Raw genomic sequence first — 56,092 nt, forward strand, 5'->3', positions numbered from 1 at the left:
AAAGAAATTCTATGAAATGCGCAAAGAACGCATCGTCGACGCTTCTGAACTGCGCAAGCTGATGGATGAGACTTGGAGCAAATGGTACGGCACTACTTTGTCTAAGAATGATGATTTATTCTGGGCCCACAAACTGCATTTCCATATTTCCGGATTAAGCTTCTACAACTTCCCTTACACCTTTGGGTATTTGTTCAGCTTGAGCATCTATGCTCGCAGAAAAGAACTGGGCTCGAACTTCATGAAAACTTATGTCGAAATTCTGCGCGATACCGGTCGTATGACGGCAGAGGATTTGATCCAGAAACACCTGGGCGAGGACATCCGCCGACCTGAGTTCTGGCAAAAATCGATTGATGTGGTGAAAGAAAAAATCAATAAGTTCGAGAAGCTCATTCAGTAAAATAAAAAAGCCGACTTCCACGTCGGCTTTTTTATTTCCCAAACATATACTCGCTAGTGATTAAACTCGTCGTGACCTTCTTTTTTGAGATCACTGAGAGCTTTCAAAATGTCGGTCGCCGTGTCAATGTCGTTGGCGAGCAGTGCTTGTTGCAAGCTTACACACATCTCCACCGATTTGCGAATCTGTGCTTGATAACCTTGCAAGGCCTCTTGCTGACGACTGGCCGGAAGGTCCGAGATGGACTCTGGCACTTGAGAATAAGTCATATGAAAATAAGCAGCCGCATCGTAGGCTAAAGCCGCATTTTCCTCGTTCTTGGAAGAATCATTGATTGTCAGTGCAATCGCTTTCAAATTCTTCTCTGCTGCCTTCATGTTTTGTTTCAGGCTGCCACCCGGAGTCGCCGCCATCATAGAAAGCATTCTTGGCGCGACAACAGAATGCAAACTTCCAGCGTCAGACATCTTTCGATGAGCATGATTGATCAAATCATTCAGCTTTTCGCTTTCCTCGTACAAAGAATTCCAATCTCTGTCGGCAGCTTTGGTCACGCCCAAAGCTGCGAAGCTAGCCTTGTAGTGGATCATCGCATCGCGGAAATCGGTCATAAAGTAGACATAGTCTTCAATGTATTCTTTAAGAGCATCGCCTTCCAAAAAGGTCGCTTTGCTTGGAAGAAGATCACCCGTTGGGTTGGCGATGACAGCCTCTGCACAAGAGATGGCCAAGCCAATCTTGTTAACAGCATCTGCAATTTGCGCATCGGTCACTGTTTCATTGGGATATTTCGCCCCCAGCAAAGCAATATGATCTGCTTGGCCAATATATTTGCCAAAGTTAAGCATCACACGTTGCACCGTCAACGTGCTCTCTTTAGCTCCTAGCGGACAAGCTTGGGATTCCATAGGCAAAAGAGTGAAAATCTGAACTAAAAAAGCGAGAACGAACACTCGTGATTTCATCAAAAAACTCCCTTTGAAGAATCCACCAAGTATCGGATTGATTTAATAAAGTCATGTGTAAGACCAAGACCTCATATAAATGAAAACCAATTGGCCGATGACGTTGTTAAAATTTTTTTGCCGAGCTTAGGCACACGAAATGGGTTCCGCGAATATCCCCCAAAAGTTCAATGTGCAGGGTCCCTTTTAGAATAGATTTTGCTTCTTCCAAAGAATGCCAACCGTGTTCAGAAAGATCGCGTAGAAGCAGATATGCTTTTCCATTTTCAGCAAGACTTGCCGAGATCCCCAACAACAACTCGGCAAAACCCGAGTCTATAAAGAATCGGCAGCGATTTTTAAACTCAGACGGAGACAGGGTTCCTTTGTCGGCAAAGAAGTAAGGCGGGTTGCAAAGAATAAGGTCATACTTCCCGGCATTCTCAGAATTCTGAAGAGCGGTGTAGTTTTGATTTACAAATTGCAGACTTGAAGCAACTTGGCCAAGTCTTGTGACATTTTCCACAAAATGACTGCGATAGACATCCTGCACTTCCAAGAAATCAAAACTCCGAGGAGTCTTGCCCCACTCTTTTTGGCAGTGAAAAATAAAATCGAGGCCGATGATTCCGCAGCCTGAGCACAGATCCAAGCCTTTGATGTTTTGTATCTCTTCGGGCGTCATCAACTCAAACACCTGGCGCGCCAAGAAGACCGAATCATGAGAAAAGCGGTATTCTTCAGGCTGCGAGTAATTGAAGGTAAAATAAGGATTGATTGAGGACATCGTGAGGATGTCCTAACCTGCTGGTGAAGTTTCTGTAAAGCTTTTTTGCTAACGGCAGATTTTTTCCATCAAGGGTGCAGCTGGCTCCAGGCGATTGATGGTTCCGAAGTTTTGCGCGGCATAAGTGAGAACCTCTTTTGCGGAGGTGCTGCCGATTGGAAAGATTTCGGCCCCTTCCCGGTAGGTCGGAGTATAAGCGACACCGAAGATCTGCGCTTTTTGATTTCCCTGTCTGGAGAGTCCCAAATAAGCTACTGCCCCCGTCTGCTTCGGAATGCTTGGCTGACCGGCTACAAAATTCCCCAATGAATAAACGATCAGGCCTTCATGTCCATCTTTGGCCGTATATTTCTCCCAAGGCTCCAAAACATGAGGATGCGAACCGACTACAGCCAAAGCGCCGGCTTCGATAAAGCGTCGCGCATACAGCTTCTGGCTCTCATCAGGCAATGGCTGATATTCTTGCCCCCAATGAGGAAGCACAATCACCGCGTCCACATCCGGGCGGGCAGCGAGTTCTTTAATAATAGCCACCAAACGCTGCCCTTTATAACAAGCCAGTACTTGATCCTTGCTATCATCATTTCCGTTGATCATTTCCGTGCAGCCGATGAAAGCCACGTTCAGCTCTTTGATTTTGGCAATACTGAAGAATTCAGCATTGCGCTCCGTGGACATACGTACACCCACTGTCGGCAAAGCCAGGGTTCGCGCCGTCGCGATGGTTCTATCAATTCCCAAGAAGCCACGATCCAAAGCATGATTGTTCGCCATCGTCAAAAGATCGTAACCGGAGTCGACCAAGTCGCGCAGAATTTGCGGATGGTAGTTAAATACAAAATTAGTTCCTGAGTAAACCGTGCCGTCATAGACAAAGCCTATATCACCGTGATCGCGCCCTTTATGATCAATGCCCAACGCCGCTGGCCCTTCCAGATTGGCGACAGAGAAATCTGCTTTTTGAATCAAAGGATTCGTTTTCTTCCAAATTTGCGAAAACTTTTTGCTGCCACTCACAACCGACTCATAAAGAGCTTTGTGAACCAAGACATCCCCCACAATGGAAACCGTTGCCAGGTCATTGCGAGTGTCGCATCGGGTGGAAAATGTGATGTCACGTTTGTCGGCATGAGCCAAGGCTGGCAATAAGATTGCTAAAAAAAGAAACTGTCTGCACGTCACAGGAAAACTCCTTTAATGTGCGACAGTTTCTATCAAAATTTATCAGGCACCGTAGTTACACTTCACTAAGGATACCCCGCATCCTATTCACCTTTCGAAGATGTAACGCGATCCCGAGCCACTTGTCCTTTGCGGGTTCTTGCAGAGATGTAGCCGGCAACGCGTTTGGAATTCACAGCTCCTTGAATTTCTTTTTTCCGTTTTTCTTTAAGCTGTTTGGAATACATTTTCTTCTTTTCACCGTTCAGAAAGCTATTGCGAGGTGAGTCCTTCAATTCCAATTTCATCTTCGGCTGCGCTGTCATCGATTTCTTTTGTTTCACCACAGGCTTGGCATTCAGATGATCAATGCGATCCAGCCTTTTGGCGTAGCGCTCATGAGCCTTCGCTAAACTTTTCATGCGAAACTCTAATATCTTATTTTTGGTCTCGCTCGATTTCCCCCGTGACAGGCGATATTTTTGTAAAAGTTTTTCCGTTTTAATTTTTGCGGAATTCAAACTTCTTCGAGAAATTTTAGACATCTCTTTTGGAAAACTTCCACTAAACAACTTGAATTCAACCTTGGTTAATTTTTTTTTCGCTTGAACGTGTTTACCCATAGAATGAGCCATGAGAGTCTCCTTTCGTCCTTCACTCACTATCTTAAGACCTCAGACAGCCAGAGACCAAACCCAAGGCCGTGAAATGCAGGAATGCATAGAAAGCCCTGGCCTTTAATTCATGACGGAATTAAATTAATTATTCTGACAGCCTCGAAATCGGGGTCCATCCAGGAGAATTCGATGAGTATCAAAAGAGTTTGTGTTTATTGCGGCGCCAGTCTAGGTAACAATCCCAATTTTGCCAAAGCGGCAAAAGAGCTGGGCCATTTACTGGCAAAAGAGAACATCGAACTTGTTTATGGCGGCGGCAAAGTGGGTCTCATGGGCGTTCTCGCTGATGCTGTTCTTGAAAAAGGCGGCAAGGTCATCGGAATCATCCCTCAGAAACTTGTCGATAAAGAGCAAGCTCATCGTGGTCTGCAAGATTTACGCATTGTAAACGACATGCACGAAAGAAAAGCCACCATGGCCGCTCTTGCCGACGCATTTATTGCCTTGCCTGGCGGTTTTGGGACTATGGAGGAGCTTTTCGAAGTCCTGACTTGGTCACAAATTGGATACCACCAAAAGCCGGTCGCCGTTCTTGAGGTGGATAACTATTACGAGCATTTAAATAATTTTATCAATCATGCCAAAACTACCGGCCTTTTGAAGCCCGAGTTCGCTCAGTTCTTCCAGCTGACTCACTCGGTTCAGGACGCCTGGAAGGCCCTCCAAGGAGTTTAAGAGTCAGCTAGAGGTCCTCTACGTTTCAGTTAAAGCTCATCTGCGATTCGTTGAGGCAATTTACCCTGTATTTTTAGACATTTGCGGCATAAAAACTTGCCCTCCGGACCGGGCGGCTGTAGGTTCCACGGACTTATGCATTCACAAAAATTTTCCGATCTTCCCCTTATCGAGCCATTACAAAAAGCTGTAGCAGAATCCGGGTACACCACACCGACTCCGATTCAGATCCAATCCATCCCTCACCTTCTTGAAGGCCGCGACCTTTTGGGTTGTGCGCAAACTGGGACTGGAAAGACTGCTGCTTTTGCACTGCCTATTCTTCAAAACCTTTACAAAAATCATCGCCGTCCGGAGCCAAAGCATCCTCGCGCTTTGATTCTTTCTCCAACTCGCGAATTGACGATTCAAATTTACGACAGCTTTAAGACCTATGGAAAACACCTTCGTCTTAAGTACTCTGTCGTTTTTGGTGGCGTCAGCCAAGGTCCACAAACCAAAGAGCTTGCCGCGGGTGTGGATGTTCTTATCGCAACTCCGGGTCGTTTGTTGGATTTGATCAATCAAAAGTACGTCAGCCTGAACAAACTTGAGATTTTCGTTTTGGATGAAGCCGATCGCATGTTGGACATGGGCTTCCTTCCAGACATTCGCAAAGTTGTGAATATGCTACCAAAGCAACGTCAGAACTTGTTCTTCTCTGCGACGATGCCGAAAGACATCCAAAAGCTGGCGGACTCTCTTTTAACGGATCCTGTAAAAGTGGAAGTGACACCCGTTGCTTCGACGGCAGAGATGATTGAACAGTCTGTGATGTTCGTAGACCGCAGTAAAAAACGTGATTTGCTTCGCGATCTTTTGAAAGATAAATCTTTCGAACGCGTGATTGTATTCACCCGCACAAAACACGGGGCCAACCGAGTTGTTGAAGGCTTGGTAAAAACCGGTGTTCCCGCGGAAGCCATTCACGGCAATAAGTCTCAAAATGCCCGTCAAAGAGCCTTGGAAAACCTTCGTGAAGGACGCATTCGCGTGCTTGTCGCAACTGACATTGCAGCACGTGGTATCGACATCGACAACATCACTCATGTTATCAATTTCGAACTTCCCCATGAGACTGAAAGTTACGTGCATCGTATCGGCCGTACCGCTCGTGCTGGCGCCCAAGGTATTGCGATCTCTTTCTGTGACGCTGAAGAAAAATCTTTCCTTCGCGATATTGAAAAACTGATCGGCAAACAAATTCCACTCATTAAAACTCACCCACATCACTCTGAAGAAGTGGATAAGGCTTCGCTGGTATCCAAAGGCAAAGCGAAGGCGATTATTGAAGGGCGCGGCGAACGTGATCACAAAGGCGGAGGCGGACTTAAAAAACGCCGTCGTCTGAATCCTCGCAAGAAACCACCGACGTTTGAAAAAGCAGCAAAAGGTGGTGGTGCGAAACCCGCTCCTCACAACTCTGGTAAAAACGCAGGTAAAAGATAATGAACATGCATTCGACTGAAACTAAAATCCAAAAGGCCGTTCTGGTGGGAATTCAACTTCCTCGCACCTCCGATCAAGAACGTGAAAGCTCACTTGATGAACTTTCACGCCTGGTGACTACTTTGGGGTTTGAAGTCATCGGTCGAACTTCCCAACGTCGTTCATCGACCAAGGGTGCAACAGTCCTGGGTGATGGTAAACTCTTGGAGCTTGCCAAATGGACGGGCGGAACCGGCGTGATCGGTCCCATGATCGTCAAAAAGAAGCACAAGGCCTCTTTAAGACTGGATTGGAAAAAAGGTGGCAATGACGAAGAAGAGGAAGGTTCTACCGAGTCTTCTTTGCCAGACTTCCTGGAAGAGGAAGAGTTTGTCTTTGAACCTGAGGACTCTGTCGAGGAAGAAAACCCTCTGGAGCGCGCAGACGTCGTTATTTTTGACTGTGATCTTTCACCATCCCAATTGCGCAATGTTGAAAGTGCCACCGGCGCCTCTGTTTTGGATCGCACAGGTGTGATCATCGAAATTTTCAGCCGTCATGCGCGCACTCGTGCCGCTCGTCTGCAAGTTGAGATTGCACGCTTAACTTACGTTGCTCCTCGCATGCGCGAAACCGGAGCTTCTGACGATCGCCAAGGTGGTGGTGGTAAAGGGGCCGGTGAAACCAGCATTGAATTGGATCGCCGTAAGATTCGCGACCGTATTAAAGAATTAAAAAATGAACTTGAAGCCATTGGCCAAGAGCACCTGACTCGCCGATCACGTCGTGATCAAGAGCTTTGCGTCGCTCTTGTTGGCTACACCAATGCTGGTAAGTCCTCGTTGATGCGTGCCATGACTGGCAGCGAAGTTTTGGTTGCTGATAAGCTGTTTGCAACATTGGACACCACGGTTCGCGCTATTCAGCCCGAAACACAGCCAAAAATTTTGCTTTCTGATACTGTCGGCTTCATCAAAAAACTTCCCCATGACCTCGTGGCTTCTTTTAAATCGACCCTGGATGAAGCTCTCAATGCTTCGTTGCTCCTGTATGTCGTGGACGCGGCGGACCCTTCATTCCGTTCACAGCTTGAAGTAACCAAAACGACTTTGGCTGAAGTGGGAGTTAAAGATACTCCGACTATGCTAATTTTGAATAAGCGTGACCGTCTCACAGAGGAAGAGTCCGAAGCTTTGCGCCAGGAATTCCCTGAAGCAATCCAGCTTTCCACTCGCGATCCTCAGGATATTCATGATTTGCGCGAACGAATGATTAAATTCTTCGAACAATCCATGGTTGAAGAAGACGTTATGGTTCCTTATTCCATCCAAGGAATCATCGGTGATCTTCGCGCTCGCGTAAAAGTTTTGGCAGAAGAATACGACGGGTCTGGTGTTAAAATCCGTGCACGCGGAAGTGCTGAAGATTTCGCTAGAATTCGCAGCAAAATCAAGCAGGCGATTTACGACAAAGAATGAAAATGCCGTAATGAGAAACCGGTAACTGGACGCTCAGTTTCTGTTCTAAGAAACTGCGTCCAATGAAAAACGCAACCAGCTTTCCATTAACGGCTTTAGTCTCCACTCTGGGATTTGTTCTCGCTCCCCCAGTTCACGCAAAAAACATCAAAGAGATCAGTCGCAGCGCGGAACGCCGACTTTTAGGTCCTCACTATGAGGGTCGCCTCGTCCCTGTCGAAACAGATTTGTCACAGGGATCCAAGGAGTTGGCTGATGCAGAACCCCTCATCTTCGTTCACGGGATGTCAGGCTCTGCACAAAACTTTGCACAACTTGTTCCGGCTGTTTCGAAATTTTCGCAATATCAACTTTTCTATTTTGCCTATGACGATCTTCATCGATCGCTCAAGAGGTCCGCTCTGGAACTCGCGGTTTCATTGCGCCAGCTGCGCGCCCCCCGTATCACCGTAATTGCTCATAGCATGGGAGGCTTGGTCACCCGGGAAGCGCTAAATTTGCTGGCCCAGACACATCCTGCAGAACTTCTTCCCGAAATCCATGTCATCGCCATCGATTCACCTTGGCACGGTGGCAGCTCTAAGAACTGCGATCTGAAAGGTTCGCGGATCGATAATTTCATCGAACTCTTTTTACCAGCGGCCGTGGCCGACATGAGAACTTGTTCTGATTTTCTAAAGAATCTTTATGCCACAAAACTTCCTGGGAAACTTTCGACAACTTTATTCTTTGCGGAAGAAGGCGATCAAGCCTGGGATTATTCGGAAGGTCCTATCAAAGGTCTTCCACAAAAAATTGCGGATTATATTTCAACCGGTAAAGCGGTGACTGGAACTTTGGCGGAACTCTATTTCTGGGACGCCTTACGTTCGTCATCTCAGTATTCCTATTTTGAAGTGAGTTTGCACACCTTGCAGAAAGAAACGCCTCTCTCGGCTGCCTTGGTGACCAAGGAACTGCAAACTTACTTTCCACGCCTTCCTGGGGATCACACCAGTGTCTTAGCATCTCACCCAAAAAGAAAAATGGATCTGCCCAAATACCTGGAGCAGATCCTATAGAGGCTGATTTAGGACTATTCTCCCGTGGTGACCAAGCGGACCGAGATATCACTTGTGCGAGTGGTATCTGCCTTCTGCATTTTCACCCAAGAACCATGGTAAGACTGAGCCACCTCACTGTTCGGAATTTGCTCTAAAACTTTTTGATGCAGGGACTTCTCGTCCATGGAAGCCCTCTCAATCAAGCCGTTTAAGTTACCTACTGCCGCCATTGTCACCGACGACACCAGGACAATTAATAAAGCCGACATCACTGCGATTTGTACTCTGAAGAAGCGCATCCTTGCCCTCCCTTTTCCATAAGACACCCTTGGAATTGTTTCGGTTAACTTGCTGGACCAAAGTTTGTTTCTAAATTTAGACAGCCACTGCCAAAAACAGTCTCTGTTTCATATTGAGACGCTCTTTAGTTCTTCATCTGCAAGCAATGCTTTCTGAGCCCCCTGGCAAAGGCACTTATCTTGAATATCTGATTTATCGTGAACAGATTCATCGTGGTCGCCCTATTCTTAATGCAATTGATAGCTTCAGTGAGCTTCGCTGAAGACTTGCGACTTTTTGAATGGTCTCCCGGAAACACTCTGGCTCCGCTGATCCTGCCTGTTCGAGCTACTGAAACCCCGGAACAAGCCGCGCAAAGATATCTGAATGGTCTTTCCAAGAATTCTGATTTGATGGAGCTTTTTCAAGGTCAACTTCCTGACATTTCACTGCAGGGATTTAAACCCTTAAGCGATGAGACCCGTGAGTCGCGAGCTTTGATGATCGCCAACCTCCCCAAGGACTACACTCGCAATTCACAGCGTGTCAGTAACTTTAAGACGATCTTTCAAAAAGGCGGTCAAAAGTCTTTCATTCTGCCTATCAATGCAAATTTGGGTTTGAGCTTAAATGAAACACGGGATCTATTTAGAATGATCGCCGAGCACTTCCCCTTGCTGGTCGCCATGGGCGGCGACGATGTGACTCCTGATCTTTATAAGAAAGAAAACATTCACTCTCGCAATACTATTCCAGCACGCGATAATTTCGAGGTGCAACTGATCAAGTCTTATGTTGCGCAAGAAAAAGGATTTCTGCTGGGAGTTTGCCGAGGTTCGCAGCTTTCGTCGGTTGCGCTGGGTTATTCATTGATTCAAGATGTTCCCACTCAAGTCGGCGACAAAGTGGCTCATGGAAATGACTGGCATGACATCGAAGTGGTGAAGACAAAGAATAATCTCTTGGGAAGTCTGTTGACAGAACATTCCCCAGGAGGTTCTGCCAAACTTTACGTCAATTCTCTCCATCATCAATCGGTCATCTTTAAGGAAGGTGGACCTTTGGAGATCGCGGCCCGAGCCCATGACGGCGTCACCGAAGCGACGGAGTTCAAAAATGGGCGCGGCTTACTTTTACAATTTCATCCCGAGCTGATGAACAATTTGCTGGGTCAGAAAATTCTTTGGAACGTATTGCAACAGAAGAACCGCGTGATGCCGGGACGATGCGCTAAAATATTTAGCTTATAAAATTCCCATCCTAAAGCTTCGCACCTTTTCTTTTCGCGACAAACATCAACAACAAACTCATCAGACATAAGAACGACGCAAAGATATAGGGCATGCCCGGGTAAATAAATGAACTGCCGGGCACAGTGAATCGCGCAAAAATATCGGTGTAACACAAAGGCCCTATGATCGCAGTCAAACTGGCAATTGAGATCAAGCTTCCTTGCAACTCCCCTTGTTCCTGCGGAGGCGTATTTTTAGAAATCAGGGATTGCAGTGCAGGACCTGCAATACTGGAAAGCGCATTCAAAGGCAAAATTGCATACATCATCCAGGCCTGATTGGCGGCACCGAAAAGAAAATACGAAAGAACATTCACCCAGGCGCCGAACTTCAAAGACTTCACCTCACCCCATTTAGGGATCACAATTCGGGTCAAGTATCCTTGACCGATTGCAATCATGACACCGACTGCTGACAAAGACAGCCCCACTTGAAAAGGTGTCCAGTTGAATTTGTACTGGGTGTACAATGTCCAGATGCTTGGATGCGACTGCCCAGCCAGATACAGCAACATATAAACCCAAACCAAAATGCCGATCGCAGAAGGTTTTAAAATTTTCAGCAAAGAATGAAAGGGATTCAACTTTCCCAGCAAAATCTTGCGACGATGATTCTCAGGCAGGGATTCTGGCAGAATAAAGTATCCAAACGCAAAGTTCAGAAGATTCAAAACCGCCGCAGCGATAAATGGGGCTTGATAGCTATATTGCCCCAACAATCCACCTAATCCTGGGCCAATGATAAAACCCAAACCAAAGGCAGCACCAATCATACCGAAGTTGGCGGAACGATTGGAATCATCAGAAATATCTGCCATGTAAGAGCTGGCAACCGTCATACTGGCTCCGGTCAAACCAGAAATAACTCTTCCGACAAACATAATTCCCATGGTGGGAGCCAGTGCCATCAAAATATAATCTAAACCGGCTCCCAGCAAAGACACCAACAAGACAGGACGTCGCCCATAACGATCCGACAATGAACCCAAAATCGGCGACGCTAAAAATTGCATTAATGCATACACAGAAATGAAATAACCAAAGTAGTGATTCACAAAAGAAGGATCATGACCAAATCGACGAATAACTTCTGGAAAGACTGGCACTAATAATCCAATCCCCAAAGCATCTAAAAAAATGGTCGCAAAAATAAATCGTACGCTGGCTGCTTTGTTAAAACTTTTTGTCATAATTCGAACCCCTAAAACGAATTCAAGTGTAGACCAGCTAGTGTAGAAAAACTATGAGGCTTTGCTCTGTTTCCAAAAAAACCTGTGCTAACCTTCCGACAGTGGGAGGCGCCTATCTATCACGGTGAACGATTCAACAGTATCAGTCACTTGATCGGAGCCGTTCTGGCTTTGATCGGCGCCTCTGTCCTGGTCACCCTGGCGACTTTGCAGGGAGATTCCTGGAAAATCATTAGTGTGAGTGTTTACGGCGGAATGCTGGTTTTGCTTTATACGATCTCGACCCTTTATCACAGCCTGCGTGGACCTGTGAAAAAAATCTTCCAAAAGCTCGATCATATTTCGATCTATCTTTTGATTGCAGGAACATACACTCCATTTACTTTGATCACCTTACGAGGTCCCTGGGGTTGGTGGCTTTTCGGAATCAACTGGTCTCTGGCAGCAATTGGTATTCTCTATGAACTGACTTTATCCCATCGCACACGCACCCCGTCTTTAATCATTTATCTCGTGATGGGCTGGCTGATCGTCGTCGCATTGAAACCACTGACTTCGCTTCTTCCTGTTCACGGTGTTTTCTGGTTAATTCTAGGTGGATTGTTTTATACTTCTGGAGTTGGGTTCTTTCTTTATGATGAAAAAGTCCGCCACTTTCATGGCATCTGGCATTTATTTGTGCTGGGTGGAAGTATCTCACAGTATTTTTGCATTTTATTTTATCTGATTTAGCAAATTGCCGCGTGGTGAGCTGCAATCAAAGCTCTGAGACAGTATCCCGTCGTTCTTGTCACTAAGACCTAAAGAAGCTGCCATCAGATCAATGTCTTGTGGCAGCCTCTTTTCTAAATACCTCCGCTCATGATATCCTTGCTTCATGAGCCGTGAAATCTCTCTCGCCATTAGTTCCCAAAAGCCTGTGGATCTTTCGAAAGATCTGGAGAAGTACGCCTGTGTCGCGATCATCCTGCGCGGCCCCGTGGACAATCTTGAGATCGGCTTCATACAAAGAGCGGCCAATGACAGTGATCGCTGGGCCGGTCAAATTGCCTTTCCCGGCGGAAAAAAAGAAGACTCTGACTTCAGCGATCTAGGCGCAGCCTTGCGGGAAACTTTCGAAGAGATCGGTATTGATCTCCTCCCTGAAGAACTGATGGGTCGCCTGAATGATATTCAAGCACGCAAGCACGGAACGACTTTAGAGTTCTTTATTCGTCCTTTTGTGTTTTATACCGAGCGAGAGTTTACGATTAAATTGGATCCCGCGGAGGTCGCTGACTTTTTCTGGATTTCATTGAATGAGCTTTTAAATCCCCAGCGTCACATAAATTACGAATTGAAACGTGGAGAGGTTCATGTCGAGCTTCCGGCGATTTCTCTGGATCGCGATCCTCCACTTTGGGGACTCACCTACATGATGGCGCAAAACCTATTAGATGTACTGAAACAGCAGCAACTTTTAGAAGCGCAGACTTAACAAATGATCGCTCAAATAACGGGCAGAAATCCCCTCGGGCGTTTCAAGAAGTGACGTTTGAATCTTCCATTGTCACAGTCGGAGACAGTCGATGAGGAGCGAAGAGATTCCGGTATCTCTGGCCTTCAAATAAATCAGATATTTTCAATTTTTTGCGATTTAGCCCTCAACTATCCAAAGGTCCAGCCGATAAGTTTGCTACCTATTAAGAAGGAGGCCTTGAATGGCTAAAAATGTAGTACGTCACGAATACATCTGGAACAAGGAGATTCGTGAATTGTTAACTCGGATTGAGACGGGTCCGCCTTAACTACATTCCAATAATTTTTTGGTGTTTAAAATAAAAAAACCAGAGCGAATAGGCGCCCTGGTTTTTTGCTTTTGGTACGGACTTTCTTTTGGTAGAGAAAGCGCGGTACGGCAGTAACGCGATTGCGCTACCAAAAGTAAGTCCGTACCTTTTCTTTGCTATAGAATCGAGAAAGTCGTCGAGAAGTTGATTGTTGTAGAATCCATCTCTGCACTTTTCGGATAGAAGTTCAAATAAGGTGCGAAATAGATGTCACGAGTGAATGCGTAACCCATGCCCAAACGTTGGCTCAAAGTTCTGTTCCACAATACAGAATGATCTTCCGTACCACGTGGATTGATGAAGTTAATTGCCAAAGAAGTGTAAGCATTCAAACGGTCAGAGAAGTTGTATTTAACCTGTGGGAAGAATGACAAGTTGTAACGACCTGACTTCATCTCTTTTGATTTGCTTGCGTCCGGTTGTCTCTCATAAAGGTAGTAGCTCAATGAAGTATCTACGCCCACGCCCAAACCAGAAGCTCCGATATTGTAGATCATCGAATTGTCATAGTTAAGACCCGCATACTCACCAATGGCGCGGTATTCAGGATTTGTTACGAAAGTAACGCCGACAGAGTTGCGCATTTGCATTTCATAAACGCGCGCATTGCGATCGTAAGTGATGAAGGGATTTTTAACGTCGTAACGTTTCACACCTTGCACGGGAGTCAGGGCACTGGCACCTGTACCGAAGCCGATCGCACTTTTTGTGTCGATACGGTATCTGGCGCTGATCGAACCACCCAAAGCCGTTTCAAAAGTTCCTACTGAACCATCCGGATTGGGTTGCATTGTGTTGTTAAGATCTCCCACTGGAGGTCCGTTGTAGCTCAAGTTGAATTTCAAAGAGTAACGAGACAAAGACCCTGAGTCTGCTTTCAATTTTGAATCCGTGATGTCTTTATCGTCTTCAAATTTTTTGTTCGACAAAACATCGCCGATTTTTACAGTTGAAGTTTGTGCTGCAGAAGCACCTTCAGAAGCTGTTTGAGTTGATGAGGGAACCGAAAGAGTTGTCGTGGAAGTCTGCGCGTGGGCAGAAACCGACAAACCAAGCAGGGCACAAAGTACGAAGCTTTTCATGAATTCTCCTGAGCTCTTGAAGTGTTTTAAGGACCTCAAGTTTCTAACTGCTTCGTAACAAAAAGGAAAGTCAGGCTTAGGTTAATCCCTATATTCTGCTCCTAGAAGGGCCTATTCTTGCCCCAATAGGCACAGTGCGATGAAAAAAATACAGCCAAATTCAACCTTTGCGGACCCTATGAATCACCTCCGGCAGGATCTCTATGACATCCGATGCCATGAGGGACAGAGAATCCCTCCCCTTTGCCACCCAAAGATCGGCACAGGCGCCGTGCAGATAGGCTCCTAAAAGGGCGGCTCTTGCGGGTCTCAAACCTTGTGCGCGCAAGGCCGTGATCATCCCCGCCAAGACATCCCCGGTTCCCGCTTTCGCCAAAGCTGAGTTGCCCGAAAGAATTTTATAAGTGCGCGCGGATCTTCTGATCAAAGTGCCATGACCTTTCAACAAAACAACACATTGGAATTTCTCTTGAGCCAACTTCACAAAGTGCTCGCGATCTTGATCGATGTCTTCACTGGTCACTTTCAAACAACGAGCAAGCTCCCCGGTATGAGGAGTCACAATCCAAGTGCGTGGCAGAGGAAAAAGATTTTCTTGGGCACAGACGGTCAGCGCATCCGCATCTAGAATCACTTTTTCAAATTGAAGTTCTTTAAGTCGCCGAATCACTGAAGCCGTGAACTCATTCACTCCAAAGCCAGGACCAACAAGAATGGCATCAAACTTCAGTTCTTCCCAACGCTTGTCGTTGAGATCGCAGAGCAAAAAATCCGGATTTTCCAAAGAAGAGACGGCGATGTTAGGCTGAGCTAATATCACATAGCCACTGCCCATGCGTAAGGCGGCTCTGGCCGCAAGAACACCTGCTCCTGGATAATTATGACTGCCAGCAAGTAAAAGACTGCGTCCACGGCGGGCTTTGTTATCCCTCGTTGAGACTGCAGGCAGCAATCGCCCTGCTGATTTTCTTCCGAAATTAACAACTGAATCACTTTTTTTCATCCCGCTCAGTCTATGCCTTGGATCTATATGGGTAAAGTTGTATAAGTGAAGCATGATCGTTAAAACTCAGGCTGACATTGAAGGGCTCCAAAAAATTGGCAAAATTGTCGCCAACTGTCTTCACTATATGTTGGGAAAAGCCGAACCTGGAATGACCACTAAAGAGTTGGATGATTTGGGCGGCGCTTATTTAGAATTGCATGGAGCTCGCTCGGGACCCAAATTGGCCTACGACTTTCCTGGCTTCAATTGCATCAGCCTCAATCAGGAAGCCGCTCACGGCGTGCCATCCGACAAGAAAATCATCCAAAAGGGCGATATGCTCAATATCGATGTCTCTGCGGAGCTCAATGGCTACTACGCCGACAATGGCGGCTCGATGGTGATTCCGCCTGGAACTGAAAAAGATTTTCTACTGCTTGAAGCCACCAAAATGGCATTGGACATGGCGATTAAAGACGTCAAAGCTGGAATGCCCATCAATCGCATTGGCTACAACGTCGAGCAAGTTGCCGACAAATATGGTTTTAGCATCATTGAGAATTTGGGCAGTCACGGTGTCGGAAAAAGTCTGCATGAAGAGCCAAAATTCATTGCCGGATTTTATGATAAGCGTGACAAACGAGTTCTCAAAGAAGGCCATGTCATTACTATCGAGCCTTTCTTATCAACAGGCGCATTCGGAGTGGACGAGGAAGCCGATGGATGGACTCTGGTGACAGGTCCCGAACATCGTTCAGCGCAATTCGAACACACCATGATCGTTTTGAAAGATCGTGCGCTGATTGTCACGATCCCTGACTTAAAGTAGCCACAGCCCTTTGTTACGGAAGTAAAACGAACAAATCCTTCTAGACACAGCGCCTAAACACTAGGACCCCTCCCAAAAAGATGAAAGGCTTTACCTGTTCATTTTTAAAAAGGGGAACTTTATGAAACTTATTTTTGCTCTTGTTGCGACTTTGATCGCTTTCTCTGCTCAAGCTAACGATCGTAAAATTGGCAACGTGATTGCAGTTGAAAGACAAATCACCAACCTTTACGAAAACTGCCTCAGCAATATCTCGACGGATGTATCGAAAGAACAAACCTTCTTCTATTGCAACATCAGCTATTTGAAATCTCCGCTTGAAATGCCGGTAACCAAAGGTGGCGTGATTCGCTTCAACGACCAAAGATGCCGTGTGGATGCTGAAGCTGGCAACGGTGTTCTCATCCTTTCATTCGGAAGAGCAAAAGGATCCGTGTCTGACTTTGCAACTGCGAAAACTTGCTTGCAACGCGCGCTTCAGAACTCAAATTCAGTAAGCGTTCTTGTTTACACGATGGAGTAAAGCTGCACAGCAGTTTTATTGCTCTGAAAATAAAAAAGGGAAGCTGTTCTAGCTTCCCTTTTTTTATTTCTTAAACGCTTTGTCTTAGTGCGAGTCTACGATCTTCGTTGTTTTCTCTTTGAACTTCAGCAAGTACAAAGGAACGAAAGCAAACACCATCACAATCATAATGATAAACATGATTTCTCTAAAACTCAGAACGAAAACCTGCGCCTGCACACGCCCATAAATACTGCGAATCGCGATCTGCGCTTTAGAAGCCATCCCGACACTGGTCGAAAGCTTTTGACCACTCATCGCCTGGTTATAGGCAGACCAAGTGTTGTGATCAAGCAGAGTCACGTTGTTGGTCATGTCAGCGTAATGCTGCTTTCCGGTTTTGGTCATCATCGTACCAATGAAGGCAATCCCAATACTTCCGCCAATTTGACGGAATAGATTGAGCATCCCAGATACCTGCCCCATGGTGATCCCCGAGAACTGCGACAAAATCGAAGAGTTGATCGGAACAAACAAGAAGGCCATTGCAAATCCGCGGATGTACAGAGCGTGCAACACCTGTTCTTTTGACGACTGCGGCGTCAGTAGAGTCATCGCATACAAAGTTCCTAACACACCGATGAAACCGATCGAGATCAGAAGCTTTGGATTCACGCCTTTGCCCAAGGCCTTACCGACAAATGGCATCACCATCGCGGTGATGATCGATCCGGGAATAAAGAGCATCCCTGTTTGAGTGGCATCGTAGTGGAAAGTCTGCGCGACAAAAACCGGAAGTGCGAAGACCAGACCGTAAAGGAAAAATCCAAGCATCCCCTGCAAAGCCGCGCCGTTTGCCACGATTCCATTCTTGAACAGTCTCACGTTCATAATAGGATCTTTGACTTTCGTTTCCCACCAAACAAACAGTGGCAGACAGACAACCGTCAAGAATGCACAGAATGAAATCACTTTAGAGTCGAACCAGTCATTCGATTCCCCACGCTCGAGCATGTACTGCAACGAACCAATACCCAAGACCAGCAAGACCAAACCCCACGTGTCGAAGCCTTTTTTGTTTTCTTTGCTGCCAGTTGCAAACGCAGGATTTTCAATACAAGCCATACCGATCAGAATCGCGATGATTCCCATTGGTAAGTTGACGTTGAAAATGGATCTCCAGCCGAAGTTATCTGTCAGCCAGCCACCCAATGTCGGCCCTAATGTCGGCCCGATCATCACAGACATACCGAAGATCGCTCCGGCAGTGCCCGCTTTTTCTTTCGGGAATTGCTCGTAAATCAAAGTTTGCGAAGTCGGCAGAAGAGCTCCACCCGCCAAGCCTTGGAGGATCCGGAAGAAAATCAATGTGTAAAGATTGGGAGCAAAACCACAGGCAACAGAGGTGAGTGTGAACAAGCCGATACAGCCCAAAAAGTATCTACGTCGACCAATGCGCTCCCCCGCCCACGCGGACACGGGAAGAATGATGGCATTGGCAATCGCGTAACCGGTGATGACCATACTGATATCTTCCAGCGTGGCCCCTAAGTTACCCATCATGGTCGGCAAGGCTACGTTGACGATGGAGCTGTCGATAATCTCGAGCAGCGAAGCCATCACAGCAACCAGCACTATCAATTTGGATTTCGTATTCATAAAGTCAGCTTTCATGGGAAGGCCTTAGCCTCCCCTTGTCTGAGTGAACTCTTGCCTAGCGCTAGTGAACTCTAACGGTCACGTTCGCAGACAAGCCCGCCTGCAATTTTTCAATATCTGCCGGAGTTAGATTCAAAAGCTTGATTCTGACAGGAACGCGTTGAACCACTTTCGTAAAGTTGCCCGTCGCATTGTCTGGAGGAAGCAAAGAAAACACGGCGCCGGTGCTTGGGCTCATGCTTTCCACTTCACCGTGGAAATCAGAACCTGGAAGCGCATCCACTTCAATTTTTACCGGTTTGCCTTTGGCGATATTCGTGATCTCGGTCTCTTTAAAGTTCGCTGTCACCCAACGAAGTGAAGAGTCGACGAAGCCGAACAAAGGCTGGCCCACCGGAATCACCATTCCCGGCTCTACGGCTTTACGTGCGATGCGACCATCGGAAGGCGCTTTGATCTCGGTATAGCTGGCATTCAGTTGCGCTTGTGCCACCTGGGCCTGAATCGCCACCACACGTTTGTTCAACTCACGGTAAGTTGCTTCTGCTGTGTCATATTGCTGGCGAGATACCACGCTTTTTTTGAAAAGCTCATTCATACGGCGATAGTTCGTTTCAGCATCGCGGAATTTTACTTTCGCTGACTCCAGCTCAGCTTCGATCTGGCGAAGGGAGTTGTTGTAGTCCTTGCTGTCGATACGTGCCAGAACCTGCCCCTCTTTTACGGAATCATTTTCTTGCACAAGAACTTCCATCACAATTCCTGAGACTTTTGAGGAAAGCATCAAAGTGTGAGCCTGGATTTGCGCATTATCGGTGGAGACATGAGACCATTCGTACCAACCGAAGACAGCAATCACGATCGCACCTAGAATACCACCTGCGGTCATGACCTGTTTGCGTTTGCCTTTGAGTTTTTCCATAAAATTACAATTCCTTCCCTATAGCTAATTCCAAATTCACCAAAGCTTCTGCCGCATTCACCTGAGCGTTCACGACGCCGGCGCGGGCTCTGAACAAATCCAACTCGGCATCCAAAACTTCAGAACTTGTGCGCGTTCCCGCTTTAAATGATTGAGTGGCCAAACGAACACTTTCTTGAGCTTTCTCTACATCCACCAACTTTGCCTGATACAAAGAGGCCGAATAAAGATAACGACGCTTCCAGAAATCAAAGTCATAATTGCTTTTCAGACGAGCCTGGCGAGTGGTCTCAACCGCTTGCACCTGACGTGCATCCGCCTGTGCCGATCGTGCGGAAGAACCAAAACCATCGAAGGCATTCCAAGTCATCGCAAGACCCACTTGATAAGCATTGTTATAGTCCTGATCATCAATGCCTTTACTGATGTTGTTGTAGTAGTCCGCCTGACCAAATAATGAGAATTTTGGCAGCCAGTGTTTGTACGCTGCCAAGTGAGCTTTGTGTGCACTGAGCTCACGGTCTTGAGTTGCCAAGTAATCCAGACGCTCAATTGTTGTAGGCTTTTGCAAGCCAGAAACTTTTTTCGCACTTGGAACCGGCAAATCACCGGTCACAGTTTGACCTTCATCCTCAACACCCAAGTTGTTCAATAGGTTTTGTCTGGCCAAAATAGTGTTGTCTTCAGAGTTCAACTTTTCAGACTGCGCTTCATTCAACTGAACTTCCACACGCAGGACATCGAAATTTGTGCCGGCACCGCTCTGACGGAAAGCTTTGGCCCGATCGAGATGTTCTTGCAAAGTCTTGACGTTTTGATTCGCCACTTTTTCAAGCTCAACAGCCGAAAGCGCCTTATAGAATTGCATCTTTGTCTGCTGTCTTACTTGAAAACGCGCCCAGTCCGCTTCTTTCTGAGTGGCATCGGCCACCAAAGAGTTCGCTCTGTAGCTATCGTAATTTGCCAAAAAATCAAAAAACATCCAATCAGCACGGGCTGACCAGATCGTATAAGGCTGGATCAATAAAATGGTCGTCGGAGGTCCCCCAATTGTGACCTGCTGGCGCATGAATTTTTCATCAAGAAGATGTGAGCCAATAACATTCAGTTTTGGAAGAAAGACCGAAAAGGATTCAACCTTTTTCCATTTAGCTTCGTCTTTTACGGCGTCAGCCTTGCGAACTTGGGGGGAACTTTCCTCGGCAACTTTCAGGGAGTCGGAGAGCGACAACTCTGCAGAACCCGCAGCTTGAACGAAAACGCAAACTGCTGAGAGGATCAATACTTTTACGCTTTTCATGGAATCACCAAATTTTCTTGATTTTTGTTAGGACGCTAACTAATATAGTTAGGTATCTAATTATTGTCAATCTTCGACTTCACATTTGTCCATTTTCAAGATGCGCGGATAATTTATCCGAACCAAATGTAAAATCGAACTCGGAATTGGAGCCCTCTATGGCTAAATTGTTTCTAACTACTTTGCCCTCCCAAGAAGATATCCAAGCCTCGAGCTGCTCACTTTATCCCGATGCAGATCCGGCGTCACTTTACACAAATCTACTGTTTCGTAAGGCTGCCACTGACGTTGAAATTCATTACGACAACTACTTTGCAAAGTACGATCTGTCCCCAGGCCGCTTTACCCTACTTCTTCTGCTTAAGAAGAAACCTGAAGGCATGATGCCGTCGGAACTCGCACAAAAGGTGGGGGTCACCCAAGCGACGATTTCTGGTCTGATTAACAGCCTCGAGAAAGCACAACTTGTTGCAAGGGAGACTCATGAAAAAGACGGCCGAGCTTTTGTCATTAAGCTCACTTCCCAAGGTCAGGGTCTTTTGGACAAGATCGCACCGGATTGGTACCCACGAGTCATGAAATTCTGGAGTGTGTTTAATGAAGAGGAAAAAAATCTTCTGAATGGCATGCTTGATAAAATGATTCAGAACATTCACTTATTGAAATAATTTTGAGATCTCGAAGTCTCCACCCCCATGGGGTATCTACCTAAGTCAGTATCAAGGATTGCACAGACTCCGAGCCCAGCTTAAAATAGAGCTCGGAGTGTGCCATGCAAAAGCGACATATAGATAACTGTCCGATCTGTTCCACTCAAGAAGAGGCCGTGACTGAACAAATACTCTCGGTCATTCAAAAAAAGAGCTACGCAAAAAACGCCGTGATCTTCGAACCAGAAGAGAACACTCATGGACTTTTTTTGGTTATCAAAGGCAGCGTAAAAATCTCCAAGATCTCCGCGAATGGAAAAGAAATTGTTCTCGGCTTACTTGGGCCGGGAAAAACATTCGGCGAAAGCAGTTTGCTGGGACAGGATAGACAAGAGGATTCAGCGACAGCCTCAGAAGCCACGGATTTGCTCTACATTCCGAAAGGAAGTTTTCAGACAATTATTCAACAAAACCCTCAGCTCTATCAATCTGTGGTCGCCTCACTGGTCAGATGGATGTCCAACCTCAATCAGATCATTGAAAACATCAACACGCCTTCTGCGCGAGACCGTGTTTGGAGCTATCTCTGTCGATTAAAAAACGACCAGCCTCATCCGCTCATCCAGCTCGATGGAAAAAAGCATGAAGTTGCTTTGATGCTTGGCTTGCGTCCTGAAACCTTCTCGAGAATTTTATCGGACTTGGAAGCTGAAGGAAAAATTAAGATGAACCACCGGCAGATTCAATTTCTTGAGTCCTAAAGTCACGCCCCCACTAGATGTGGTGATGCAAATCATGATTCCATACGATTCCTAGTGATTAAATAAAAGCCCTCTCTATTCTTGAAGCATGAGAGGGCACCATGAACATCTACAAGTACGACATCGTTTATCAGGAAGTTCCCCATCATATTTCTTTGGCGCTTTATGTTTGCGGCTGTCCTTTACAATGCCCCGGTTGTCACTCCCCCGAACTCTGGACTGAAAAAACAGGAACCCCTCTAACCAGGGAGGGGCTCTTATCTTTGCTCAACAAATATTGTGACCGCATCAGCTGCGTGCTCTTTCTCGGTGGTGAATGGCACGAGCAGGAACTCGTCAGTCTACTGCAAGTAGCGCGAGAACAAAGTCTTCTCACTGCGCTTTATACGGGATTGGACGTCGTTTCCCCCGAGTTGGAAAAGCATCTGGATTTCTTGAAGACGGGCCCCTGGCGCCGCGAGCTCGGCGGCTTGGCATCCCCCAACACGAATCAAATCTTTCGAGACCTGCGCAATGGCCAGATTCTCAATCATCTATTTCAAACTAACAGCAAGGAGACATCTTTATGATAAGACTCAGCCCAGAACAAATTCAGAAAAAAATCGACTTCATCAATCACTATAAGGCTGCCGCCAATCCCGCGGAAGGCTCCAAATTGGATGCCAATGCCAACGTCACACATAAAAACGTGGCGACGCTGGAAGCAGAGATCAACAAAGACATCAACATCCAAATTAATCGTGCCTTGGTTGCCAATAAAATCAGTGCCCTTTTTGGTGCGGACTTGGCAAAAGAATATCACCGCCAAATTGAAGAGCATGAAATTTATGTTCATGACGAAACGTCCCTGAAGCCTTACTGTGCCTCCATCTCCATGTATCCGCTATTACTGGAAGGACTCAAAGGTTTGGGAGGAGAATCCAAAGCACCTCAACATCTGGAGAGTTTCTGTGGTTGTTTCGTGAATCTGGTTTTTGCGATCTCCTCTCAGTTTGCCGGGGCGGTCGCGACAGTGGAATGGATCATGTACTTCGACCACTTCGCGCGCAAAGACTACGGTGATGACTATCTCAAGACACACACCAAAGTAATCAACAATCATTTACAGCATGTGGTCTATGCTTTGAATCAACCTGCGGCAGCTCGAGGCTATCAGTCGGTATTCTGGAATATTTCTGCTTACGATGAATACTACTTCAACTCTTTGTTCGGCGACTTTGTCTTTCCTGATGGCCAACGCCCCGTCTGGAAAAGTGTTGAAAGTTTGCAGAATCATTTTATGTCCTGGTTCAATCAAGAGCGAAAAAATGCCATTTTGACTTTCCCCGTGGTGACAGCCGCCATGTTAGTCGATAAGCAGGGCCCCCGAGATAACGAGTTTGCCCAAATGTGCGCTCGTGAACTCAGTGAGGGCAACAGCTTCTTCATGTATATGAGTGAATCGGCAGACAGCCTGGCAAGCTGCTGCCGCCTGCGCAATGAAATCTCTGACAACACTTTCAGTTATTCGTTAGGGGCCGGAGGTGTTGCTACCGGATCGATCAATGTGATTACTATCAACATGAACCGACTTGAGCAAAAAGATATTAGTTTGTCGGAAACCGTTGAGAAAGTTCAAAAATATCAAGTCGCCTATCGCAGCTTGATGCAGGAGTATCTTGATGCCGGTCTGCTCGGCGCTTATAGCGCAGGGTTCATCTCTTTGGACAAGCAATTTCTGACTATTGGTATCAACGGCATGGTTGAGGCTGCGGAATTCGCAGGCTTGGAAATCAAGAACGAAGCTCCATACAAAAATTTTGTCCGTGAAAAACTTAAAGTTATCTTCGACGCCAACAAGAAGGCTCGTCAGGAATACGGTTTTATGTTCAACACCGAATTTGTTCCCGCCGAAAACTTGGGTGTCAAGAATGCCACTTGGGATCGTAAGGAAGGACTTTATGTTCCGCGCGATTGTTATAATTCTTACTTCTATGCCGTCGAGAGTGATCAACTCAATTCACTGGATAAAATGGATCTGCATGGGCAGGAGATGATGCAGTATTTGGATGGAGGCTCGGCCTTGCATTTAAATCTTGATGAGAAGCTGACCCAAGAAGGATTCATGAGGCTTATTCGTGCGGCGGCGATTTCTGGTTGCAACTATTGGTGTGTGAACATCAAGATCACCATTTGCAATAAGTGTGAACACATCGACAAAAGAACTCTACACCAATGTCAAAAATGCGGCAGCCCCGATGTCGATCATGCCACTCGCGTGATTGGTTATCTGAAGAGAATCTCCGCCTTCAGTTCTGCTCGGCAGAAAGAGGCGGCGAAACGCTTCTATCACCCTACGACTGTTTCGTCCGTACAATCTTTGGCAAAAACACCCAACCCCAAATCAACAGACCAAGAATCCATGTATAAGCCGCATAAAGCAGATGCGACTGATAGATTCCAGGAGCAAACCCTGCTGATAAACGCGTGAATCCGGCAAATAGAATCAAAAAAGCTCCAAGGCCCAAAGCCTTGGAGTTCTTCTCTATAACCATATCATGCCCACCATGAGATAGGCTGACGCGAACTGCGATCATAAAAGTCATGAGAGCTAAACCTGATATAAAAACCACGTGCAAAAGATGAATGCGATAGTTTTCTAAAAACACCAGCCCCCACTGCCCCAATAGCAACATCCAGGCAGAAGCCCACAAAAAATAAGGTTGAATGGCTTTTCTCTGAGGCACGCGGTGAATTTTCCAGAACAAAGCAAAAATCAAGGTGACCACGATCGCTCTAAGCAGGTTTCCTAACCAAGGCTGCACCCATACTTCAAGAATATAGCTCACCATGAAAGCCGCTGCCAAAAGCACAAACAACCTCAACTGAGATGACCGTTCTTTCTTTTCTGTTGGCAGCGGGGCCCATCCCAAAAGAGCGGGAATCAACCGACTTCCAACTCCTAATACTAAGTACAGAATATACACTTGCAAAAACAGCAACCGACCAAACTGATAGATATCGGAGGGAAGATTATAAAATTCCTGTAGCGACATCAGAGCACTGCCAATCAGTCCTGAAAGCAGTCCAAAGCCCACAAAGATAAATGAATCCGGTGGATTTGATTTCCGATTCTTGAAACGTCGAAACATAAAAGCAATCAGAAAAAGAAAAGTCGCATCGACTGCCAGAAAAAATATCAGTCGCTGCGGACTAAACAATGATAGAAAAAGAGCGCCAATCAGCGACCATGAAATTCTTTGCTCAAAGCCGGTTGGACCAAAACTGGAGGTAAACTTTGGCGCGGCAGTCATCAAAAAGCCACATACAAAGCATAAAAAGAAACCGCCCATCATAATTTCGGGATGACGAATCCCCGGATAAGACACCAGATTCCACGGAAAAAGAATCCACAGCATCACGCCCCAGATGCCCATAAGCCAACCCGCTGGAAAGAAGTATCTATAAGCATCTATTTGTTGTTGTCCTGATTTCATCGCGTACTCCTGTGATACATCCTGCCCTAGGGCGCCCCCCTTCAACATGACCGTGATCAATAAATGCTAAATAAATTGATCGGGATCATGTCGGAAAGGGAATTTTCATGAAATTCTTCCAGATAGAGGTTACTCCCATGCACGATATTAATAACTTATTGAGAAACCTGGATCTTTTTCGCGGCCTATCAGAAAGAGAGATGAAAAAAATATCTCCCTATCTGGAGGTCGTGCATGTTCCCAATAAACAGATGGTCTTCCTCAAAGGTGAGCCCATTGAAAATATATTCCTGATTTTATACGGCTCCGTCAAAATTCAGGAAACCTTGGATAAGAGAACCACCAAGATCTTTAACTTTCTCACCCAGAAAGAATTTCTGGGCGTTGCTATGGCAGGTCTACCTCAACCTCGTTATCCCGCCTGTGCTCAAAGCAATGAAGACAGCACCTTATTAAAAATTCCACTGCATTTGTTCTTCAATGTACTTATCAAGATCCCTGAAATCCGCCAGGCTGTCGCGCAACAGATCTCTGAGAGATTTTTAGAATTTCAAAATGACCTTTGCCGGGCACAGAAACTTGCCCCCTATCGAATTGCTGACTTTCTGCTTCGCCTGCTGGATCGCCAAGGTTCGTCCAGTCATGGGCGCATCGTAATTCCTTTATCACGTTCTGACATTGCCGATCGTGTTGGCGTTCAAAGTGAGACCGTCATACGCATACTCAGCAATTGGACAAAACGTGGACTCATCAGAACACAGGATCATCATATTGAGATCTTAAACCGTCAGAATTTACTGGAGGTGCGACGTGAACGTCCTTCTAAAAAAGCTTCGCGAGGAGCATCAGATGATTCTGCAGATGATAGATGCAAACGAGGACATCTTTAAGATCATTCATTTCGTCGAAAACGTACATCATCCGCGGGAAGAACAGCAGCTTTTTCCTTTAGTGGCACAAAGTCCACTCTTGCGCCAAGGCGGACCTTTATGCACTTACTTCAAAGGGATAGAACTTGATTTAAATCCACTGTCAGCCGCACGCAAACATCTTGCTGACCTTTATCAACAAGGCTGTCCACACCCTGAAGACTATCCGGATTTTCAGTGGCTCAATTCACAGAGCCCTCTCAGTATGCCGATGAATGAGCATCAGTTGGGGCATGAATTGGCAGCAGCACTCAACTTCTTGAGTTCCAATCAGGAATCTTCCCTTTATAAAATATTCTTTTCTAAGATTTCAGAAGAGTATAAGAAATTACTTAAGGCCCACATAGACAAAGAGGATCACTGCCTCTTTGTCATATGTGAAAGAATTCTGGATTAAGACTCGCCACAGAATCCGCAGCAGCCCTCTTTTTTCTTCTTGGTTAAACGCAAGCGCCATTCCGTAGGACCCTTTTGCAAATATTCATCCACGAATTGCTCTGGTCTGGTCTCTCGAAACTGACGAAGTAAGGGCAAAGGATCATGATTATTTACGATCAAGATACTCTCCCCTCCCTGCAAATTATCAAACTGTTGAAAAATAAAGGCATGGCGGTGCTGCGGCTCCATTTTTTGAACTTCAATCACAAACTCAGTCATAAAATACTCCTTTATGACCTGATTTTACTGGAGCCTTCTAAGAAGTTCCTTGATCTCGATCAAATCACGACGAATATTTAAGGCAAAAATTTAATCAGATCCTTAGGATTTCCACCGGCTCCCACTTGCTTACCGCGAATCACACCTTCCTTATCCAGGACACTAATAACAAAGGAATGATCGTAGTCACCACCTTCAACCTTCTTGTACTTAATGCCCAGAAGATTTGCGATCTCACGAGGCTCCTTGTCGGAATGAGAGGTCAAAAGACTCCAGCGCTCGCTGAGTTTTTTCTTCGCGGCGAAGTCAGACAGAACTTTTGGCGTATCTTTTTTAGGATCAAAACTTACCAAAACAAAATGGACATCTGTTTTTCCCGCCTCGACCAGTGCCTTTTCAATCTGCTGCATTTGCGCGACTATCAAAGGGCAAGTGTAAGTGCAGCTGGTATAAGCCATGGATATCACAACGGGCTGACCGCGGAACATTTTTAAAGATACCGATTTCCCATCTTTATCGAGAAGTTCTGAATTCAAATTATAAATAGATTCATCGTTCAGATTGTCCGCGGCGGCGGCAACGGCGGGCTTATTAGTGGCCCCCTGATGATGTTCGTGAGTTTTCGCATTTGCACTGTGAATCCAAATCACCGCAGACATCAAACTTAAAACCATTTTTGGTATTTTCATAACGGCTCCTATTTCTCAGCATTCTTTTCTGTATTTAACTCAACAATATCTTTGGCGCAGCGGAAACCCAAATTTTGAACCGTGTAACGGGCTTGCAAACTGCTTCTAAATGCAAATCTCATGAAGGCTGCATAGTCCGAAGGGTCCGCAGCGCCAGATGCGCCGGCACCACAAAATAAATTTTTATCCAAACTTCCATCCGCCCGGGACTCCCCGGTCACCAATGAAGAATTGAAATCTTCAACCCATTCCCAAATCACGCCATGCATATCGTAAACCCCCAGGCTGTTGAGGGATTTCTTTTTTACGACGGGCAATGGCCATTCCGTTCCCTTGCCGTACCATTCTAAAATCACGGACTTTATATCACCCTGATTTTTTAACGGTGCGGAAGCGACATACTCCCATTCGTTGATTGAAGGCAGGCGTTTCCCAACCCACTGGCAATAAGCTCGAGCCGCATACCAACTTACTTGGACGGCTGGAGACTGTGGCAGTGCCACCTTGCCAAAATCATCATCCCGTTTCCAATAGTTCAGGTAACTGGCATCAGCGAAAATCTTCTTCACCCGCGATTTGCGCCACTCGGGAACAGCTTTTACAAATTCCAGGTACTCACGGTTCGTTACGGCATGTTCATCAATCTGAAATGAGGCGACGGCGATACTTTTCTTATTCAGTACCGCCGGCATCTTAAACTCCCCTGCTGGTACCGGTACCAATTCCTTGGCACTGGTACAGAGAGGACTTACCAGAAGGAAGAAAAGTGCTAATTTTCGAATATCAAAATTGATGCTCATTTCTTCCCTCTATCTGACTTACTTTTTACCGGCCGCGCGCACGGCTTTCACTTCTTCAGGAGTTACAACTTTTTTCGAGTTGCCCCACATACTGTAGACATAAGTCAAAACGTTTGCGGCATCTTCATCTGACAGCAATTGCGCTGGCATCACTGAGTTGAATTCTTTGCCGTTAACTTTGACTGGGCCTTCCAAACCGTGAATGACGGCTGAGATCGCTTTGTCTTTATTCTTATTCAAGAAATCAGAACCAGCAAGCGGAGGGAAGGCGCCCGGAAGACCTTGGCCATTGCTTTGATGGCAGGCAAAACATGAAGTATCAAAGATACGTTTACCGCCAGCTAAGCGTTCTTCCAAGTTTTTCGCTGGAACCTGCTTAGGAGCTTCGGCTCCCATCTCTTGAATGACACCGCCTTCAGGCTGATAAATGCCGTCTGCAGTTTTACCAGAGTAGATTTCTTTATTTTCTTCGCCCTCAACTTTTATCATTCCCAACGCTCCTTTATTGAAGGCACGGAAGATAGAATGGTCCACGAGGATCAAAGTTGAAGCTCTCTGAGTTTTGAATTCCACGATGGCAGAGCCGCCCGCAGGAATCAAAGTTGTCTGAACGTTTTCGTTCACAAGTTTACCGCCCTCAACATAGACCTTATCGAAAATCTCCCCGATCACATGGAAGGAAGATACAAGATTGGGTCCACCGTTACCGACAAACAAACGAATTGAGTCGCCCACTTTCGCTTTCAATGCTTTATCGCCAGTGATGGCTCCGACATTACCGTTGAAAACGACATAGTCCGCTTTTTCCTCAACTGCTTTTGCCATGCTGAAAGGCTGCAAGCCTGGGGCTCCGTATTTTCCTTTTGTATAGAACTCACTTTGCATCACATAGAATTCACGATCGACTTTAGGAAGACCGTCTTTAGGTTCGACCAAAATCAAACCATACATTCCATTACCGATATGCATACCCACGGGGGCAGTCGCACAGTGATAAACATAAAGACCAGCGTTCAATGCTTTAAAATTGAAAGTTGAGCTATGCCCTGGCGCTGTGAATGAGCCTTCCGCTCCCCCGCCCTGTCCAGTTACTGCGTGCAAGTCGATATTATGCGGCAATTTGCTGGATGGATGGTTGTGCAGATGGAACTCCACCTGATCTCCCTCTCTGATACGAATGAACTTACCTGGCACTTTTCCGCCAAAGGTCCAAAAAGTATAATCCACGCCGTCAGCCAAGCGCATCTTCACTTCTTTAGTTTCCAGATTCACGATCACTTTAGTTGAATGTTTGCGAGTGATTGGTGGCGGAACTTCAGGCGCATCAGTCAGTACTGCGACTTCTTCACCTTTGATCGCATCCGCGGCATTCACGGTCGCCGGCAAGAGGCCAGCAAGCACAATTAACAATGCATTCTTGTAATTCCAAAATTTCATAACGTTTCTCCTTAGAAGATATTGGGACGATATCATAATCGGACAAAAAAGCATGGGCTCCTATGATGGCCGTCAGTATTAACAAGATTTTTGCTCTTTTAAACCCCGGTGGGACACTCCCTCGGGCGTCAAAAGTCCTCAAACTTGATCAGAATCAAGGAATTCTGATTTCCCCAGTCTTACCATTCAGCCAAATATTCAAAGAAACTCTGGAGACACGTATGGGGTTGCTCAAAAAGATTGTTTATTCTAACGCTATTGGATTCTTTATGATTGTCGGAGCCTGTGTAGGAATTGTTGGCGGTTCCATGGTGATTTGCGGAGCCAGTGTGATTGGCTTGCTTCTTTCCGGCGGCTGAGCTTGAACGTCTGGATCTCTAATTCTAAAAGTTGAAATGATTTGAAACAACGGCACTGACCGTTTCAACATCTAAGACCGTCATAAAATCATAACAATCCAGATCCGGGTCGAAGACAGGCTGAAGACAGACCAAAGCTCCAGCCATTATGTAGGCCCGTAAAAGACTGGGAAGCAGTCTTTTCTTCATAGAAGATTCGGGTCTCTCCAGCACCAAGGCCTTATCAGAAAGAAATCCGTTACGAGCCTTAATGTCCTTGTGTGAAATCGTATAATTTTGATTCCTCAGATAGGCTACGATATCTAAGAGCTTGTCGGACTCGTCCAGCGTGATGCTCGCCAGACCAAATACATAACGGACTTTATGAGTTTTAAAAAACTCACTCAACCCCCGCCACATCAAGTGAATCACCCGTCCGTCACGATAATCTGGATGAACACAAGCCCAAGCCAGTTCAACCTTAACTCCGGGCTTCTGTAACAGGTCACCCAAAATAAAATCCTCTTCCGACTCAAAGGCATTTACTTGATGAGATAATGTGACCCGATAAGCTCCACACAATAATCCGTCAGCAGTGCGAACAAGCAAATGCTGGGCAATAAGGTCTGCATTGGTCAAAGAATCCTTAATCGCAGGAAAGCATATCTTCCGAAGCTCGAGCACATCGTGAAGATCCTCTTCACTTCGGCTCCATTCCATCCGGAATTGATTCCCTGATTCATTCTTATGTTGAGCTGTCCCCAAAAAACTTCTCCCTGGCATTGAAGTCATTCTAGCTCATAGTCTTAATTTAACAAATGTTAACCTTTAAAGAACCGTCACTTAGTAGGGCGTGCTATCGTAAATGAATGAAAAAGACTCCCCACTTGAAAGCCTTTTTGAAGCAATATGAGGATCTTCTTACATCCGAAGAGTTTGAAAGCTTTGATCGAGAGGTCACCCGACTTTTGGGGTATTACTCCGAAGTACTGGGCGCATATCCTCCCGGTGCCGAGCGAGGCCGCAAAGTTCATGAACTTATCAATGAACAGGAAGCCTTAAGCTCGCATATCAAAACAAGTTGCCAAAGGGGTTGCGGCGCCTGTTGCCATTTGGAAGTGGAGATCACTAAAGACGACGCTACAATTCTGGCGGATTCTTTGGCTGAGGGTCTATCTGATGGATTGGGTATTGATATGGCAAAGCTGTATCAGATGTCTCTGCGCAAGCGCCTTGATGTGGCTTGGGAACAGGGCTTTATCGAAGCCAATCGTTGTGTATTTTTAGGTGCCGACAATGCCTGTCGGAATTACTACAATCGACCGACTGTGTGCCGAAAGCATTCGGTGATTTCAGCAGTGGACGAGTGTGAAAAAAAGGGTGGGCAGCCAGTTCCAAAACTAATGCCCGTAGCGGAAATCATTATGAGCGCGGCAGTCAATCTACCAAATAATGAATTTGGTGCTTTGGCAAAAATGCTGCAGCAGACTTTGGAGGAAAGAGCTCTGGCCAAAGTTCAGCTCTCTCCCCTGAATATTTAGTATTCGCCAGCAAGTGTACAACCTAATACTTCTTCGAGATTCGTTCCGACTGAGTTTTGGAACGGCCCGAAGTGGTTGTATGATTTTCCCGACGCGAAGTGCGGGCTCACACAACGTTCTGCTGCTGGCTTCAACTTACCACCGACTAGATTAGCCGGATGAGTGCTGCCTGATTTTGTTGTATTCACTTGCACCGCGAACATTCCTGTTACTTTTGCAGCTCCGCAGAACGCGTTGAAGGTTTGCAAAGAACTTCCCACGACACGAATCATTTCCGCCTGATTTGCCTTCGGTGAAATCGTGCACTTTGGATACAACTTGTTCCACTCACGAATACAAGCTTGCACGTTCCCGCCGGAATTTGGTGTGAATTGGAACAAGCCAATGTTCAATTTAGAAGCGGCGTCTTGGTATGGATCTTCATAGAACAGTACACTTGCTGGGCGACGATAACCTGAAGGTGCATATTTGCTGGCGACACTATTTGATTTTGAAGTATTCGCTGAAGTTAAAGACTCTGTGTATGAAGTACACATCATGAACTTAGACCAAAGCTTCGAAGCTTTGACGTAACCAGCACGATCCCCAGCCAAGGCCTGACGGCGATACTCGTTCATTTTATTTGCGAACTCATTTGCTTTTCTAATTGTCGATGCTGATGGAATCTTTTTGCCACCCAATGTAGTGTTTAAAGTATCTGCAGTCACCGTACAAAGAGGATGAGAAATCAAACTGTTCGGGAAATAGTTTTCTTCATTGCTGCTCAAACCATATGCGGAACCGACATAGCCCAAGCCCGCTTTTGATGGGTGCATCTTTACTTCCACCGCATAAGCAATACGGTCAGAAAAACGATCCTGTCCATCCGGAGTTGTGTCGCAGCTGTCTGAGTAATGGCCTTCCTGCGCATTTCGTTGTGGAAGCAGTTCTCGGTAAGATTGGAACTTTGAATCCACCAATTGTCCTACTGGATAAGAGACTTCAGAAAATACATCAAAGTTTGCCGGCGTGATGGAGTCCGTCACCGCTGCTGGTTCGCGCACCGGCGGTTTGGGATTCGATGTCACTGGCGGTGTCGTCGCTTTCGGCGCGTCTGTTTCAGTTCCCGTCTCTTTGATCGGAGCCTGCGCCATCGCGAAACCATTCGATGAAATCAATGTTGTTACAAGAAGAGTAGCCAAGATGTTTGTCGTGTTGTTTTGTGTTTTCATACCTCCTAGATCGGATCTAGGTCTTAGGACTTTAGACTTCCTAGACCTTTTTCCCCGTAAATTAGTCTTGTTTAAAAAAGTGGAAAATTATTATCCAGTCACTCTCAGGACCATGGTCCAGAGGGAAGCTCAAGAACTCGAATTATCCGACCGATATATTGAGTGAGTTCCAATAAATGAAAAAAAGGGAGTATCAAAATGAGTCAGCAATATGATGTACCGAACCTCTACAGTTTCCTTGTGCACACACCAGAGGGCGGACTCAGAAAAATGCTTGTCGATAACAAACCGTTCTCAGAAGCCCACTTCAATCTTATGATGAAAATCGTGCGCGCTTGTGATGAGTCGAAGTTCACAGAGCATTTCGATAAACAGGATTTCCCAAAAATCAAAATGGGAGCTTCTGATATCAATATTAAAGAAAAATTTTGGGCTGAAGCGATGACGACATGGAACAACCGTGGACTTCTGACTCCGGCTGTGGCAACTAGAGCAGCGTGATTGCTTATCTTACTGTTGAAAAATTTCTTCCGGAGCTGCTTAAAGAACTGAAAAATGTTCGCTCAGTTCACGGAAATCTGGTTCTTACCGATGGGCCCATTCAGAATGCTGTCTGGGCCCATAATATTTGGCTGAACGCCGAAATCATCCCCTTTGAATCCATCACTCAAGCGGCAAAAGCTTTGAAAGGTCTAGGCAAGCTCTGGACTCACTACTCTTTTGAGAATCACCGCCGGGCTGAACTGATTCAAGATCAGCTGCCCAAACTTCGCCCCCGGGTGATGGACTTTTTGGGTGAACTTCCCAAGGATCCAATTGGCGCGTGGACTTTGCTCGATAAGAACACCCTGCTTGCAGCCAGCGAAACCAATTCACCCTTTCCTCTGGGTGAGGTTCAATTCAATGAGAATAAAGAGACCCCTCCTTCACGGGCTTACTTGAAGTTGTGGGAACTATTCACCGTCTATGGAGTGCGCCCTTCCCCAGGCCAGAGAGTTGTCGACTTCGGCAGTTGTCCCGGTGGTTGGACTTGGGTTTTACAACAGATGGGCTGCGAGGTGATCAGTATTGATCGCGCACCTTTGGATGAAAAGATCGCCCGTCTTCCCCGCATTCGATTTATGAAGACCAATGCCTTTAATGTGAAACCCGAAGACATCGGGGCCATCGATTGGTTTTTCTCTGATATTATCTGCTATCCCGAGAAGCTTCTTGAACTTGTAAAGAATTGGCAAAGTTCAGGACTATGCTCGAACTTTGTTTGCACGATAAAATTCCAAGGTAAGACCGACTTTGAGACCCTAGCGGCATTTCAAGGTTTGGAAAACTCGCGTATCCAACATTTGGTTCACAATAAGCACGAGGTCACTGTATGGATAAGGAAATCTTCAGCCTAATCAGCAAAGTGGAAGAGAAAACCAAGCTCTTCCAGGACCTTGCCAATGCGCGAGGTGAAATTCTTTGCAAAGGCCAAGATGAGAACCTGGTAAAACTCCGTGTGCAGACCTACACCGAAAAGACTCAGTTTCTTGATTGCATCAGTGAATCTCAAGCCTCTCTAAAGAATGATGAAGAATTTTTGGGCTACTTCTTTCTGGGTGGTGAAAAATACTACTTCGAAGGCAAGATCATCGCTTATCAAAACAGATACTCTGTGCAACTGCCAACAGAGCTCTATCATCTGCAAAGACGTCAAAATTATCGTGTCAAAGTTCCCGATGGTTATACGTCTTCATTCAATATTATCACCGTCAACGGGAAGGCCTCAAATATCATTGGCCAACTGGCAGACATCAGCAGCCAAGGCTGTCGCGTGATCTACCGCATGGACAATCCCTTAATGAAAGTGGGTGACCAAGTCGTCGGCCATTTGATTGTGGGCAAGCGCGCCCCTTTTGAACTTCAGGGCATTGTTCGACATATCAAAGTCGATGAGGGAAACAAGGTCATTCAAACTTTCGGGATTGAGTTCACTCCTCTGTCGCCGATCCTTGAAAACAAACTCTTTGCCATCACCATGGAACTTCACAAGGAAATCTTCAAACGCCCTTAAGCAAAAGGTGCCAGGCACCTTTTGCTTCACTCGTCGTGTTAAGAAATATGGTGGCAGGGACACACCTACCGCATGTTCTAGCATCTTCCAGAACCGACACGTTTCACTATGAGAAAGTGTTGATTGCTACAGACGGTGTCTAAACATCCTCCAGTTATAACAAATAAGGGCGCCCTGGAGGCGGTCTCTTTTTTGCTTTAACATTTGGTATGAAACAACACATCTGTCTCACGAACGTTTTTCAAAAGAGCTGCAAGTTTGTATCTCAACCATTGGTGTTATGCGCGTTGATTGCAACCGCCCAAGCTGGCAGCTCTAGAAATGTCTGCAGCAGTGACGTTGCAGTTTCCAGCATCTACTTCATTCCGCATATCAAAGACTATTGCCGTACTTCTACCCCTTGTGAAAAGTTCAAACGCCAAGTGCGTCTGCAAGGTTCTGGAACTCTATCCGGGAACAGACTTCTTACTTATACTGGTAAAACTCGCTCTATGGGCTCTTGTGATACCTCATTCGGCGCCAGTGGCAATTGCTTGATTCCATTTATTTCCGTTGCCGCAGATCCAAGATTTTACAGCATGGGTGATATCATTCAAATGCCCAGCATGAAGGGCAAAGTTCTGACACTTCCGAATGGCAAAACCATGGTCCACCCCGGTTTTTTGATTGTGCATGATACAGGCGGAGCCATCAGAGGCAAAAATCGTTTTGATTTCTTCACGGGATCTTACAGCATGCGCGACCCCGGAAACCCCTTCGGATCTAAAGGCCGAAAAGACCTGCAGATGCTCGACCGCACTAGCTGTACAGACAACAAAAAATTTACGGTCGTGCGCAGAGGATCCTATTACTATCAGAATTCTTTGTTAGCGATCGAGGATTCATTGAGAGACGTTTACTCAGATCGCAAAGTGATGGTCGCATCAAACAGCCGAGGAGCAAGATAATGAGACTTTCAACTTTCACTCTTCTTCTGGCTTTTTGCCTTTTATCTTTGGGATTGACCTCATTTGCGAAGGCTTCAGAAAACGTGGAGCAATCTGAAAGCATCGACATGTCTGAGCCACCCTTTTATATGTCATCTTATGATGAGTTTCATGATCTTCAGCCAGAACAAAAAGAATTCTATCTGGAAAAGTTTTTGCCTTTGGTGAATACAAAAATTCCCAGTCTCGAAAAGGTTTCCAAAGAAAAGCTGCAAGAAGCCTCTGAGTGGCATGAAACCTGGAACAGTCTTCGTAAGAAACTTTATGAATCTTGCCAAGACTCATCCCTGAAAGACTCGTGCGAACAAATCGCCGAAGTTCGAATTAAGGCATTGAATCTGTTCGCGAATCAAAAAGAAGAAAATCGCAAAGCCGACGAAGAAGAGGAAGCCGCCGCAAAAAAATAAGCAAAAGGTGCCTGGCACCTTTTGCTTCACTCACCGCGTTTATCGCGGCGAGCCTCAAAAAGGTACGGCGTACCCTATTCGCCTTCGGGGCCGAGGGGGATGGCTGGTTTTTGACGGATGGGTTCGTATTCTTTATCGAGATCTTTTTCCAGATTCTTGCGCTTTTCCGCGGTTTGTTTTTTTAGATCCGCTTGGGCTTTCTTATTTTCCTCATAGCGTTTGGTGTAATCACGGTGAAGCTGGTTGAACTCGTCGGTTTTTGCGCGCACATAATCATCGAAATTTTTTCGTTTATCACGCATGTCTTCTTCAAAGGCATCGCGCTTTTCTTTTTGTCCCGCATAGAAGTCTTTGCGTTTGCCTTCAAGGTCATCATAGAACTCAGAGCGTTCCGAGGAAGAAGTCTTTTTCTTTGAGAACTCTTTGCGTTGCTCACCTTGGTCTTTGGTGAATGTTTCGCGCTCTTTGGATTGAGCTTTTGAGAAATCTTCGCGCTTCTTGGTCATATCCTTGCTGAAAACTTCGCGCTTTTTATTCAGGATCGATTGAAATTTACTGCGAACATCCGATGGGTTCTTTGAAAGATCCGACATCATGTCATCCATGAAGGCCTTTTCATCGTTCTCTTTCTTCACATTTGCCGGGATGTTCTTACGAAGGGACTCCAGGGCTTCGCGATCTGCTTTCAACGAATATTTTTCATCCACCAAGGTGGATTCATCATTGGCGAAGGCGCTCCCACAAATCAGAATTGCCAAGGGCATCAAGACCAAGGTCTTGAAAGATCGCGAAGGTCCTGTATTTTTCTCAGTTGCTGAACTCATGAGGGCGCTCCTAGGTTGAAACTGTGCAATCTGTCTTTATTTGAGAATAATTGGACTCTCTGGAAAACTCAACTCACCGATAAGAAGACTATGCTTTATGGAAGAAGAGTTATCGAGCCACAGCGAGTACCCCATGGACAAAGTCCTAAGCGGTATATTTTAAACAAAGCCTTTCAGTATAAATACTGTTGGTACATGATCACGGCCGTGGCCGGTGGCGCTCTTTTGTTTTTGCTTCCCGCTTACTACTTTATTGCTCAGAACTATGAGCTCTTTAAAAGCATTGCTTACGACACTCATCCGCATTTTATTCAGCATTTAGAACGTGAAGTAACGTGGTTACGGGTGTTCTTGACTGCAGCCTTTGTGCTGATTACGGGTGTTACTTTGGCTTTAAGTATTCGTATGACGAAAAATCTTTTGTCGCCATTAGTGACCATGGAAAAGCATATGCATCGCTTGATGCTGGGACAGTGGGATATTCCTGATTATCATATCCCGGAAGAAGATGACTTCCGCGATCTCTCCATGACCTATGACTATTTCTATCGTTCTTTGAAAGCCAATACAGAGACAGAATTAAGACTTCTGGAAAAGCTTAGCATCGACCCGCAAAATCGTGAAGCCTATGCCGCTTGGAAGAATTTGCTGACGATTAAAAGATCACGCTTGGGAATACAAGAAGAGTTTATCTCTAACGAGAGCGTCTTAGTGTCGAACGAATTTGATCGGAAACGTCACGCTTCTTAATCGCCTCGCGCTTATCGTGGGTTTGCTTACCCTTCACCAAAGCGATCTCAAGCTTAGCCCGACCTTCTTTAAAATAGATTTTTAAAGGCACACAGGAGTAGCCTCTTTCACGGAGGGCTCCGTAGATTTCATCGAGCTCTTTACGGTTCATCAAGAGTTTGCGGTGACGTTCCGGCGCATGATTGTTGTAGCTGGAAGGCTTGTATTCGGCGATATGAGCATTCTGCAAGTAAGCCTCATCGCCCTTAAAGCTGATATATGAGTCTTTCAACTGCACGTCTTTCGCGCGCAAGGACTTCACTTCACTCCCCATAAGCATCAGACCCGCTTCATACGTTTCAACAATCGTATAATCGAAGCGAGCTTTCTTATTTTCCTGAATGATCAGAATGTTGCTGAGGGGTTTACTCATGATTCAAATCCAAATTTCTGGTAAAGCTTCACAAATTGAACTGGGCTGAGTTCTTCGGCACGTGCGGTTTCCGGGAAACCAAGTTCCGCCAACCAGCCGATCAGCTGCTCTTCAGTTATCTTTTTTTGATTTAAAACACCAGTTAAATTCTTCTTTAGAAGCTTACGTCTTTGCGCAAAAGCGCATTTAACGAAGGTTAGGAAGGCTTTCCTGTTTTTGACCTCAGTCGGAATGCGCGAGAAAGCCAAGACCCGGCTTTGCACCTTCGGCGCCGGCTGGAAGTCCCTCGCCCCGGCTTCCGTGACCATCGAGATCTTCCAGAAAGTCTGTGCGATAACACTCAAAAGTCCGTAATGATCATCACGAGCGATGCCACGAATTCTTTGCGCCACTTCTTTTTGGAACATCAAAACCATGTGCTCGGGACCCACATCTTCCAAAGAGCGTTCAATCACGATACTGGAAGAGATTTGATAAGGCAGATTGCTGACGAAGACTAATTTTTTGTCAGAGTAAAACTGGCTCCAGTCCATTTGCAGGGCATCCTGCTCAATGACCGGCAAACCTTGATCACGCCAATAAGCGGCGATCACATGGTCCAACTCGATCAACTGAAGCGGCACATTCATTTGTTTTAAGAAATAAGTCAAAGCGCCAGGACCCGGGCCCACCTCAATCAGAGCTTCCGGTTTAAAATCTTTAACTTGATCAATGATTCTTTGAATAACCACATCACTGACCAGAAAGTTCTGTCCGAGAGATTTTTTGGCAGTTACTTCCAAGATGGCTAAAGCTTCTTTGAGTCTTTCACGGGCGGTACTCATTTAAAATCCGATGCTAGGGCTTGCGGTGAAGGACCCAAATCAATCGCAGACGTTTCACCACGTGCCATACGAAGAGCGCCAACATAACCGATCATGGCCGCGTTGTCTGTGCAATAACGAATCGGCGGAATAACCAAGCGAAGATTTTTTCTTTTCGCCAGATCTTCCGCGCGCGCACGAAGGCGAGAGTTCGCGCTCACTCCACCCGTCAGAATAATACGTTTCGCTTTATAAAATTTTGCAGCTTTATCCAATTTTGCAATCAAGACATCGACGATAGCTTCTTGGAAAGAGGCACACAGATCCGGCAGGTTCTCTTTCACGCGTTCCGGCCCTAATTGTTCGAGCATTCTTTGGCCTGAAGACTTCAAACCGGAAAAGCTCATATCAAAAGTGTCGTCGTGAATCATGCTGCGTGGAAATTCATAGGCCTCTGGGTTGCCGGTTTTGGCAAGCTGATCGACTTTCACTCCACCCGGGAAACCCAAGCCTGCCATCTTCGCAAACTTATCGAAACATTCGCCGGCAGCATCGTCCTTGGTAGTACCCAAAACATGATATTCGCCCAGACCCGTGATGTGATAAAGACTGGTGTGTCCACCACTGATGGCCAAACCCACATAAGGATAATCAAAATCTTCAGGCGGAGTATGTTGGGCATCTTTCAAGAAAGGTGCAAGCAAATGCCCTTCAAGATGATTGATCCCCAAAAACGGAATGTGTTTTGCCTGAGACAAAGACTTCGCGGTCACCAAACCCACGATCAAGGCACCAATAAGACCGGGACGATTGGTTACGGCAATACCGTGAATATCGTTCCAAGACATATTGGCTTTTTTAAAAGCCTCTTCAATGAGTGGGATTAACGCGATGGAGTGATTGCGAGCGGCGATTTCAGGAACGATTCCGCCATACATTTCATGTTCCAGATCCTGCGAAGCAGCCACCACAGAGTGTACGAACCCCGAGCGATCCACGATCGCTACGGAGGTATCATCACAACTGGTCTCGATGGCTAAAACTCTTTCAATCACGTTTATTTCTTAAGTCCTTTGATACGGATCTTAGCACGACGGGCCTCTTCTGACTTCGGATATTTGCTAACAACTTCGTCGTAGAAAGTCTTGGCTTCGTCCTTCATACCCAATTCCTGGAAAGCGACTCCGATTTTGTAGGTCGCATCCGCAAAATGTGAGCCTTTGGGGCTTTCATCGCGGTATTTTTGATACTGCAGAATCGCCTGTTTCCAGTCTTTTTTAGTGAAAAACTCTTGGCCCGCTTCGTAGCCGTCTTTACGAGACTCTTTTTTAGAAGACACTTCAGAAGCGCGAGAAGCCGCTGCCGCTTGGTTCGCTTTCAAAGCCTGGATTTCAGAATTCATCGCATCCATTTGCTTATCCATTTTCACCAAAGCGTCCTGCAACAAAACCACTTTCTGACTCAAGTCCATGTTTTGCTGTTGAGAACTTTTAAGAGCCGATTCAACGCCAGAGTTGCTTTGACCAAGCTTGTTTTCCACAACATCCACACGTCCTGTTAGCGAACGCATTTCCTCTTCAAGGTCAGAGAAGCGATTGCCCACATCAGCGTTGGTTTTTTGCAAAGTCGATACTTGTTGTTGCATTACGTGACGTTGTTCATTGTCGCGAACGTCATTTCGGGTTTGCAAGCAGCCTGTCAGCATAAGTCCTGTTAATGCGACAACAACTAGTGACTTCATAATACATCTCCGGTTCTTTGACGAATTAGACGAGCGGAATTCTCTGCTTTTTCAGCAGCGATCCTTGCGCGTACAAATTGTTCTTTTGCTTTGGAATAGTCGCGATCTTCGTAATAGAAGCGACCTTTGCGATAAGCTTCTTCCGCCTGATGCCAGAATCCTGGGGAATGGCGAGCCGCTTGAACTGAACGGGCCGCATCGATAGCGGCCCGAGCAAGTGAGTAGTCTTCAACAGGTGCTGGGACAGTCTGACAACCAACGATCACCAAAAAAATAATTCCGATGAATAGTCTAGTCGCTTTCACTCAACACCTTTCAAAAAACGATTTACTGAGCTGGAACGAAGTTCGCTCTGCGGTTTTTAGCCCAAGCCGCTTCAGAGTCACCAGCTTCAACTGGTTTTTCTTTACCGTAGCTGATTGTGCTCAAACGGTCTGCAGCAACACCCAAGCTTACCATGTAAGCTTTAACAGCGTTAGCACGACGTTCGCCCAAAGCTACGTTGTACTCAATAGTACCACGAGAGTCACAGTGACCTTCGATTTGAACTTTCGCGCCAGAATTCTTTTTCATCCACTCAACGTTCTGAGCGATTTCCTTCTTCGCAGAAGCATCAAGGCTAGACTTGTCGTAGCCGAAATGAACAGTCACAAGACCGTCGATTTTACCAGAATCAGAACCCATTGGGTCGAAGCTCAATGGAGCTGAATCAATCGCAGTGGATTGACCTGTCTGTGCCGTTTCAATATTTTCGTTTGATTGAGTTTGTTTAGATTTGCAACCAGCAACTAGTGCGCAAGCAACAAGACCAAGAGCCAATTTACGAACCATGATGTCCTCCTATGAAGTTCGGAACTATATACTCTAAAAGAATCTTTAAAAACATATAGTTTTATATACTTATTAGTAAAAACTTTGAATTTATAGCAGCTCATTGTCAAACCTTAGATTTTCTAAAGTGGTGTTGCGTTGCCATAACGAGTTGAGAAAAAATATGCACAATTGTTTACGCATCTTGAGTTCCATCATCTTACTCTGTCTTCTTGCACTTCGTACAGAGGCTCAATGGGAAGTTCGCCCCGAAATTCAGTGGAAAGTGATTCATACGCCTCATTTTGAGGTGATCTATGACGCCAACCAGCAGGACCTCGGACTTCTCTATGCAGAGAAACTTGAGAAAGCCTTTTATCAGCTGCGCTCGTATTTCAGTGAGGCACCTGAAAAAATCTCGGTCGTCATCAATGATAAAACCGATATCACCAACGGCTATGCAACTCGCCTGCCGTATCCACACATCATGGCCTATCCGGTTATGCCAGGACCTGAAGAAAGCTTGGCTGATACCGGAGACTGGGCTTTCGAACTTTTGGCCCACGAATACACGCACGTTCTCAACTTCGAACCCGCTGGCGGAGTGATGAAACCCTTGCGCGCCATCTTCGGCAATGTCATCGCCCCCAATCTTCTGCTGCCGACGTGGTGGAAAGAAGGTCTCGCAGTTAATATGGAGACTCGTCTTGGTAAGTTCGGTCGTTTACGTTCCACCTATCAAGAATCTGCAATACGCGCGATGGTCGAAGATCAAACTCTATTTAACTTCGACCTTGCCCAGGTGAACGAAATGATCCCTTCTTGGCCAGAGGGAATGCGACCGTATTTATTTGGATCCTTGATGTGGAGTCAGATGATTGCCGATCAAGGTGAAAAAGTCGTGGATGAGCTCAACCAACGCCACGGCCGCCGTGTGCCTTACTTTGTGGAAACACCTGCCCGCGAATACCTCGGAGTTCCCTATCAAGTTGCCTATGGAACCGCAATGTCACAGACCTCTGAGCGGGCGATGACCCAACTAAAGACTTTGCGTGAAGAAAAACCCACGCCGATGACGATAGCAAAAAACAGCTACCAATACATTAGCGCCCCTTCGATCTCTCCCAGCGGCAAACATCTGGCATTTATCGCTGAGGATGACAGCAACTCTCGCTCGGTCAAAATTCTTTCCCGCGAAGATTTGCAACAAAGCTTCCTCGATTCTAAAACCGCTGACACCATCGAAAAATTTGACCAAAACCTGTCTCCGCCATTGTCTTCTCCCGATGAACCGATGTCTGGCAGTATCCAGCGCGTCAGCTGGTTCCCCGACTCAAAGCGCTTGGTTTACGACAAGATTGACCTCACCAATCGCGTCGAAAGTTTTTCCGATCTTTACGTCTACAATCTGGAAACAAAAAATACTGAACACCTGAGCCACGGCCTCAGAGCACGCGAACCTGCCGTTTCAACAGATGGAAATTTGATCGCCTTCGTAAAACTTTCAGGCGGCAAAACACAACTGGCAGTGATGAAGCTCGATCAGGAATCAAAACCTGTGGAAATTCTGGTCGCTGCCCCTATGGAAGAACGCATTTCTTATCCGACCTTTGTAAACGCCCAGGAACTTGTGTTTTCTTGGCGCAACAACGAAGGCAGCGAGCATCTCTATCGCTATTCTTTTACAAGTGGCAAAGTCGAGGCGATCTTAAGCGACTATCCGAATGCTCGTTACGCCCGCATGACTTCCGAAGGTCTGCTGTTTGCCTCAAATAAGAATGGTACAAACAATCTGTATTTGGCCGATGCAAATCTGCTCACGGCTCGTCCGATCACTCATGCTTTGACCGCCTTCTTCATGTCGGATATTGACCCTGCCCGCAAAGATATTTTTGCGACCACGATGACCTCCAAGGGCTTCAAAGTGGCTTCGATCCTCAAACAGGATTGGGAACAAACTCCAAAAGAGCTTCCACAAATCAGCCCGATGTTTGGCGATCGTCTTCCTGCCGTGACCAATGATAGCGAAGCAACTGCCGCCGCCAAAAGTGCCGTCGCCAGTGCCGAGATCAAGGATTATTCTCCTTATGGATACTTGTGGCCTCAATACTGGATTCCCTTCATTGTCGGATCCTCCAGTGAAACCGGTATCGTTCTACAGGCGATGACTTCGGGATTTGACCCGCTGAAAAAACATTCCTATAGCCTCATGGGATCTTGGGATACGCGTTTGAATAAAGGCAGCATCCAGGGAACTTATCTCAATCAAACAACCCCTCTGCCTTTTGCGCTGTCTGCGTACCGCCGAGCTTCTTATTTAGGCGATGTGAACAACAATATCGAAGACACGTCTCTGTCGCTGGCGGCTCTGCCGGATATGTTCTGGCTGTCTCGCTATGCCAGCTTACAAATGGGTTGGCAGAATTTTGAAAGATCCACGGACACCTCTTCAACCAAACGCACCGGTCCTTTCGCGATGTTGTCGTACACCAATTACACTCAATCGGGGGCGCAAATTTCTCCTGAGAGTGGTGGCGGCGTTTACTTTGGAATTTTCGATTTTATACCTAAAGACGATTACCTGACTCATTGGCAGTACTGGCTGGGCGGTGAAAAGTATTTGAATACCTTCTTACCGAAACATCATGCCCTGATGATTCGCGCCAAAGGCGTCTATACTCCGGAAAAGATTCCTTCTTTGTACGGGGTTTCGACCGATGCTTTGGTCTTCATTCCTGACAACCCGTTGCCCGAGTACATTATGCGCGGCTATCAACGCGGGCAGTTCTTCGGAAGAAACTTGGCCAACGTGAATTTGGAGTATCGCTTCCCCTTCTGGAATATCTATCGCGGTTCAGGCACTGACCCGCTGTTCCTTCGCCGTATCTCAGGAGCCTTGGTGGGTGACGGTGTGGCCACGGACGGTCTTTTTGTAAATACCGACACTGGCAAGTATGAATCGGTCTCAATGAGTCGTTCATTCTGGAGTGCCGGCTTTGAAGCTCGTATTGAAACAACGATTGGATATGTCTTCCCGGTGACCTTGGTGGTGGGTGTTTACGATGCCTTCAATGCGCCCAAAGGACCTGAAACCGTGGTGGGTTCGAGCCTTCAGATTTCTGGGTTCTAACTTTTTTGATTAACCTCTCCGCCAAGTTGGTGGGTCCTACTTATGAGAGCCGATGGTTCCCCATCGCTTCCAAAAAAGGTCCCCCACCTTCATGGAGCGATGGGTTCGTCCCCCCTTTTTAGGGCCCCTCCTCTATCTTATTGCGTTGAGCCAAACTCCTCCATCTTGACAAAGCGCGAGGCCCCCGAAACTATTGAAGATATCGACAACTAGCGGCGAGGATGCTGCTTTTTGCTGGGGCACCTTTAATTGAATTCATTTTTGAATTCCTGTTAGAATCCCTTTTTTGCCAATCCTTTTGGAGGACCTCGTGGAAAAAATCAGCTGGATTAAAGAACTTGTGAAAGCTGAACAACAGATGGAAGAGTCTGGACTCGTAGATATGAGTTTTGGCTTCGACGCTGATAAGATTCTTATCAGCGAAACAATTCAGTTTTTGCTCGCACTTAAAACTGAATTCGTCGATGCATCTTCTTCGTTCAACGAATTGAAACCTTCTGCTCTAGGTCGCATTAAGATCTATGGTATCGCAAAGACTCACGCTGACTTTATGTTGTTCCGTAACGGCTTCAAAATGATCTTCTCTTTGAAAGCTCCAGGACAAATCAGTGTGCGCTTTAACTTCATTGGAACAAACTACATCCCAACTCCAGGTGCTGAAAATGCAGCAGCGGCTTCAAACGTCATGGATGAACATATTGTCGAAGCAAAATGGGGCGCGTTCGGTGAGATCATTTGGACTTACCAAAACCAACCTGTGAAGTTGGAGTACATGGTTCGCCACTATCTGACTCTTTTCATCAAAGAGAGCTCTAAGTAGTTTTGTTTTGAAATTCGAACTTCTAAAAACCCACTTGGAAACAAGTGGGTTTTTTCTTTTAGATTTAAGCTTGAAAGAACCTAGGTGGTGGTGACATGAGCGGAAGACAGGGCCATATCTCGCTTGTGTTTTAACTTTTGAATTATCGCCTCCAGATCTCGAGAGTCGATCATGCAAATCATCATGACTATCATAGCCCACTCAAATACTGGAATGCTCATAGTGTACTCAATACCCAGGTGCAAGGCCACGCCTCCGAGCAAAACCCAGTAGCGAAATTCCTTGATCCAAACCAAGGTGCCCATAGACAGCTCCACCAGCAATGTGGACCAAGTGAGGAATTTCACAAAGTACATGGAATTTAGCAAAGGCAGCTCATACCTGACAAAATCATCCAAACGAGTTGCCACATAAACAGCAGTTCCATCCATCCAACGCTCTCCCTTTAACTTGAAAAGAACCGTCGCAATGTAGATGGTGCAAAACTGCAATTGAATAAGCCGCAAAGCCCATGGGGCCTTCTCCAATGGAACCTCTGGAGCCAATCCTCTTAACCTTAAAATCCATCGATCCACCGAGAAGGCATCCGCGCAGGGAGTAAACAAAAGAAAAAACAGAAAAATACGCAAGACTGAATCCGCACTGTTAATAATAAACCCATTGCGGTGGTGGAACGAAACCAGCGTCACAAAAGCTATAAAGATAGATCGTTTCGTCCAAAACCCAAATGTAAGCGCAAGAACGGCAAGCAAATGAATCACCGCCAGGGCGAGGGTCGTATTTGCAGTGTTTGGCAAATAATCAAAAAGTGAAAAACGCAGTTGATTTCCATAGTTTTGCGCTGTTGCCAGGGAGATGATTCCATCGGGTCCATAGAGAGAGTCCAAATCACAATATATCATGGCCCAATTCAAAAGCAGCAAGCACCCCATACCGATACGCAAGAGGGCCACACTATAGACAGGTTGAGCTTTGAACAGAAATTCATCAAATAGATTAGCGAGAGTTTTTAGCTTCATGTCCTATTTTCTCCGTTGTTGATGCATAGACAAACACTGGTTCTGCTTCGAAAGAGGAACTCAGAGTGCCATGAGGTCTCAATGGCTCCTCTGGTGGAGGCGAAACTCTGTTGGTATATCTCTTAAAAATAATCCTGCTTAAAGTGCGATGGCGTCCTTTGTTCTCATTCAGCAATACTTGCCTTGAAACGAATTTCGAGACATCCAGCCAGACCTCTTCATTTTTATAGGGTAATAAAGACTCCTGAGCCAATAGACGATAGCGATCGCCAACAAAGATCTTTCGCATGCCGGAAAGAATCTTTTGTCTCGGTAAAGGCCAAACCTCACTGGTTCCATCGGTAAAGTAGACTTCAGCATCCACGTAGGCATTTGTATTCATCGGATTGGGGGCAAACATCGCCCATGGCTGATAAAGCATGGTGAGCGCCTCATAGCGCGCAATGAGCTTGATAAATTTAGCACCTACGACACTTCGATCGGGAAGTCCGTCGATTATCATGATACTTACGTTGAGCGCAAAAAATAAAACAATGGCCGTTTTCTTCAGGGAATTGGTGGCATCCATGTATTCATCCTACCCGTTGAGGAATTAATTGCCCTGATGCTTAACATGGTTTGAATAGGAAGTTTCTTTAACACTTTGAAACCAACATGAAACTTGAGTAAGGTCGATGGCCCAAAAATAAAAAACCACAATCCGAAGATTGTGGTTTTTAAAATCATTTATAATTTTCTTAAACGATTATTGAGCGTTAGCCATGATCCAGTCATAACCAGCATTTACTTTGCTGTAAACACCTGGGTAGCCCGCGCGAGCGCAACCACGACCCCAGCTTACAACACCGATCAAGTAAGTTTGACCGTCGTCAGCTTTAGCAACAAGAGGTCCACCGCTGTCACCTTGGCAAGAATCTTTTCCACCTTCAGTGTAACCAGCACAGATCATACGATCTGTAATTTTGTTTGGATAAGATTTGTTACAAGCAGCTTGAGATACCAATGGTACGTCAACTCTTTGAAGAAGATTTGGCAAAGAGTAAGAACCTTCTGTTGTTGTTCCCCAACCAGCAACCGTTGACATGATCGGAGCACCGCTGTCAGAGATAGCGATTTCAGTCGTGTTCAAAGCGATTGGTGTGAAAGAAGAATCTCTGCTTAGTTCGATCAATGCGAAATCATAATCAGTTGCAGATGCATTGTACTGAGGATGAGCGATAATACGCTTAGGAGCGATTTTTTCAGCGTTTGTTGTGTTTTTAAGATCGTGAAGACCAATAACAACATTCTTAACAGATCCGCCCTTTACACAGTGAGCAGCCGTCAATACCCAGTTCTTCTTGATCAAAGATCCACCGCAGAAGTGGCTAGATGATTGAAGTGAAACGATGTAAGGAAATTCATTGATAGCAGCCTCCGTGCCTCCAACGATTTTACCAACAACTTTATCGGCTTGAGCTGAAACGCTCGCAGCAACGATAAGACCCGCAACAAATAGATGGTTCAATACTTTCATTTTATTCCCCTCTGGTTTTGAATCCGTTCAAAACACCTATTTAGTCTTCAGTCTTTCAGACCAAGGTTCAAAGGAAAGTAAGAATAGTGCATCAACTCTGGTCCTAAAGACAGTTGATATTTTGTCAGCAAATTCATCTCTGTTAAGAGAAAGGGGTGGACGCAAATCGACAACATTACTCCAGCAAAGCTGGAGTGTAGAAAATTACTCCAGCTTTGCTGGAGTGTAAACCAGACGCGCTTCTTAGACGACTCGCTGGAATCTTGTGGAATGAGAATTGAATACTTGAAACTGCAATGGCTCAAGACTCATCACTTGAAGGCGAATGCTTTGTCCTTTGGAAATCATCTGACCTGTCAGATTGGAGATTCGCAGAAGATCACCTTGAAAATTGAGAAGAATACCGGTCACTGAAGAAATATCCTCCACTTGTGCGTGGAGGATTTGGCCCTTCTTTAAGGAAGTCAAAAAGGCCTTACTTGCCATTTATTATCCAAGATCTCTGGAAAGATCGATGCGACGAAATTCCACCGGGCGAATCACGGGCTCACCGATATTTTTAGTTGGAATATGTTGCTTCTGAGGTGACTTGGCTGTGGTTTGTGTTTTCTCACCTAAGAAGTTTTGCGCCATATCTTGGGTCACGCCAAATATAGTCGGCGACGCAGGTTTTTCCTCCTGCTCTTTCACTTCCATACAGGCCGCCTTAAAGGCCTCTCCCAGCTTCTTCAATGATGCGCTCTCGTTTTTAGGAACTTCAAACACTGAACTGATATCTTGTTTGTTTTCCCTTTGCAAAGGAGCCATGAAAGACATGTTATCCACATCACTCAAATCCGAAGCACCCGAGGTCTCTTCATCCTCTTGTCCATTTTGTGCCCATTCCGGCAGGCTCTCTTCGCAGAACTGCAACTGATCGCGATTGATCTTGGCGATGAATTCAATTTCACCGCGAGACAGATCCGTCACTTGCTCTGCAATCTCATCAACGCTCAGACCTTGATGCGCCAAGCGCGCAGCTTTGACATACTTTATGGTATTTTTACGCTCCACAATTTCACTGTGCGGAATGCGATCCTGGAAGATTTTTGCGACTTCCAGACTCTTCTGCATGCTCATGTCGATTTTTGACAATTGCTTTTCTGAAGATTGAATCTTGGCTTGAATGTCTTTCACTTTTTGTTCAAGCAAAGCTGTTAGTTGATTCACTTGGGTTTCAGTGCGATCCGAAAGATCTTCTAAAACGGCGATCTTACTTTGCAAAAGCTGCAAACCTTTGCTTAAACGTGGATCATCTTTAGGAGGACGATTGAGGCGCACCCACATTCCCACAATTCCCGCCAAAAGAATTACGTTCACCAGCAGTTGAAGTAGAAACCAAAAACTCACACTGAGCTCCCCTCGATACGTTTTCAGCCAAGCTGAAATGTAGACCCAGCTTTGATTCTAAGCTGCCTTTGGTCTGTCTCACAATGAGACCTAGGTCTAATTGTCTTTACCCGCGCTTCAAACCCAGACTGGACCTGGAGAATTTTGAGATGAATTACTCTTATATGTTATTCTGCATAAAGGGGGAATTGAAGTATGTTTACAACGTTATCTGAGAAGACCGTGAAGCTTTTGCCAATGCTTCTTCTTGTAGGTCTTTCTGCTTGTGGTCCCGTAAAATTTTCTGGGTCATCGACAACGTCTACTGAGGGTGCCATCCCCGTGACACCAGCAACACCAACTCCTGGTGTTTCGCCAACGGCCACGCCATCAAATCTTAGAGATGTGTCTTATGTGAGTACAGTCGCGGCATCCAATAATAAATTGGACATTATTTTGGTGCTCGACGACTCCAACTCCATGCTTACAGACAATCAGAAGTTGGCGGCGAAGCTTTCAAACTTTGTGACCACTTTGCAAAACAACGCCAATTTAGACTGGCAAGCTTGTGTGACGGTTACTCGCGCTCTCCCAGTGGGTGGCGGCAACACAGCCTGGGGCGCATCTCTTTACTGGCAAACCAGCGCCACTTATTCTCCTAACCTGGGCGTTGTTCTTAAAAAAGGCCAAGCCAACCTTCCTGCGATTTTTGCAAATACGATCAACTACATTGGTGCGGGCTGGGCTGGAACAGATGATGAACGTGGTATCAAAGCCGCTTATCACCATGTTTACAATGGCGACTATCATTACTCTAACGTGAGCGGTTGCTACCGTGATGGCGCGGCTATCGCCTATATCATCATCTCTGATGAAGACGAACGTAGCATTGCTGGCGACGCTTCTCAAAAATACTATGCCAATGAATTGCAACCCCTTGAAGCAGACGATCAGCCGGCAAATTTTGTTTCTTATGTGAAAAACACTTTCGGCAACGACAAACGCTTTACTGTGAATTCAATCATCGTAAAACCCGGTGATACAGCTTGTATGACCGCACAAGATAACGCTGTGGATGCTCAAGGTAAGAAATCAAAAAGTCACTACGGCACTAAATACAATGAACTGTCTTATCTTACGGGTGGTGGCATCGGAAGCATCTGTGATGCGGACTTCTCGACAAATCTGAACTTGTTCATTGATAAAATCACTGACTCCCTCAGTTCAATCCCTCTGGAGTGTACTCCTGTTGGTGAAGTCAGCGTGACCATCACTCCGACGGTAGGTGTAATTAGCGCTTCTGTTCAAGGTATGAACTTAGTCTTTGATAAACCAGTTCCTGCGGGCCGCAATATTGATGTGCAATACAAGTGTAACGACAATCGCGTCCCAAGTTCTGTGAACAAACCTGTTGTTAAGGTCTCAGAGGACGGTTTCTTCGCTCGCATTGTTTCATTCTTTAAAGGCTTGTTCTAAGCCTAAGAATTTGTCACATCTTAATTCACTTCAGGAGACACCAGCATGGTGTCTCCTTTTTTTACCCTGACCTCACTTACGCCCACCACCTGACGGGCTGCTTTGCAAACTGATGGTCACAGTGGCCGTCGCAGTGAGACGTCCATCCGTGATCGTATAACTAAAACTATCGCTGCCTTTAAACCCCTTGGCCGGACTGTAGGTCAAAGTACCATCCGCATTCAAAATAACCTTTCCTTTAGCTCCCTGAGTAAAGCTGCTCACACTAATGACCTCAGCATCTGGGTCAAAGTCATTTGCTAAAACCGAGATCACCACGGGTGCTATTTTTTGGATCAATACATTATCAGCATTCGCGACCGGTGCTTGATTCGGTTTCGGCACTGGATCGTTACCAGACGCAGACCCGAACTTTACACTGACCGTGGCAAGAAGACCGTCTGCCTTGTCAGCAGTGATTGTCAGACCTGAAACTGGATCGGTGAAACTTTTTCCAATAGGAAGAGCGGGATCAAACCAATCCGCATAACCATATGTGGCATAAAAAGGTGAATCCATATGCATATGTAAAAGCTGACTGCTGTTAGGTGAATTGTCTTCCCCTAAGCGAATCACGACTCCATTCGTGACCTCTTGGCGGTAAAGGCGATAAGATCGTTTACTTAAGAAGCTGTCGTACCCGACTGCTTGACGGTATTCCACATAAAACCACGTCTGATTGCCCGTCAGAGGATTGATACCTCGTGGAATCTTCAAAGCTTTGGCTCCACTACTCATGGTCTCAAAAACAGACACTGAATAACTACCATTGGCTGTCGCACTGATGATCGCAGGCGAGACATTATAATTCAACCAGCCAAGTCTTTCCTTTTGAAAGGCGGAAAAATGACCGAAGTCTGGGTTGCCCATAGTGTCGTAGCTATCGCCGTACTCGATAGAGGAACAAGAAGTTCCGATGGTGACGCCGCCACAATCCAAAGCATGTGAGTGATAGAGTCCAAAGTTATGACCCATCTCATGAGAAATATTGTCGGCCGTGAACGCCCCACTGCCATTGATATAAGCTCGGGAAGGAACATCCCCGACCGTGCCCATGCCGCTGACATTGCACGGAGTTTTCGTAAACAAATAGACAATCCTCGTGTAAGAGGAAAGATTAACTCCCTTGGAAATCGCGATTTGATCAGCCGCCTTGCCTGCGGCAGAAAGATCGCACACGGCATTTGAAAGAGGCAGGGTATACCAACCGTAAACATCTCCAACCAATTTAGTTTGCTGATAAGACGCCTCATAGAAAAACCCGCTGACTTGGCCAAAGATCAAACTGCGTGCCTGATCTGCGGTAATGGGCTGCGAGGTGGAATCTTCCTGGAAATTTGCCATGATGACGAGAGTGCGCTGATCTCCAAGAGCGGACGCTAAAACCCCGGGAGTCCCACCGTTGGTACCGCCATCAGTTCCCCCACCTAAAGCCAGAGTCAGAACTGCATTATCCTTCTGGTTGAGCAACTGCTCCGAGTGTTGCGAGTGACAGACCGTTGCAACAAAAAATATAGATACTAAAACCCAGTGACTACTGCTTACAAGTTTTCCAATTTTCTTCACGCGCTTCCTCCGGTTATTCGATATAAGGAAAGGCTGCAAGTGCAGCGCCACGTAGACATTTGCAGGATGAAAATTCTGTTCAGCAGATCACAACATTGATATGCGGTTTTAGACTCCGAATTCATTTCACTCAATGTTAATGAACTAGACGCTGCTCATACCTACGACACCTCCAAAATTCAATCTCCTCTGGGAAGTATCAATGTGGGAGTCTCATTTTAGATGAGGACTTTATAGTAGCGGCAACAGCAAGCTCGTCAAGGCCTCGGGCAGTTTATGCGGATTAGGTAAAATCTGAATATTCGCAGCGCCAAACATTTGTGGCAGATAGAACTTGGCCTTCTCGTCTATGGCAAGGCATTTGACTTGGACTTTCTGTTGCTGAGCCTCGCGCAAAGCTTGCTTAATATCCTCCATGCCATATCTGCCTTCGTACTGATCATAATCGGAGGCCTTCCCATCACTCAGAAGAATGATGATCTTGTGGCGAGCTGAAGATTCCTGCAGTAGCTCCACACCGTGGCGAAGTGCTGGCCCAATCCGCGTGTAACCTTCTGGCTCCAAGTCATTAAGATGTTGCTTCAAATGATGCCAAGAATGTTGAAAGCTCTTCATTTCATCATAGACGCAATGATGACGGGTGTTGCTGTGAAAGGCCGCGACACTCACACATCTTTCTTCCTGAATAAGTGCGTCCGCAATCAGACATACGCTGTTTTTAATAACATCCAAAACTCGTTCATTGGCAACCCAGGAATCGGTGGAAAGACTGCTATCGATCAAAAGAAGGCACTGCCACTCTTTCAGGCCCTTTTGTTTGCGCATATAAAAGCGATCTTCCGAAGAATTTCCACTTTTCAAATCGGCATGCCGAACCACCAAAGAATCCAAATCCAACTCGGTGCCGTCTTTTTGCCGTTTCTTCCAAAGAGGCTGATGACGAACCTGTTCAAAGAGCTTCTGCATGTCACGTTTTTCTTTGGCGTAGCTATCTTGCAATTGAAATGGCGGAACTTCACTTTTTCTGTTCCAAGCCTCAATACGACACCAGTCCTTTCTATAGGACTTGGTTTTGAAATCCCATTCCGGATACAGAAACACCTGGGAAGAATCTGAATCTGACAAGTTCCGACTGAGCATATCGGGTATACCCGCATTGATGCGAATGTCAGCTTTATAGATGGAATTTGTTCGTTCCTGACTTCGCACCACTTCCCGCAGTTTCAGCTCTTCCAAAGCCTCTGCATGATCAGCCAGATGATCGTCGCCATCCTGAGTCCGCATTCCTCCTTGATATTCCTCTAAGGTTTCAACCTTCTCAAAGGTGTGCATAACGGGATTGCTCTCATCCCCGGCTTTAGCCAATTGAACGGTCACAACTTCTTCGCGATTTTTCCCTTGAATCTCGGTTCCATTTGCCAACGCCTCGGCACTCAATGGGTCTTCGCCATTTTCGATTGAATTTTGCAAAGTCCCCGGAGCCATCAAAACGCCCCATAACACGAAGGCCTGCTCCGGAAGAGCCCGGCCCACAGGCAGGGGCGCCACATGGGTTTTATAAACGGCTTCAGCAAAGCTCCAAAAATCTACCTGACTCTTGTGATCGCAATTAAGAATATTTTGCCATGGGCTGCTGACGTTGCCACTCAAGATCTGATCTATCCACTCGGCGATCAAGCCATTCTGTGTGTTCCGGTCTTGCTTCAGTAAAATCTGCAATTCTGTTCTTATCTGCTTTCCAAGGACTTCCAAAACCTGGGCCGCACTTGAAAATTCGTGGTGAATATACTGATAGATCTGATAAAGAGCGAGACAGGTATAGACTTCCCTCTCGATCTTCGAAAGCCCCGCCACTGGCAAGGAAAATCCCAAATGTTTGGCTGAGCTGTTAAATAAAGTCCTTTGAATATAAATCGACTCGTTCATCGATTTGGAATTAAAGAGGCACAAAGATTTCGGATAGTAAAAATGCTCCCCCGAAAATCCTCCCATGGTTTCAGCTTCAAGAATTTGAATTGATTTTCCACACAGAGATTTCGCAATAAATTGCAGTCGAGACTCGAGTTCACTCAGTTCCGCACGCTGATCATAATAAACCGGCTTTGGCTCTGCGGTGAATTTTTTAAAAAGGCGATGGCCAAAGGCAAAAAGCGCCTCATCAAAGCTCATAAGTTAAAATATCATGGCAGCCACGTCCCGCAGGGCTATCATGACATCTCCATCATCTGTAAGAGGTTGTATGATGGCCACATCACATGCCAAGCGCGCCTCCAGGCCGTCCCTCATAAGTTTACCAGCATCAACCAGAAGCCGAGTGGATGCGGTTTCAGTCAATCCCAACTCTTTGAGGTTGCGAATTTTATGACCGAACTTCACTAGTTTTTTTGCGATCTCAAGAGAGCACTGCGCTTCCTTGCTGACAATCTCGGTTTCAAGCTCTGCCTTGGGATAGTCAAAGTGTATGGCGACAAATCTTTGCCGCGTCGAAGGCTTTAATTCCTTCAGTCCTTTTTGATATCCGGGATTGAAACTCACGATCAACATAAATTCCGGAGAGGCTTTAATTTCTTCGTTGCGCTTATCCAAAGTGATTGTACGCCGATGATCCGTGAGAGGATGCAAGACCACGATGACGTCTTCCCGAGCCTCTGAAATTTCATCTAAATAAAGTATCGCGCCCTCACGCAAAGCGCGTGTCACTGGGCCATCCTGCCAAACCGTATCCCCCCCTTGAATGAGATACCGCCCAAGTAAATCCGTTGCCGACGTGTCTTCATTGCAAGCAACAGAAATAAGTGGGCGGCCCAATCTTGCCGCCATGGCCTCAACAAATCTCGACTTTCCACAACCTGTTGGCCCCTTGAGCATCAAAGGAAGACAATTTCGATAAGCACATTGAAGCACTAACTCTTCGTCGCCAACAGCTTCATAGTAAGGATATTTAATTTGTGGCTTTAGCATGTTCTATTTTTCCTTTGGGAGGTCCATACTTAATAAATATCCAAATAAACGCGAAGATTCCGAGACTGAATAAGGCCGCCGCAAGTACCAATCCTAAAAAGTGGACCTGAATTTCCTTTTGCACCAAAAGAAAATCCATTCCCATACGCCGCTCTAAATAAACTTGTGCAATCCCCGCCACACCAAACGCCAAGGTCATCGCCACCATACCAATATTCGAAGCCCAAAAGGCAAAGACGCTCCAGCCACTGTCAAAGAGCTTTCGGCCCGTCAAATTCGGAAGTGCGTAGGCAATCATCGCAAAGATCAACATCGCATAAGCACCCCAGAACGCTAAATGTCCATGCATCGCAGTGACCAAGGTTCCATGAGTGTAGATATTCACCTGTGGCAGAGTGTGCGCGAATCCAAGAAATCCC

Annotated in this window: 60 protein-coding genes and 1 pseudogene (2 of these 61 cut by a window edge); 27 read left to right on the forward strand and 34 right to left on the reverse strand. The window is 46.1% G+C overall.

The features are described from left to right. Positions 1-403: the end of a M3 family oligoendopeptidase gene (locus tag NWE73_RS10905; RefSeq protein ID WP_277578354.1), read on the forward strand. 1,400 nt of this gene lie to the left of the window's left edge; 403 of the gene's 1,803 nt are visible here — the last part of the coding sequence; its start codon lies off the left edge, out of view; the stop codon is at positions 401-403. Between the two features lie 53 nt (positions 404-456). Here the strand turns inward: NWE73_RS10905 and NWE73_RS10910 are convergent, their stop codons facing one another. The 4 genes from NWE73_RS10910 to NWE73_RS10925 form a co-directional block, all read right to left on the reverse strand. After that, positions 457-1,368, reverse strand: coding sequence for a cytochrome b562 (locus NWE73_RS10910; protein ID WP_277578355.1), 912 nt, complete (start codon positions 1,366-1,368; stop codon positions 457-459). A gap of 106 nt (positions 1,369-1,474) precedes the next feature. Further along, positions 1,475-2,134, reverse strand: a complete 660-nt coding sequence (locus NWE73_RS10915; RefSeq protein ID WP_277578356.1) for an RsmD family RNA methyltransferase — start codon at positions 2,132-2,134, stop codon at positions 1,475-1,477. A gap of 48 nt (positions 2,135-2,182) precedes the next feature. Then, positions 2,183-3,316 (reverse strand): CapA family protein, encoded by a 1,134-nt coding sequence (locus tag NWE73_RS10920; protein ID WP_277578357.1) that lies wholly within the window; start codon positions 3,314-3,316, stop codon positions 2,183-2,185. 83 nt (positions 3,317-3,399) lie between these two features. After that, positions 3,400-3,930 (reverse strand): hypothetical protein, encoded by a 531-nt coding sequence (locus NWE73_RS10925; RefSeq protein WP_277578358.1) that lies wholly within the window; start codon positions 3,928-3,930, stop codon positions 3,400-3,402. A 171-nt stretch (positions 3,931-4,101) separates the two neighbouring features. Between NWE73_RS10925 and NWE73_RS10930 the strand changes: the two genes are divergently transcribed. From NWE73_RS10930 to NWE73_RS10945, 4 genes are all read left to right on the forward strand, one after another. Further along, positions 4,102-4,647, forward strand: a complete 546-nt coding sequence (locus NWE73_RS10930; RefSeq protein ID WP_277578359.1) for an LOG family protein — start codon at positions 4,102-4,104, stop codon at positions 4,645-4,647. A gap of 135 nt (positions 4,648-4,782) precedes the next feature. Beyond that, entirely contained in the window at positions 4,783-6,135 is a 1,353-nt protein-coding gene (locus NWE73_RS10935) for a DEAD/DEAH box helicase (RefSeq protein ID WP_277578360.1), read from the forward strand. A 5-nt stretch (positions 6,136-6,140) separates the two neighbouring features. Next, positions 6,141-7,592 carry a GTPase HflX gene (gene hflX, locus NWE73_RS10940; protein WP_407652954.1) on the forward strand — a complete coding sequence of 484 codons (1,452 nt, stop codon included), beginning with the start codon at positions 6,141-6,143 and terminating at the stop codon, positions 7,590-7,592. A gap of 62 nt (positions 7,593-7,654) precedes the next feature. After that, on the forward strand, positions 7,655-8,653 hold the full coding sequence (locus NWE73_RS10945) for an esterase/lipase family protein (RefSeq protein WP_277578362.1): 999 nt from the start codon (positions 7,655-7,657) through the stop codon (positions 8,651-8,653). A 14-nt stretch (positions 8,654-8,667) separates the two neighbouring features. Here the strand turns inward: NWE73_RS10945 and NWE73_RS10950 are convergent, their stop codons facing one another. Then, complete coding sequence (locus tag NWE73_RS10950) at positions 8,668-8,934, reverse strand: hypothetical protein (protein ID WP_277578363.1); 267 nt, start codon at positions 8,932-8,934, stop codon at positions 8,668-8,670. Between the two features lie 198 nt (positions 8,935-9,132). Between NWE73_RS10950 and NWE73_RS10955 the strand changes: the two genes are divergently transcribed. Beyond that, a complete protein-coding gene (locus NWE73_RS10955) occupies positions 9,133-10,164 on the forward strand; it encodes a gamma-glutamyl-gamma-aminobutyrate hydrolase family protein (protein ID WP_277578364.1) in 1,032 nt (343 codons plus the stop codon). Positions 10,165-10,174: 10 nt separating this feature from the next. Here the strand turns inward: NWE73_RS10955 and NWE73_RS10960 are convergent, their stop codons facing one another. Continuing rightward, entirely contained in the window at positions 10,175-11,395 is a 1,221-nt protein-coding gene (locus tag NWE73_RS10960) for a TCR/Tet family MFS transporter (protein WP_277578365.1), read from the reverse strand. Positions 11,396-11,509: 114 nt separating this feature from the next. On the opposite strand from NWE73_RS10960, the gene trhA reads away from it, so the two are divergent. Beyond that, on the forward strand, positions 11,510-12,127 hold the full coding sequence (gene trhA, locus NWE73_RS10965; RefSeq protein WP_407652955.1) for a PAQR family membrane homeostasis protein TrhA: 618 nt from the start codon (positions 11,510-11,512) through the stop codon (positions 12,125-12,127). Positions 12,128-12,272: 145 nt separating this feature from the next. Beyond that, positions 12,273-12,872 carry an NUDIX hydrolase gene (locus NWE73_RS10970; protein ID WP_277578367.1) on the forward strand — a complete coding sequence of 200 codons (600 nt, stop codon included), beginning with the start codon at positions 12,273-12,275 and terminating at the stop codon, positions 12,870-12,872. Between the two features lie 468 nt (positions 12,873-13,340). On the opposite strand, the gene NWE73_RS10975 is transcribed toward NWE73_RS10970, so the two are convergent. Together NWE73_RS10975 and NWE73_RS10980 are read right to left on the reverse strand one after the other, a co-directional pair. Next, positions 13,341-14,306 carry a hypothetical protein gene (locus NWE73_RS10975; protein ID WP_277578368.1) on the reverse strand — a complete coding sequence of 322 codons (966 nt, stop codon included), beginning with the start codon at positions 14,304-14,306 and terminating at the stop codon, positions 13,341-13,343. Between the two features lie 160 nt (positions 14,307-14,466). Further along, positions 14,467-15,309, reverse strand: coding sequence for an NAD(P)H-hydrate dehydratase (locus tag NWE73_RS10980; RefSeq protein WP_277578369.1), 843 nt, complete (start codon positions 15,307-15,309; stop codon positions 14,467-14,469). A 52-nt stretch (positions 15,310-15,361) separates the two neighbouring features. Here NWE73_RS10980 and map point away from each other — a divergent pair, with 52 nt between their 5' ends. Continuing rightward, a complete protein-coding gene (map, locus tag NWE73_RS10985; protein ID WP_277578370.1) occupies positions 15,362-16,120 on the forward strand; it encodes a type I methionyl aminopeptidase in 759 nt (252 codons plus the stop codon). 121 nt (positions 16,121-16,241) lie between these two features. Beyond that, a complete protein-coding gene (locus NWE73_RS10990) occupies positions 16,242-16,643 on the forward strand; it encodes a hypothetical protein (RefSeq protein ID WP_277578371.1) in 402 nt (133 codons plus the stop codon). Between the two features lie 84 nt (positions 16,644-16,727). On the opposite strand, the gene NWE73_RS10995 is transcribed toward NWE73_RS10990, so the two are convergent. From NWE73_RS10995 to NWE73_RS11005, 3 genes are read right to left on the reverse strand one after another with little or no spacing between them, the layout of a single operon-like run. Continuing rightward, a complete protein-coding gene (locus NWE73_RS10995) occupies positions 16,728-18,296 on the reverse strand; it encodes a DHA2 family efflux MFS transporter permease subunit (protein WP_277578372.1) in 1,569 nt (522 codons plus the stop codon). A gap of 46 nt (positions 18,297-18,342) precedes the next feature. Further along, complete coding sequence (locus tag NWE73_RS11000) at positions 18,343-19,203, reverse strand: HlyD family secretion protein (RefSeq protein WP_277578373.1); 861 nt, start codon at positions 19,201-19,203, stop codon at positions 18,343-18,345. Positions 19,204-19,207: 4 nt separating this feature from the next. After that, positions 19,208-20,503, reverse strand: coding sequence for a TolC family protein (locus NWE73_RS11005; RefSeq protein WP_277578374.1), 1,296 nt, complete (start codon positions 20,501-20,503; stop codon positions 19,208-19,210). 158 nt (positions 20,504-20,661) lie between these two features. Here NWE73_RS11005 and NWE73_RS11010 point away from each other — a divergent pair, with 158 nt between their 5' ends. The 4 genes from NWE73_RS11010 to nrdD all read left to right on the forward strand — a co-directional run bounded on the left by NWE73_RS11010 (position 20,662) and on the right by nrdD (position 24,384). Continuing rightward, the gene (locus NWE73_RS11010) at positions 20,662-21,171 is read left to right on the forward strand and encodes a MarR family winged helix-turn-helix transcriptional regulator (RefSeq protein ID WP_277578375.1); all 510 of its coding nucleotides are present in this window, start codon (positions 20,662-20,664) and stop codon (positions 21,169-21,171) included. Positions 21,172-21,275: 104 nt separating this feature from the next. After that, positions 21,276-21,914: a Crp/Fnr family transcriptional regulator gene (locus NWE73_RS11015; protein ID WP_277578376.1), complete on the forward strand. Its 639-nt coding sequence runs from the start codon at positions 21,276-21,278 to the stop codon at positions 21,912-21,914. 101 nt (positions 21,915-22,015) lie between these two features. After that, positions 22,016-22,483 carry an anaerobic ribonucleoside-triphosphate reductase activating protein gene (gene nrdG / locus NWE73_RS11020; protein WP_277578377.1) on the forward strand — a complete coding sequence of 156 codons (468 nt, stop codon included), beginning with the start codon at positions 22,016-22,018 and terminating at the stop codon, positions 22,481-22,483. Next, the gene (gene nrdD, locus NWE73_RS11025; protein ID WP_277578378.1) at positions 22,480-24,384 is read left to right on the forward strand and encodes an anaerobic ribonucleoside-triphosphate reductase; all 1,905 of its coding nucleotides are present in this window, start codon (positions 22,480-22,482) and stop codon (positions 24,382-24,384) included. Before nrdG ends, nrdD begins: the two co-directional genes overlap by 4 nt. Here the strand turns inward: nrdD and NWE73_RS11030 are convergent. Then, positions 24,323-25,438, reverse strand: a pseudogene (locus NWE73_RS11030) (NnrS family protein); the annotation flags it as partial. The gene nrdD and the pseudogene NWE73_RS11030 sit on opposite strands and share 62 nt — an antisense overlap. Before the next feature lie 59 nt (positions 25,439-25,497). Here NWE73_RS11030 and NWE73_RS11035 point away from each other — a divergent pair. Then, entirely contained in the window at positions 25,498-26,280 is a 783-nt protein-coding gene (locus NWE73_RS11035) for a Crp/Fnr family transcriptional regulator (RefSeq protein ID WP_277578379.1), read from the forward strand. Beyond that, positions 26,240-26,716 carry a hypothetical protein gene (locus tag NWE73_RS11040; protein ID WP_277578380.1) on the forward strand — a complete coding sequence of 159 codons (477 nt, stop codon included), beginning with the start codon at positions 26,240-26,242 and terminating at the stop codon, positions 26,714-26,716. The genes NWE73_RS11035 and NWE73_RS11040 overlap by 41 nt, the downstream gene beginning before the upstream one ends. On the opposite strand, the gene NWE73_RS11045 is transcribed toward NWE73_RS11040, so the two are convergent. From NWE73_RS11045 to nirK, 4 genes are all read right to left on the reverse strand, one after another. Next, a complete protein-coding gene (locus tag NWE73_RS11045; RefSeq protein ID WP_277578381.1) occupies positions 26,713-26,976 on the reverse strand; it encodes a DUF2249 domain-containing protein in 264 nt (87 codons plus the stop codon). The two genes, NWE73_RS11040 and NWE73_RS11045, sit on opposite strands and share 4 nt — an antisense overlap. A 77-nt stretch (positions 26,977-27,053) precedes the next feature. Further along, complete coding sequence (locus NWE73_RS11050) at positions 27,054-27,665, reverse strand: SCO family protein (protein WP_277578382.1); 612 nt, start codon at positions 27,663-27,665, stop codon at positions 27,054-27,056. Between the two features lie 8 nt (positions 27,666-27,673). Beyond that, positions 27,674-28,465, reverse strand: a complete 792-nt coding sequence (locus NWE73_RS11055) for a formylglycine-generating enzyme family protein (RefSeq protein WP_277578383.1) — start codon at positions 28,463-28,465, stop codon at positions 27,674-27,676. Positions 28,466-28,483: 18 nt separating this feature from the next. After that, positions 28,484-29,902, reverse strand: a complete 1,419-nt coding sequence (nirK, locus tag NWE73_RS11060; protein ID WP_277578384.1) for a copper-containing nitrite reductase — start codon at positions 29,900-29,902, stop codon at positions 28,484-28,486. Positions 29,903-30,123: 221 nt separating this feature from the next. On the opposite strand from nirK, the gene NWE73_RS11065 reads away from it, so the two are divergent. Then, positions 30,124-30,261 (forward strand): hypothetical protein, encoded by a 138-nt coding sequence (locus tag NWE73_RS11065; protein ID WP_277578385.1) that lies wholly within the window; start codon positions 30,124-30,126, stop codon positions 30,259-30,261. A 24-nt stretch (positions 30,262-30,285) separates the two neighbouring features. Here the strand turns inward: NWE73_RS11065 and NWE73_RS11070 are convergent, their stop codons facing one another. Further along, the gene (locus tag NWE73_RS11070; RefSeq protein ID WP_277578386.1) at positions 30,286-30,960 is read right to left on the reverse strand and encodes a GNAT family N-acyltransferase; all 675 of its coding nucleotides are present in this window, start codon (positions 30,958-30,960) and stop codon (positions 30,286-30,288) included. 149 nt (positions 30,961-31,109) lie between these two features. Here NWE73_RS11070 and NWE73_RS11075 point away from each other — a divergent pair, with 149 nt between their 5' ends. Next, on the forward strand, positions 31,110-31,781 hold the full coding sequence (locus NWE73_RS11075; protein WP_277578387.1) for a YkgJ family cysteine cluster protein: 672 nt from the start codon (positions 31,110-31,112) through the stop codon (positions 31,779-31,781). Here the strand turns inward: NWE73_RS11075 and NWE73_RS11080 are convergent. Next, the gene (locus NWE73_RS11080) at positions 31,778-32,992 is read right to left on the reverse strand and encodes a hypothetical protein (RefSeq protein ID WP_277578388.1); all 1,215 of its coding nucleotides are present in this window, start codon (positions 32,990-32,992) and stop codon (positions 31,778-31,780) included. The genes NWE73_RS11075 and NWE73_RS11080 overlap by 4 nt on opposite strands. A 198-nt stretch (positions 32,993-33,190) precedes the next feature. On the opposite strand from NWE73_RS11080, the gene NWE73_RS11085 reads away from it, so the two are divergent. The 5 genes from NWE73_RS11085 to NWE73_RS11105 all read left to right on the forward strand — a co-directional run bounded on the left by NWE73_RS11085 (position 33,191) and on the right by NWE73_RS11105 (position 36,438). Beyond that, complete coding sequence (locus tag NWE73_RS11085) at positions 33,191-33,493, forward strand: hypothetical protein (protein WP_277578389.1); 303 nt, start codon at positions 33,191-33,193, stop codon at positions 33,491-33,493. After that, positions 33,490-34,389: an SAM-dependent methyltransferase gene (locus tag NWE73_RS11090; RefSeq protein ID WP_277578390.1), complete on the forward strand. Its 900-nt coding sequence runs from the start codon at positions 33,490-33,492 to the stop codon at positions 34,387-34,389. Before NWE73_RS11085 ends, NWE73_RS11090 begins: the two co-directional genes overlap by 4 nt. Beyond that, complete coding sequence (locus NWE73_RS11095; RefSeq protein WP_277578391.1) at positions 34,365-35,045, forward strand: flagellar brake protein; 681 nt, start codon at positions 34,365-34,367, stop codon at positions 35,043-35,045. Before NWE73_RS11090 ends, NWE73_RS11095 begins: the two co-directional genes overlap by 25 nt. A gap of 209 nt (positions 35,046-35,254) precedes the next feature. Then, a complete protein-coding gene (locus NWE73_RS11100) occupies positions 35,255-35,992 on the forward strand; it encodes a 3D domain-containing protein (RefSeq protein WP_277578392.1) in 738 nt (245 codons plus the stop codon). Beyond that, complete coding sequence (locus NWE73_RS11105; protein WP_277578393.1) at positions 35,992-36,438, forward strand: hypothetical protein; 447 nt, start codon at positions 35,992-35,994, stop codon at positions 36,436-36,438. Before NWE73_RS11100 ends, NWE73_RS11105 begins: the two co-directional genes overlap by 1 nt. Positions 36,439-36,512: 74 nt before the next feature. On the opposite strand, the gene NWE73_RS11110 is transcribed toward NWE73_RS11105, so the two are convergent. Next, a complete protein-coding gene (locus NWE73_RS11110) occupies positions 36,513-37,262 on the reverse strand; it encodes a hypothetical protein (protein WP_277578394.1) in 750 nt (249 codons plus the stop codon). Between the two features lie 90 nt (positions 37,263-37,352). Between NWE73_RS11110 and NWE73_RS11115 the strand changes: the two genes are divergently transcribed. Continuing rightward, entirely contained in the window at positions 37,353-38,012 is a 660-nt protein-coding gene (locus NWE73_RS11115) for a hypothetical protein (protein WP_277578395.1), read from the forward strand. Here NWE73_RS11115 and smpB read toward each other — a convergent pair. Genes smpB through pal form a run of 6 tightly spaced genes read right to left on the reverse strand, consistent with a single transcriptional unit; the run spans position 37,957 to position 41,799 of the window. Then, on the reverse strand, positions 37,957-38,424 hold the full coding sequence (smpB, locus tag NWE73_RS11120; protein WP_277578396.1) for an SsrA-binding protein SmpB: 468 nt from the start codon (positions 38,422-38,424) through the stop codon (positions 37,957-37,959). The genes NWE73_RS11115 and smpB overlap by 56 nt on opposite strands. Continuing rightward, positions 38,421-39,248 (reverse strand): 16S rRNA (adenine(1518)-N(6)/adenine(1519)-N(6))-dimethyltransferase RsmA, encoded by an 828-nt coding sequence (gene rsmA, locus NWE73_RS11125; protein ID WP_277578397.1) that lies wholly within the window; start codon positions 39,246-39,248, stop codon positions 38,421-38,423. Before rsmA ends, smpB begins: the two co-directional genes overlap by 4 nt. Further along, complete coding sequence (tsaD, locus tag NWE73_RS11130) at positions 39,245-40,282, reverse strand: tRNA (adenosine(37)-N6)-threonylcarbamoyltransferase complex transferase subunit TsaD (protein WP_277578398.1); 1,038 nt, start codon at positions 40,280-40,282, stop codon at positions 39,245-39,247. Before tsaD ends, rsmA begins: the two co-directional genes overlap by 4 nt. Before the next feature lie 2 nt (positions 40,283-40,284). Beyond that, entirely contained in the window at positions 40,285-40,968 is a 684-nt protein-coding gene (locus NWE73_RS11135) for a tetratricopeptide repeat protein (RefSeq protein WP_277578399.1), read from the reverse strand. Beyond that, positions 40,965-41,273, reverse strand: a complete 309-nt coding sequence (locus tag NWE73_RS11140) for a DUF4398 domain-containing protein (RefSeq protein WP_277578400.1) — start codon at positions 41,271-41,273, stop codon at positions 40,965-40,967. Before NWE73_RS11140 ends, NWE73_RS11135 begins: the two co-directional genes overlap by 4 nt. Positions 41,274-41,295: 22 nt before the next feature. Further along, entirely contained in the window at positions 41,296-41,799 is a 504-nt protein-coding gene (gene pal / locus NWE73_RS11145) for a peptidoglycan-associated lipoprotein Pal (RefSeq protein WP_277578401.1), read from the reverse strand. A 163-nt stretch (positions 41,800-41,962) separates the two neighbouring features. On the opposite strand from pal, the gene NWE73_RS11150 reads away from it, so the two are divergent. After that, the gene (locus NWE73_RS11150; RefSeq protein ID WP_277578402.1) at positions 41,963-44,908 is read left to right on the forward strand and encodes a TolB-like translocation protein; all 2,946 of its coding nucleotides are present in this window, start codon (positions 41,963-41,965) and stop codon (positions 44,906-44,908) included. Positions 44,909-45,218: 310 nt separating this feature from the next. Then, positions 45,219-45,728, forward strand: a complete 510-nt coding sequence (locus NWE73_RS11155; RefSeq protein WP_277578403.1) for a hypothetical protein — start codon at positions 45,219-45,221, stop codon at positions 45,726-45,728. An 80-nt stretch (positions 45,729-45,808) separates the two neighbouring features. Here NWE73_RS11155 and NWE73_RS11160 read toward each other — a convergent pair whose 3' ends face one another. The 5 genes from NWE73_RS11160 to NWE73_RS11180 form a co-directional block, all read right to left on the reverse strand. Next, entirely contained in the window at positions 45,809-46,747 is a 939-nt protein-coding gene (locus NWE73_RS11160) for an HTTM domain-containing protein (protein ID WP_277578404.1), read from the reverse strand. Beyond that, positions 46,725-47,315 carry a hypothetical protein gene (locus NWE73_RS11165; RefSeq protein WP_277578405.1) on the reverse strand — a complete coding sequence of 197 codons (591 nt, stop codon included), beginning with the start codon at positions 47,313-47,315 and terminating at the stop codon, positions 46,725-46,727. Before NWE73_RS11165 ends, NWE73_RS11160 begins: the two co-directional genes overlap by 23 nt. Before the next feature lie 177 nt (positions 47,316-47,492). Next, a complete protein-coding gene (locus NWE73_RS11170) occupies positions 47,493-48,263 on the reverse strand; it encodes a S1 family serine peptidase (protein ID WP_277578406.1) in 771 nt (256 codons plus the stop codon). 243 nt (positions 48,264-48,506) lie between these two features. After that, positions 48,507-48,749 carry a hypothetical protein gene (locus NWE73_RS11175; RefSeq protein WP_277578407.1) on the reverse strand — a complete coding sequence of 81 codons (243 nt, stop codon included), beginning with the start codon at positions 48,747-48,749 and terminating at the stop codon, positions 48,507-48,509. Between the two features lie 3 nt (positions 48,750-48,752). Further along, positions 48,753-49,652, reverse strand: coding sequence for a DUF2802 domain-containing protein (locus NWE73_RS11180; RefSeq protein WP_277578408.1), 900 nt, complete (start codon positions 49,650-49,652; stop codon positions 48,753-48,755). A gap of 195 nt (positions 49,653-49,847) precedes the next feature. Here NWE73_RS11180 and NWE73_RS11185 point away from each other — a divergent pair, with 195 nt between their 5' ends. Next, positions 49,848-51,107 carry a hypothetical protein gene (locus NWE73_RS11185; RefSeq protein WP_277578409.1) on the forward strand — a complete coding sequence of 420 codons (1,260 nt, stop codon included), beginning with the start codon at positions 49,848-49,850 and terminating at the stop codon, positions 51,105-51,107. 72 nt (positions 51,108-51,179) lie between these two features. Here the strand turns inward: NWE73_RS11185 and NWE73_RS11190 are convergent, their stop codons facing one another. From NWE73_RS11190 to NWE73_RS11205, 4 genes are all read right to left on the reverse strand, one after another. Beyond that, entirely contained in the window at positions 51,180-52,712 is a 1,533-nt protein-coding gene (locus NWE73_RS11190; RefSeq protein ID WP_277578410.1) for an Ig-like domain-containing protein, read from the reverse strand. Positions 52,713-52,943: 231 nt separating this feature from the next. After that, complete coding sequence (locus tag NWE73_RS11195; RefSeq protein ID WP_277578411.1) at positions 52,944-54,881, reverse strand: nitric oxide reductase activation protein NorD; 1,938 nt, start codon at positions 54,879-54,881, stop codon at positions 52,944-52,946. 3 nt (positions 54,882-54,884) lie between these two features. Continuing rightward, positions 54,885-55,673 (reverse strand): CbbQ/NirQ/NorQ/GpvN family protein, encoded by a 789-nt coding sequence (locus tag NWE73_RS11200; protein WP_277578412.1) that lies wholly within the window; start codon positions 55,671-55,673, stop codon positions 54,885-54,887. Continuing rightward, positions 55,654-56,092, reverse strand: partial view of a cbb3-type cytochrome c oxidase subunit I gene (locus NWE73_RS11205; RefSeq protein ID WP_277578413.1) — the 3' end only. It continues 905 nt past the right edge of the window; 439 of the gene's 1,344 nt are visible here — the last part of the coding sequence; its start codon lies beyond the right edge, outside the window; it ends in the stop codon at positions 55,654-55,656. The genes NWE73_RS11200 and NWE73_RS11205 overlap by 20 nt, the downstream gene beginning before the upstream one ends.

Origin of the sequence: Bdellovibrio svalbardensis (assembly GCF_029531655.1) — a bacterium.
Taxonomy (GTDB): Bacteria; Bdellovibrionota; Bdellovibrionia; order Bdellovibrionales; family Bdellovibrionaceae; genus Bdellovibrio; species Bdellovibrio svalbardensis.

Coding starts and splice junctions, on each gene's coding strand:
- NWE73_RS11045 (WP_277578381.1), bottom strand. CDS start 26,976: ATGACTGAGTTTGTGATTGAAGTTCAAAAAATGGAGCCGCAGCACCGC.
- NWE73_RS11110 (WP_277578394.1), bottom strand. CDS start 37,262: ATGAGTTCAGCAACTGAGAAAAATACAGGACCTTCGCGATCTTTCAAG.
- NWE73_RS11050 (WP_277578382.1), bottom strand. CDS start 27,665: ATGAAAATACCAAAAATGGTTTTAAGTTTGATGTCTGCGGTGATTTGG.
- NWE73_RS10945 (WP_277578362.1), top strand. CDS start 7,655: ATGAAAAACGCAACCAGCTTTCCATTAACGGCTTTAGTCTCCACTCTG.
- NWE73_RS11000 (WP_277578373.1), bottom strand. CDS start 19,203: ATGGAAAAACTCAAAGGCAAACGCAAACAGGTCATGACCGCAGGTGGT.
- NWE73_RS11055 (WP_277578383.1), bottom strand. CDS start 28,465: ATGAGCATCAATTTTGATATTCGAAAATTAGCACTTTTCTTCCTTCTG.
- NWE73_RS10925 (WP_277578358.1), bottom strand. CDS start 3,930: ATGGCTCATTCTATGGGTAAACACGTTCAAGCGAAAAAAAAATTAACC.
- smpB (WP_277578396.1), bottom strand. CDS start 38,424: ATGAGTAAACCCCTCAGCAACATTCTGATCATTCAGGAAAATAAGAAA.
- NWE73_RS10995 (WP_277578372.1), bottom strand. CDS start 18,296: ATGAAAGCTGACTTTATGAATACGAAATCCAAATTGATAGTGCTGGTT.
- NWE73_RS11165 (WP_277578405.1), bottom strand. CDS start 47,315: ATGGATGCCACCAATTCCCTGAAGAAAACGGCCATTGTTTTATTTTTT.
- NWE73_RS11160 (WP_277578404.1), bottom strand. CDS start 46,747: ATGAAGCTAAAAACTCTCGCTAATCTATTTGATGAATTTCTGTTCAAA.
- NWE73_RS10930 (WP_277578359.1), top strand. CDS start 4,102: ATGAGTATCAAAAGAGTTTGTGTTTATTGCGGCGCCAGTCTAGGTAAC.
- NWE73_RS11085 (WP_277578389.1), top strand. CDS start 33,191: ATGAGTCAGCAATATGATGTACCGAACCTCTACAGTTTCCTTGTGCAC.
- NWE73_RS11015 (WP_277578376.1), top strand. CDS start 21,276: ATGCAAAAGCGACATATAGATAACTGTCCGATCTGTTCCACTCAAGAA.
- NWE73_RS10935 (WP_277578360.1), top strand. CDS start 4,783: ATGCATTCACAAAAATTTTCCGATCTTCCCCTTATCGAGCCATTACAA.
- NWE73_RS11185 (WP_277578409.1), top strand. CDS start 49,848: ATGTTTACAACGTTATCTGAGAAGACCGTGAAGCTTTTGCCAATGCTT.
- NWE73_RS11195 (WP_277578411.1), bottom strand. CDS start 54,881: ATGAGCTTTGATGAGGCGCTTTTTGCCTTTGGCCATCGCCTTTTTAAA.
- NWE73_RS11095 (WP_277578391.1), top strand. CDS start 34,365: ATGGATAAGGAAATCTTCAGCCTAATCAGCAAAGTGGAAGAGAAAACC.
- NWE73_RS11080 (WP_277578388.1), bottom strand. CDS start 32,992: ATGAAAACACAAAACAACACGACAAACATCTTGGCTACTCTTCTTGTA.
- NWE73_RS11150 (WP_277578402.1), top strand. CDS start 41,963: ATGCACAATTGTTTACGCATCTTGAGTTCCATCATCTTACTCTGTCTT.
- NWE73_RS10915 (WP_277578356.1), bottom strand. CDS start 2,134: ATGTCCTCAATCAATCCTTATTTTACCTTCAATTACTCGCAGCCTGAA.
- nrdD (WP_277578378.1), top strand. CDS start 22,480: ATGATAAGACTCAGCCCAGAACAAATTCAGAAAAAAATCGACTTCATC.
- NWE73_RS11115 (WP_277578395.1), top strand. CDS start 37,353: ATGCTTTATGGAAGAAGAGTTATCGAGCCACAGCGAGTACCCCATGGA.
- NWE73_RS11200 (WP_277578412.1), bottom strand. CDS start 55,673: ATGCTAAAGCCACAAATTAAATATCCTTACTATGAAGCTGTTGGCGAC.
- NWE73_RS11005 (WP_277578374.1), bottom strand. CDS start 20,503: ATGAAAAGCGTAAAAGTATTGATCCTCTCAGCAGTTTGCGTTTTCGTT.
- NWE73_RS11175 (WP_277578407.1), bottom strand. CDS start 48,749: ATGGCAAGTAAGGCCTTTTTGACTTCCTTAAAGAAGGGCCAAATCCTC.
- nrdG (WP_277578377.1), top strand. CDS start 22,016: ATGAACATCTACAAGTACGACATCGTTTATCAGGAAGTTCCCCATCAT.
- hflX (WP_407652954.1), top strand. CDS start 6,141: ATGCATTCGACTGAAACTAAAATCCAAAAGGCCGTTCTGGTGGGAATT.
- NWE73_RS10990 (WP_277578371.1), top strand. CDS start 16,242: ATGAAACTTATTTTTGCTCTTGTTGCGACTTTGATCGCTTTCTCTGCT.
- rsmA (WP_277578397.1), bottom strand. CDS start 39,248: ATGAGTACCGCCCGTGAAAGACTCAAAGAAGCTTTAGCCATCTTGGAA.
- NWE73_RS11035 (WP_277578379.1), top strand. CDS start 25,498: ATGAAATTCTTCCAGATAGAGGTTACTCCCATGCACGATATTAATAAC.
- NWE73_RS10970 (WP_277578367.1), top strand. CDS start 12,273: ATGAGCCGTGAAATCTCTCTCGCCATTAGTTCCCAAAAGCCTGTGGAT.
- NWE73_RS11070 (WP_277578386.1), bottom strand. CDS start 30,960: ATGGAATGGAGCCGAAGTGAAGAGGATCTTCACGATGTGCTCGAGCTT.
- NWE73_RS11100 (WP_277578392.1), top strand. CDS start 35,255: ATGAAACAACACATCTGTCTCACGAACGTTTTTCAAAAGAGCTGCAAG.
- NWE73_RS11135 (WP_277578399.1), bottom strand. CDS start 40,968: ATGAAGTCACTAGTTGTTGTCGCATTAACAGGACTTATGCTGACAGGC.
- NWE73_RS10980 (WP_277578369.1), bottom strand. CDS start 15,309: ATGAAAAAAAGTGATTCAGTTGTTAATTTCGGAAGAAAATCAGCAGGG.
- pal (WP_277578401.1), bottom strand. CDS start 41,799: ATGGTTCGTAAATTGGCTCTTGGTCTTGTTGCTTGCGCACTAGTTGCT.
- NWE73_RS11170 (WP_277578406.1), bottom strand. CDS start 48,263: ATGAAAGTATTGAACCATCTATTTGTTGCGGGTCTTATCGTTGCTGCG.
- map (WP_277578370.1), top strand. CDS start 15,362: ATGATCGTTAAAACTCAGGCTGACATTGAAGGGCTCCAAAAAATTGGC.
- NWE73_RS11010 (WP_277578375.1), top strand. CDS start 20,662: ATGGCTAAATTGTTTCTAACTACTTTGCCCTCCCAAGAAGATATCCAA.
- NWE73_RS10975 (WP_277578368.1), bottom strand. CDS start 14,306: ATGAAAAGCTTCGTACTTTGTGCCCTGCTTGGTTTGTCGGTTTCTGCC.
- NWE73_RS11040 (WP_277578380.1), top strand. CDS start 26,240: ATGATTCTGCAGATGATAGATGCAAACGAGGACATCTTTAAGATCATT.
- nirK (WP_277578384.1), bottom strand. CDS start 29,902: ATGAAATTTTGGAATTACAAGAATGCATTGTTAATTGTGCTTGCTGGC.
- NWE73_RS10910 (WP_277578355.1), bottom strand. CDS start 1,368: ATGAAATCACGAGTGTTCGTTCTCGCTTTTTTAGTTCAGATTTTCACT.
- NWE73_RS11065 (WP_277578385.1), top strand. CDS start 30,124: ATGGGGTTGCTCAAAAAGATTGTTTATTCTAACGCTATTGGATTCTTT.
- NWE73_RS11075 (WP_277578387.1), top strand. CDS start 31,110: ATGAAAAAGACTCCCCACTTGAAAGCCTTTTTGAAGCAATATGAGGAT.
- NWE73_RS10960 (WP_277578365.1), bottom strand. CDS start 11,395: ATGACAAAAAGTTTTAACAAAGCAGCCAGCGTACGATTTATTTTTGCG.
- NWE73_RS11105 (WP_277578393.1), top strand. CDS start 35,992: ATGAGACTTTCAACTTTCACTCTTCTTCTGGCTTTTTGCCTTTTATCT.
- NWE73_RS10950 (WP_277578363.1), bottom strand. CDS start 8,934: ATGCGCTTCTTCAGAGTACAAATCGCAGTGATGTCGGCTTTATTAATT.